Annotated in this window: 46 protein-coding genes (2 of these 46 only partly in view); 29 read left to right on the forward strand and 17 right to left on the reverse strand. The window is 55.1% G+C overall.

Features of this window, described 5'->3' with window-relative positions; all coding sequences use genetic code 11:
- The 8 genes from asd to ACH1XZ_RS19875 form a co-directional block, all read left to right on the forward strand.
- Positions 1–149 carry the final stretch of an aspartate-semialdehyde dehydrogenase gene (asd, locus tag ACH1XZ_RS19840; RefSeq protein ID WP_035892150.1) on the forward strand. The gene continues 958 nt to the left of window position 1, outside the view, so the window shows 149 of its 1,107 coding nt (coding positions 959–1,107); its start codon lies beyond the left edge, outside the window; it ends in the stop codon at positions 147–149.
- A gap of 253 nt (positions 150–402) precedes the next feature.
- On the forward strand, positions 403–2,589 hold the full coding sequence (gene glgB / locus ACH1XZ_RS19845) for a 1,4-alpha-glucan branching enzyme (protein ID WP_395596857.1): 2,187 nt from the start codon (positions 403–405) through the stop codon (positions 2,587–2,589).
- Positions 2,590–2,591: 2 nt separating this feature from the next.
- A complete protein-coding gene (gene glgX, locus ACH1XZ_RS19850) occupies positions 2,592–4,568 on the forward strand; it encodes a glycogen debranching protein GlgX (protein WP_395596858.1) in 1,977 nt (658 codons plus the stop codon).
- Positions 4,569–4,649: 81 nt separating this feature from the next.
- Positions 4,650–5,945 carry a glucose-1-phosphate adenylyltransferase gene (glgC, locus tag ACH1XZ_RS19855; protein ID WP_395596859.1) on the forward strand — a complete coding sequence of 432 codons (1,296 nt, stop codon included), beginning with the start codon at positions 4,650–4,652 and terminating at the stop codon, positions 5,943–5,945.
- Positions 5,945–7,378, forward strand: a complete 1,434-nt coding sequence (gene glgA / locus ACH1XZ_RS19860) for a glycogen synthase GlgA (protein ID WP_395596860.1) — start codon at positions 5,945–5,947, stop codon at positions 7,376–7,378. The genes glgC and glgA overlap by 1 nt, the downstream gene beginning before the upstream one ends.
- Before the next feature lie 17 nt (positions 7,379–7,395).
- Entirely contained in the window at positions 7,396–9,843 is a 2,448-nt protein-coding gene (glgP, locus tag ACH1XZ_RS19865; protein WP_395596861.1) for a glycogen phosphorylase, read from the forward strand.
- A 244-nt stretch (positions 9,844–10,087) separates the two neighbouring features.
- Complete coding sequence (locus tag ACH1XZ_RS19870; protein WP_395596862.1) at positions 10,088–10,939, forward strand: YPO3983 family protein; 852 nt, start codon at positions 10,088–10,090, stop codon at positions 10,937–10,939.
- Positions 10,939–11,400: a DUF943 family protein gene (locus tag ACH1XZ_RS19875; RefSeq protein ID WP_395596863.1), complete on the forward strand. Its 462-nt coding sequence runs from the start codon at positions 10,939–10,941 to the stop codon at positions 11,398–11,400. The genes ACH1XZ_RS19870 and ACH1XZ_RS19875 overlap by 1 nt, the downstream gene beginning before the upstream one ends.
- Before the next feature lie 275 nt (positions 11,401–11,675).
- Here the strand turns inward: ACH1XZ_RS19875 and glpD are convergent, their stop codons facing one another.
- Complete coding sequence (gene glpD, locus ACH1XZ_RS19880; protein ID WP_395596864.1) at positions 11,676–13,184, reverse strand: glycerol-3-phosphate dehydrogenase; 1,509 nt, start codon at positions 13,182–13,184, stop codon at positions 11,676–11,678.
- Positions 13,185–13,385: 201 nt separating this feature from the next.
- On the opposite strand from glpD, the gene glpE reads away from it, so the two are divergent.
- The 3 genes from glpE (at position 13,386) to ACH1XZ_RS19895 (ending at position 15,449) form a co-directional block, all read left to right on the forward strand.
- Complete coding sequence (gene glpE, locus ACH1XZ_RS19885; protein WP_395596865.1) at positions 13,386–13,715, forward strand: thiosulfate sulfurtransferase GlpE; 330 nt, start codon at positions 13,386–13,388, stop codon at positions 13,713–13,715.
- Between the two features lie 127 nt (positions 13,716–13,842).
- Positions 13,843–14,673 (forward strand): rhomboid family intramembrane serine protease GlpG, encoded by an 831-nt coding sequence (gene glpG, locus ACH1XZ_RS19890; protein WP_395596866.1) that lies wholly within the window; start codon positions 13,843–13,845, stop codon positions 14,671–14,673.
- A 17-nt stretch (positions 14,674–14,690) separates the two neighbouring features.
- Positions 14,691–15,449, forward strand: a complete 759-nt coding sequence (locus ACH1XZ_RS19895) for a DeoR/GlpR family transcriptional regulator (protein ID WP_035892137.1) — start codon at positions 14,691–14,693, stop codon at positions 15,447–15,449.
- Positions 15,450–15,497: 48 nt separating this feature from the next.
- Here the strand turns inward: ACH1XZ_RS19895 and ACH1XZ_RS19900 are convergent, their stop codons facing one another.
- Both ACH1XZ_RS19900 and malT read right to left on the reverse strand, forming a co-directional pair.
- Positions 15,498–16,865 (reverse strand): glycoside-pentoside-hexuronide (GPH):cation symporter, encoded by a 1,368-nt coding sequence (locus tag ACH1XZ_RS19900; RefSeq protein WP_395596867.1) that lies wholly within the window; start codon positions 16,863–16,865, stop codon positions 15,498–15,500.
- A gap of 220 nt (positions 16,866–17,085) precedes the next feature.
- Positions 17,086–19,791, reverse strand: a complete 2,706-nt coding sequence (gene malT / locus ACH1XZ_RS19905; RefSeq protein ID WP_395596868.1) for an HTH-type transcriptional regulator MalT — start codon at positions 19,789–19,791, stop codon at positions 17,086–17,088.
- A gap of 620 nt (positions 19,792–20,411) precedes the next feature.
- On the opposite strand from malT, the gene malP reads away from it, so the two are divergent.
- Positions 20,412–22,802: a maltodextrin phosphorylase gene (malP, locus tag ACH1XZ_RS19910; protein ID WP_395596869.1), complete on the forward strand. Its 2,391-nt coding sequence runs from the start codon at positions 20,412–20,414 to the stop codon at positions 22,800–22,802.
- Positions 22,803–22,811: 9 nt separating this feature from the next.
- Positions 22,812–24,896, forward strand: a complete 2,085-nt coding sequence (malQ, locus tag ACH1XZ_RS19915; protein ID WP_395596870.1) for a 4-alpha-glucanotransferase — start codon at positions 22,812–22,814, stop codon at positions 24,894–24,896.
- Positions 24,897–25,045: 149 nt separating this feature from the next.
- Here malQ and gntT read toward each other — a convergent pair whose 3' ends face one another.
- The 3 genes from gntT to gntX all read right to left on the reverse strand — a co-directional run bounded on the left by gntT (position 25,046) and on the right by gntX (position 28,092).
- The gene (gntT, locus tag ACH1XZ_RS19920; RefSeq protein WP_035892130.1) at positions 25,046–26,362 is read right to left on the reverse strand and encodes a gluconate transporter; all 1,317 of its coding nucleotides are present in this window, start codon (positions 26,360–26,362) and stop codon (positions 25,046–25,048) included.
- Positions 26,363–26,783: 421 nt separating this feature from the next.
- A complete protein-coding gene (gene nfuA, locus ACH1XZ_RS19925) occupies positions 26,784–27,359 on the reverse strand; it encodes a Fe-S biogenesis protein NfuA (RefSeq protein ID WP_035892128.1) in 576 nt (191 codons plus the stop codon).
- Positions 27,360–27,417: 58 nt separating this feature from the next.
- Positions 27,418–28,092, reverse strand: a complete 675-nt coding sequence (gene gntX, locus ACH1XZ_RS19930; RefSeq protein ID WP_395596871.1) for a DNA utilization protein GntX — start codon at positions 28,090–28,092, stop codon at positions 27,418–27,420.
- A gap of 38 nt (positions 28,093–28,130) precedes the next feature.
- Here gntX and bioH point away from each other — a divergent pair, with 38 nt between their 5' ends.
- The gene (gene bioH / locus ACH1XZ_RS19935) at positions 28,131–28,907 is read left to right on the forward strand and encodes a pimeloyl-ACP methyl ester esterase BioH (RefSeq protein ID WP_395596872.1); all 777 of its coding nucleotides are present in this window, start codon (positions 28,131–28,133) and stop codon (positions 28,905–28,907) included.
- Between the two features lie 113 nt (positions 28,908–29,020).
- Positions 29,021–29,290, forward strand: a complete 270-nt coding sequence (locus ACH1XZ_RS19940; protein ID WP_395596873.1) for a YdgH/BhsA/McbA-like domain containing protein — start codon at positions 29,021–29,023, stop codon at positions 29,288–29,290.
- A gap of 48 nt (positions 29,291–29,338) precedes the next feature.
- On the opposite strand, the gene feoC is transcribed toward ACH1XZ_RS19940, so the two are convergent.
- From feoC to greB, 5 genes are all read right to left on the reverse strand, one after another.
- Entirely contained in the window at positions 29,339–29,575 is a 237-nt protein-coding gene (gene feoC / locus ACH1XZ_RS19945) for a [Fe-S]-dependent transcriptional repressor FeoC (RefSeq protein ID WP_395596874.1), read from the reverse strand.
- Between the two features lie 8 nt (positions 29,576–29,583).
- Positions 29,584–31,902 carry a Fe(2+) transporter permease subunit FeoB gene (gene feoB, locus ACH1XZ_RS19950; RefSeq protein ID WP_395596875.1) on the reverse strand — a complete coding sequence of 773 codons (2,319 nt, stop codon included), beginning with the start codon at positions 31,900–31,902 and terminating at the stop codon, positions 29,584–29,586.
- Positions 31,903–31,930: 28 nt separating this feature from the next.
- Entirely contained in the window at positions 31,931–32,158 is a 228-nt protein-coding gene (gene feoA, locus ACH1XZ_RS19955) for a ferrous iron transporter A (protein ID WP_052282977.1), read from the reverse strand.
- 431 nt (positions 32,159–32,589) lie between these two features.
- Positions 32,590–34,923, reverse strand: a complete 2,334-nt coding sequence (locus ACH1XZ_RS19960) for a Tex family protein (RefSeq protein ID WP_395596876.1) — start codon at positions 34,921–34,923, stop codon at positions 32,590–32,592.
- A 99-nt stretch (positions 34,924–35,022) separates the two neighbouring features.
- Positions 35,023–35,496: a transcription elongation factor GreB gene (gene greB, locus ACH1XZ_RS19965; protein ID WP_035892118.1), complete on the reverse strand. Its 474-nt coding sequence runs from the start codon at positions 35,494–35,496 to the stop codon at positions 35,023–35,025.
- A gap of 229 nt (positions 35,497–35,725) precedes the next feature.
- Here greB and ompR point away from each other — a divergent pair, with 229 nt between their 5' ends.
- Together ompR and envZ are read left to right on the forward strand one after the other, a co-directional pair.
- Entirely contained in the window at positions 35,726–36,445 is a 720-nt protein-coding gene (ompR, locus tag ACH1XZ_RS19970; protein ID WP_001157751.1) for an osmolarity response regulator transcription factor OmpR, read from the forward strand.
- Entirely contained in the window at positions 36,442–37,794 is a 1,353-nt protein-coding gene (envZ, locus tag ACH1XZ_RS19975) for a two-component system sensor histidine kinase EnvZ (RefSeq protein WP_395596877.1), read from the forward strand. The genes ompR and envZ overlap by 4 nt, the downstream gene beginning before the upstream one ends.
- 206 nt (positions 37,795–38,000) lie before the next feature.
- Here envZ and pckA read toward each other — a convergent pair whose 3' ends face one another.
- The gene (gene pckA / locus ACH1XZ_RS19980; RefSeq protein ID WP_395596878.1) at positions 38,001–39,617 is read right to left on the reverse strand and encodes a phosphoenolpyruvate carboxykinase (ATP); all 1,617 of its coding nucleotides are present in this window, start codon (positions 39,615–39,617) and stop codon (positions 38,001–38,003) included.
- A 368-nt stretch (positions 39,618–39,985) separates the two neighbouring features.
- Here pckA and ACH1XZ_RS19985 point away from each other — a divergent pair, with 368 nt between their 5' ends.
- Positions 39,986–41,704: a DUF4153 domain-containing protein gene (locus ACH1XZ_RS19985; RefSeq protein ID WP_395596879.1), complete on the forward strand. Its 1,719-nt coding sequence runs from the start codon at positions 39,986–39,988 to the stop codon at positions 41,702–41,704.
- An 84-nt stretch (positions 41,705–41,788) separates the two neighbouring features.
- On the opposite strand, the gene hslO is transcribed toward ACH1XZ_RS19985, so the two are convergent.
- The 4 genes from hslO to ACH1XZ_RS20005 all read right to left on the reverse strand — a co-directional run bounded on the left by hslO (position 41,789) and on the right by ACH1XZ_RS20005 (position 45,986).
- Entirely contained in the window at positions 41,789–42,667 is an 879-nt protein-coding gene (gene hslO / locus ACH1XZ_RS19990; protein WP_035892111.1) for an Hsp33 family molecular chaperone HslO, read from the reverse strand.
- A gap of 23 nt (positions 42,668–42,690) precedes the next feature.
- Positions 42,691–43,092: a ribosome-associated heat shock protein Hsp15 gene (gene hslR / locus ACH1XZ_RS19995; RefSeq protein WP_395596880.1), complete on the reverse strand. Its 402-nt coding sequence runs from the start codon at positions 43,090–43,092 to the stop codon at positions 42,691–42,693.
- Between the two features lie 10 nt (positions 43,093–43,102).
- Positions 43,103–43,771: a GMP/IMP nucleotidase gene (gene yrfG, locus ACH1XZ_RS20000; RefSeq protein ID WP_395596881.1), complete on the reverse strand. Its 669-nt coding sequence runs from the start codon at positions 43,769–43,771 to the stop codon at positions 43,103–43,105.
- Between the two features lie 67 nt (positions 43,772–43,838).
- Complete coding sequence (locus ACH1XZ_RS20005; RefSeq protein ID WP_395596882.1) at positions 43,839–45,986, reverse strand: intracellular growth attenuator family protein; 2,148 nt, start codon at positions 45,984–45,986, stop codon at positions 43,839–43,841.
- A gap of 303 nt (positions 45,987–46,289) precedes the next feature.
- On the opposite strand from ACH1XZ_RS20005, the gene nudE reads away from it, so the two are divergent.
- On the forward strand, positions 46,290–46,853 hold the full coding sequence (gene nudE / locus ACH1XZ_RS20010; RefSeq protein WP_395596883.1) for an ADP compounds hydrolase NudE: 564 nt from the start codon (positions 46,290–46,292) through the stop codon (positions 46,851–46,853).
- A gap of 194 nt (positions 46,854–47,047) precedes the next feature.
- Here the strand turns inward: nudE and mrcA are convergent, their stop codons facing one another.
- The gene (mrcA, locus tag ACH1XZ_RS20015) at positions 47,048–49,600 is read right to left on the reverse strand and encodes a peptidoglycan glycosyltransferase/peptidoglycan DD-transpeptidase MrcA (protein WP_395596884.1); all 2,553 of its coding nucleotides are present in this window, start codon (positions 49,598–49,600) and stop codon (positions 47,048–47,050) included.
- Positions 49,601–49,719: 119 nt separating this feature from the next.
- Here mrcA and ACH1XZ_RS20020 point away from each other — a divergent pair, with 119 nt between their 5' ends.
- From ACH1XZ_RS20020 to rpe, 10 genes are all read left to right on the forward strand, one after another.
- Positions 49,720–50,499: a pilus assembly protein gene (locus ACH1XZ_RS20020; RefSeq protein WP_395596885.1), complete on the forward strand. Its 780-nt coding sequence runs from the start codon at positions 49,720–49,722 to the stop codon at positions 50,497–50,499.
- Positions 50,496–51,035, forward strand: coding sequence for a PilN domain-containing protein (locus ACH1XZ_RS20025; protein WP_395596886.1), 540 nt, complete (start codon positions 50,496–50,498; stop codon positions 51,033–51,035). Before ACH1XZ_RS20020 ends, ACH1XZ_RS20025 begins: the two co-directional genes overlap by 4 nt.
- Complete coding sequence (locus tag ACH1XZ_RS20030) at positions 51,022–51,489, forward strand: HofO family protein (RefSeq protein ID WP_395596887.1); 468 nt, start codon at positions 51,022–51,024, stop codon at positions 51,487–51,489. The genes ACH1XZ_RS20025 and ACH1XZ_RS20030 overlap by 14 nt, the downstream gene beginning before the upstream one ends.
- A 43-nt stretch (positions 51,490–51,532) precedes the next feature.
- The gene (locus ACH1XZ_RS20035) at positions 51,533–51,916 is read left to right on the forward strand and encodes a HofP DNA utilization family protein (RefSeq protein WP_395596914.1); all 384 of its coding nucleotides are present in this window, start codon (positions 51,533–51,535) and stop codon (positions 51,914–51,916) included.
- Positions 51,798–53,030, forward strand: coding sequence for a DNA uptake porin HofQ (gene hofQ / locus ACH1XZ_RS20040; protein WP_395596915.1), 1,233 nt, complete (start codon positions 51,798–51,800; stop codon positions 53,028–53,030). The genes ACH1XZ_RS20035 and hofQ overlap by 119 nt, the downstream gene beginning before the upstream one ends.
- Before the next feature lie 281 nt (positions 53,031–53,311).
- On the forward strand, positions 53,312–53,833 hold the full coding sequence (gene aroK / locus ACH1XZ_RS20045) for a shikimate kinase AroK (RefSeq protein ID WP_035892101.1): 522 nt from the start codon (positions 53,312–53,314) through the stop codon (positions 53,831–53,833).
- 56 nt (positions 53,834–53,889) lie between these two features.
- Complete coding sequence (gene aroB, locus ACH1XZ_RS20050; RefSeq protein ID WP_395596888.1) at positions 53,890–54,984, forward strand: 3-dehydroquinate synthase; 1,095 nt, start codon at positions 53,890–53,892, stop codon at positions 54,982–54,984.
- Positions 54,985–55,068: 84 nt separating this feature from the next.
- Entirely contained in the window at positions 55,069–56,358 is a 1,290-nt protein-coding gene (gene damX / locus ACH1XZ_RS20055; RefSeq protein ID WP_395596889.1) for a cell division protein DamX, read from the forward strand.
- A gap of 111 nt (positions 56,359–56,469) precedes the next feature.
- Positions 56,470–57,303: an adenine-specific DNA-methyltransferase gene (gene dam / locus ACH1XZ_RS20060; RefSeq protein WP_395596890.1), complete on the forward strand. Its 834-nt coding sequence runs from the start codon at positions 56,470–56,472 to the stop codon at positions 57,301–57,303.
- Positions 57,304–57,337: 34 nt separating this feature from the next.
- Positions 57,338–57,671 carry the 5' portion of a ribulose-phosphate 3-epimerase gene (rpe, locus tag ACH1XZ_RS20065; protein WP_185668978.1) on the forward strand. Its footprint extends 344 nt past the window's final position, so the window shows 334 of its 678 coding nt (coding positions 1–334); its start codon is at positions 57,338–57,340; its stop codon lies off the right edge, out of view.

Below are 57,671 nucleotides of genomic sequence, written 5' to 3' on the forward strand. Positions count from 1 at the left end.
CGGCGGTCACCGGTACGCTGACCACGCCTGTTGGACGTTTGCGCAAACTGAACATGGGGCCGGAGTATTTGTCAGCGTTTACCGTTGGCGACCAGCTTCTGTGGGGCGCAGCGGAGCCGCTGCGTCGTATGCTACGCCAATTGGCATAAAACATTTGTTAATTGATGAGGGGTGGCGAACCACCCCTTTTTTTTGCGTAATACAAGGAGTAAACGCAGTGATGTTAATTTTTCTCTCAGGAGTCAGGTAAAGCGTTGGCTATGCTTTAATCAAGGTCTATTACCTTGACTGAAGGTTGAACGGAGCCGAGAGAGCACACGACTTTGTGCTGCGCCGTTCAGGTCACAAAATGTCGCCATTTACAGTGGATTGAGGCGATACAAAAACTAAGGATGATGAAGCATGTCTGATCGTGTTGATAGAGACGTGATTAATGCGTTGATCGCAGGCCATTTTGCGGATCCCTTTTCCGTACTGGGTATGCACCAAACGGAAGCGGGACTGGAAGTCCGAGCATTGCTGCCCGACGCGACCGATGTTTGGGTGATTGAACCTAAAACCGGACGTAAAGTCGGTAAGCTTGATTGCGTGGACTCACGTGGTTTCTTTTGTGGCGTACTGCCGCGTCGTAAAAATTTCTTCCGTTACCAGTTGGCTGTCGTCTGGCATGGCCAACAGAACCTCATTGACGATCCTTACCGTTTTGGCCCACTGCTTCCAGAAATGGACGCATGGTTGCTGTCTGAGGGTACCCACTTACGCCCCTATGAAAAGCTGGGCGCGCATGCGGATACCGTGGACGGCGTTACCGGCACGCGCTTTGCTATTTGGGCACCTAACGCCCGCCGCGTGTCTGTAGTCGGTCAGTTCAACTACTGGGACGGCCGCCGTCACCCGATGCGCCTGCGTCAGGAGACGGGGATTTGGGAGCTGTTCATTCCGGGAGCGCACAACGGTCAGCTGTATAAATTCGAGATGATCGATGCCCGCGGCGCGCTGCGGATTAAAGCCGACCCCTATGCGTTCGAAGCCCAGATGCGTCCGGAAACGGCCTCGCTGATTTGTGGCTTACCGCCAAAGGTTGAACAGAGTGAAGCGCGCAAAAAGGCCAACCAGTTTGATGCCCCTATCTCTATCTATGAGGTGCATCTCGGTTCCTGGCGTCGTCATACCGACAACAACTACTGGCTGAGCTATCGCGAACTGGCAGAACAGTTAGTGCCGTACGCCAAATGGATGGGCTTCACTCACCTGGAGCTGCTGCCGGTCAACGAGCACCCGTTCGACGGTAGCTGGGGCTATCAGCCAACCGGGCTTTACGCGCCAACCCGCCGTTTCGGTACCCGCGAAGATTTCCGCTACTTTATCAATGCCGCACACGCTGCGGGCCTGAACGTGATCCTGGACTGGGTGCCTGGGCACTTCCCGTCGGATGATTTTGCGCTGGCCGAGTTTGACGGCACCAACCTGTATGAGCATAGCGACCCGCGCGAAGGCTACCATCAGGACTGGAATACCCTTATCTACAACTATGGCCGCCGTGAAGTCACCAACTTCCTGGTGGGCAATGCCCTGTACTGGGTGGAACGCTTCGGCATTGATGCGCTGCGCGTCGATGCGGTGGCGTCAATGATTTACCGCGACTACAGTCGTAAAGAGGGCGAATGGATCCCGAACGAATTCGGCGGCCGCGAAAACCTCGAAGCGATTGAGTTCCTGCGTCAGACCAACCGCGTGTTGGGTGAGCAGGTTCCCGGTGCGGTGAGCATGGCGGAAGAGTCGACCGACTTTGCGGGCGTATCTCGTCCGTCCGATATGGGCGGCCTCGGCTTCTGGTTTAAGTGGAACCTGGGCTGGATGCACGACACCCTGGACTACATGAAGCTCGACCCGGTTCACCGCCAGTACCATCACGACAAAATGACCTTCGGCATGCTCTACAACTACACGGAAAACTTCGTGTTGCCGTTGTCGCATGACGAAGTGGTTCACGGTAAGAAATCTATCCTGGACCGTATGCCGGGCGACGCGTGGCAGAAATTTGCCAACCTGCGCGCCTACTACGGCTGGATGTTCGCCTTCCCGGGCAAAAAGCTGCTGTTTATGGGCGACGAGTTTGCTCAGGGCCGCGAATGGAACTTTGACGGTAGCCTCGACTGGCATCTGCTGGAAGGCGAAGACAACTGGCATAACGGGGTACAGCGCCTGGTGCGCGACCTCAACCATACCTATCGTCACCACAAAGCGATGCACGAACTAGACTTTGACCCGTACGGCTTTGAGTGGCTGGTGGTCGATGACCATGCCCGCTCGGTGTTTGCTTTTGTCCGTCGTGACAAAGCGGGCAACGAAGTCATTGTGGTCAGCAACTTTACGCCGGTACCGCGTCATGATTATCGCTTCGGCATTAATCAGCCGGGCCGCTGGCGTGAAGTGCTCAACACCGACTCCGCCCACTACCACGGCAGCAACGCCGGGAACGGCGGGCTGGTGCAGAGCGATGCGATTGAAAGCCACGGCCGCCCGCAGTCGCTGAGTCTGACGCTACCGCCGTTGTCGACCATCTGGTTAGTTCGGGAAGGGGATTAAACATGAGCCAACTCGCAGCAGGGAAGCCCGCGCCGCTCGGCGCAAGCTATGACGGTGAAGGCGTAAACTTTACGCTCTTCTCGGCACATGCGGAGCGGGTAGAACTGTGCGTGTTTGACGCCCAGGGCACGGAGACACGCTATGACTTACCCGCGCGCAGCGGCGACGTCTGGCATGGCTACATGCCCCATGCGCGTCCTGGCTTACGTTACGGTTATCGGGTACATGGCCCGTGGAACCCGCAGCAGGGGCACCGGTTTAACCCGGCTAAACTGCTGCTGGACCCGTGCTGCTTCAGCGCCGAAGGTGAACCGGATGACGACCCGCATTTTCACGGCGGTTATGACGAGCCGGACGACCACGATACCGCGGCGATGGCACCGAAATCGGTTGTCGTCGACCTAACCTACGACTGGCAAGACGATACTGCCCCGCGCACCGCGTGGGGCAAAACGGTCATCTACGAAGCGCACGTCAAAGGGCTGACTTACCGTCACCCTGGACTGCCGGAATCGATTCGCGGCACCTATAAGGCGCTCGGTCACCCGGTGATGATTGCCTACCTCAAGCGCCTTGGCATCACCGCGCTGGAGCTGATGCCGGTGGCGCATTTTGGCAACGAGCAGCGGCTGCAACGCATGGGGCTGAGGAACTATTGGGGTTACAACCCACTGGCGATGTTTGCGCTGTCTCCGCGTTACGCCAGCGCGCCTGAGCATGCGTTGGATGAGTTTCGTGATGCGGTAAAAGCGCTGCACCAAGCCGGTATTGAAGTGATCCTTGATGTGGTGTTGAACCACAGCGCCGAGCTGGATCTGCATTGCCAGACCTTCTCGCTGCGGGGGATTGATAACCGTAGCTATTATTGGTTACGGGACGACGGCGATTATCACAACTGGACGGGCTGCGGTAACACCCTGAATCTCAGCCACCCTGGCGTCGTGGAATACGCGCGTCAGTGCCTGCGTTTCTGGGTCGACGTCTGTCACGTTGACGGTTTTCGTTTTGATTTAGCGTCGGTGATGGGTCGTACGCCGGGCTATCGACAGGATGCGCCGCTGTTCAACGCGCTTCATGACGACCCGGTGCTCTCTGCGGTGAAGCTGATTGCCGAACCGTGGGACATCGGTGAAGGTGGCTATCAGGTGGGGAATTTCCCGCCAGCCTTCAGCGAGTGGAACGACCATTTCCGGGATGCCATGCGTCGCTTCTGGCTTGAAGAGTCGCTGTCGCTGGGGGATTTCGCCCAGCGCTTCGCCGCTTCTAGCGACGTGTATGCGCATCAGGAGCGCCGCCCTCGCGCGACGATAAATCTGGTGACCGCCCACGACGGATTCACCCTGCGCGACTGTGTCAGCTTTAACGGCAAGCACAACCTCGCCAATGGTGAAGAGAATCGTGACGGCACGAGCAATAACCATAGCAATAATCATGGTATCGAAGGATTGGAAGCAAACCTGGAAGTAATGGCACGTCGGCAGAAAAGCGTTCAGGCGCTGCTGACAACGCTGCTGTTATCGCAGGGAACGCCAATGTTGCTGGCCGGTGATGAACACGGTCACAGCCAGCAAGGTAACAACAATGCCTACTGCCAGGACAATACGTTGACCTGGCTCGATTGGGAAAACGCAGATGACGCGCTGACGGACTTTACCGCCGCCCTGATTCACCTGCGCCAGCAGATCCCCGCGTTGACGGACGACCGCTGGTGGCAGGAAGGGGATGGCAACGTCCAGTGGCTCAATCAGGATGCGCAACCGCTGTCTGCCGAGGAATGGCAGCACGGTGCACGCCGGATGCAGATTCTGCTTTCCGATCGTTGGCTCATTACGCTCAATGCGACGCAAGACGCGACAAACTTGACGTTACCCGTGGGGGAATGGCGCGCCGTTCCTCCCTTTACCGACGCTGGCACGTCGGTCGTCGTGGCTGTCTGGCATGGGCCCGCGCACGGAGTGTGCGTATTTCAAAGGTCATAGTCTCTGAATTACCCGGAACCCCGCGTTATCGCGCGAGGACACCTCATAACCCGGAAGGACGAGCAACAAAAGGAGTTAATCATGGTTAGGCTAGAAAAAAACGATCCCTTAATGCTGGCTCGCCAGTTACCAATCAAATCCGTCGCCCTGATTCTGGCAGGCGGTCGCGGTACGCGACTCAAGGATCTGACCAACAAGCGGGCAAAACCCGCAGTACATTTTGGCGGTAAATTCCGCATTATCGACTTTGCTTTATCTAACTGCTTGAACTCCGGGATCCGCCGTATCGGCGTTATCACCCAATACCAGTCCCACACGCTGGTACAGCACATCCAGCGTGGATGGTCCTTCTTCAGTGAACAGATGAACGAATTTGTGGATCTGCTGCCCGCTCAGCAGCGGATGCACGGTGAAAACTGGTATCGCGGTACCGCCGATGCGGTGACCCAGAACCTCGACATTATTCGCCGCTATAAGGCGGAGTATGTGGTTATCCTGGCCGGTGATCACATCTACAAACAAGACTACTCGCGCATGCTTATCGACCACGTCGAAAAAGGCGCGCGCTGCACCGTAGCGTGCATTCCGGTGCCCATTGAAGAGGCAACGGCGTTCGGCGTGATGGCGGTTGACGAAAACGACAAGATTATCGATTTCGTGGAAAAACCGGCGAACCCACCGGCCATGCCAACCGACCCGACCAAGGCGCTGGCGAGCATGGGGATCTATGTCTTTGATGCTGATTACCTTTATGAGTTGCTGGAACGCGACGACGTAAACGAAAACTCCAGCCACGACTTTGGCAAAGATTTAATTCCGCTGATCACTAAAGCTGGCGCGGCTTATGCACATCCATTCCCACTGTCCTGCGTGCAGTCCGACCCGCAAGCGGAACCGTACTGGCGCGATGTGGGTACGCTCGAAGCCTACTGGAAAGCGAACCTTGACCTGGCATCGGTGACGCCTGAGCTGGATATGTATGACCAGAACTGGCCTATCCGCACGCACATGGAGTCTCTGCCTCCGGCGAAGTTCGTCCAGGACCGCTCTGGCAGTCACGGGATGACCCTGAACTCGCTGGTTTCCGGTGGCTGTATTATTTCCGGCTCTGTGGTGGTGCAGTCAGTGCTGTTCCCACGGGTGCGCGTAAATTCATTCTGTAACATTGATTCGGCAGTCTTACTGCCAGATGTCTGGGTTGGTCGTTCCTCACGCCTGCGTCGCTGCGTTATTGATAGGGCCTGTGTGATCCCAGAAGGGATGGTGATCGGTGAAGATGCGGAAGAGGATGCACGCCGCTTTTACCGCTCGGAAGAAGGGATCGTGCTGGTGACGCGCGAAATGCTGCGTCAGCTTGGGTACAAACAGGAGCGATAATGCAGGTTTTACATGTTTGTTCTGAGATGTTCCCGTTATTAAAAACGGGCGGTCTGGCGGATGTGATCGGCGCGCTGCCAGCAGCACAGATTGCGGAAGGAACGGATGCACGCGTGCTGCTACCAGCATTTCCGGATATCCGTCGCGGTATCCCGGATGCCAAAGTGGTCAGCCGTCGCGATACCTTTGCCGGTCGCATGACGTTGCTGTTCGGCCACTATAACGGTGTGGGCATCTACCTGATTGATGCGCCTCACCTTTACGACCGTCCGGGGAGCCCGTATCACGACACTAACCTGAACGCCTACGCGGATAACGTGAAGCGCTTTGCGCTGTTGGGCTGGGTCGGAAGTGAGATGGCCTGCGGGCTGGACCCGTTCTGGCGACCTGATGTGGTGCACGCCCACGACTGGCATGCGGGGCTGGCTCCTGCCTACCTGGCGGCGCGCGGGCGTCCGGCCAAGTCGGTGTTTACCGTACACAACCTGGCCTATCAGGGGCTGTTCTACGCTCACCACATGGCAGAGATTCAGCTGCCCGGTGAGTTCTTTAATATGCATGGTCTGGAGTTCCACGGGCAGATTTCGTTCCTGAAAGCGGGGCTTTACTACGCCGACCACATTACGGCGGTGAGCCCGACCTATGCGCGGGAAATTACCGAACCGCAGTTCGCCTACGGGATGGAAGGGCTGCTGCGTCAGCGCCATCAGGAAGGGCGTCTGTCGGGGATCCTCAACGGCGTTGATGACAACGTCTGGAGCCCGGAAAAAGACCTGCTGCTGCCGGCAAGCTACAGCCGCGACACGCTGGAGCGGAAGGCGGAAAACAAACGACAGCTCCAGACGGCGATGGGGCTGAAGGTGGATGACTCCGCGCCGCTGTTTGCGGTAGTGAGCCGACTGACCAGCCAGAAAGGGCTGGACCTGGTGCTCGAAGCGCTGCCGGGCCTGCTGGAGCAGGGTGGTCAGCTGGCGCTGCTGGGCGCGGGCGACCCGGTATTGCAGGAAGGTTTCCTCGCCGCCGCCGCGGAACATCCGGGGCAGGTGGGCGTACAGATTGGTTACCATGAAGCGTTCTCGCACCGCATTATCGGCGGCGCGGACGTGATTCTGGTGCCGAGCCGCTTTGAGCCGTGCGGCTTAACGCAGCTTTATGGGTTGAAGTACGGCACGTTGCCGCTGGTTCGCCGTACTGGCGGCCTGGCCGACACCGTTGCGGATAGTTCGCTCGAGAACCTTGCCGATGGCATCGCCAGCGGCTTTGTGTTCGAAGACAGCAACGCCTGGTCGCTGCTCCGCGCTATCCGCCGTGCTTTCGTATTATGGTCTCGTCCGTCTCTCTGGCGCTACGTGCAGCGTCAGGCGATGAACATGGATTTTAGCTGGCAGGTTGCTGCGCACGCCTATCGTGAGCTTTATCAACGCCTGATCTAACTACGGGGATCTTAGTTATGAATGCACCTTTTTCGTATGCATCACCGACACTCAGCGTTGAGGCACTGAAGCACTCTATTGCCTATAAGCTGATGTTTACCATCGGGAAAGATCCGGCTATCGCCAATAAACACGAATGGCTGAACGCCACGCTGTTTGCCGTGCGCGATCGCCTGGTTGAACGCTGGCTGCGCTCTAACCGCGCGCAGCTTTCCCAGGAAACTCGCCAGGTTTACTACCTGTCGATGGAGTTTTTGATAGGCCGCACGCTTTCCAATGCGCTGTTATCGTTAGGTCTGTATGACGACGTGAAAAACGCGCTGGAAGGAATGGGGTTAGATCTGGAAGAACTGATCGACGAAGAGAATGACCCAGGGCTTGGCAACGGCGGCTTAGGTCGTCTGGCAGCCTGCTTCCTCGACTCATTGGCAACCCTGGCGCTGCCGGGCCGCGGCTACGGCATTCGCTACGACTACGGCATGTTCAAGCAGAACATCGTCGACGGTCGTCAGAAAGAGTCGCCGGACTACTGGCTGGAATACGGTAACCCGTGGGAGTTCCCGCGCCACAACACGCGCTATAAGGTTCGCTTCGGCGGCCGCGTGCAGATGGAAGGCAAAACCAGCCACTGGCTGGAAACCGAAGAGATTCTGGCGGTAGCTTACGACCAGATAATTCCAGGCTACGATACTGACGCGACCAACACGCTGCGCTTGTGGAACGCCCAGGCCAGTAGCGAAATCAACCTCGGTAAGTTTAACCAGGGTGACTATTTCGCGGCGGTGGAAGATAAAAACCACTCCGAGAACGTATCCCGCGTGCTCTACCCGGATGACTCGACTTACTCTGGTCGCGAACTGCGTCTGCGTCAGGAGTACTTCCTGGTGTCGGCCACGGTGCAGGATATTTTAAGCCGCCACTACATGTTGCATAAAACCTATGACAACCTGGCGGATAAAATTGCTATTCACCTCAACGACACCCACCCGGTGCTGTCGATTCCTGAGCTGATGCGCCTGCTGATTGACGAGCATAAGTTTAGTTGGGATGAGGCGTTTACCGTCACCTGTCAGGTCTTCTCATACACCAACCACACGCTGATGAGCGAGGCGCTGGAAACCTGGCCGGTCGATATGCTCGGCAAGATTCTGCCGCGTCACCTGCAGATTATCTTCGAGATTAACGATTACTTCCTGAAAACGCTGCAGGAGCAGTACCCGAACGATACCGGGCTGCTGAGCCGCACGTCGATTATCGATGAGTCCAACGGTCGCCGCGTGCGTATGGCGTGGCTGGCGGTGGTGGTGAGCAAGAAGGTCAACGGCGTTTCCGAGCTGCACTCGAACCTGATGGTGCAGTCACTGTTCGCCGACTTCGCCGCCATCTTCCCGATGCGCTTTACCAACGTGACCAACGGCGTGACCCCGCGCCGCTGGCTGGCGCTGGCGAACCCGGCGCTCTCCGACGTGCTGGATGAAAATATCGGCCAGACCTGGCGTTCTGATCTGAGCCAGTTGAAAGAGTTAGAACAGCATATTGACTATCCGAAGGTGAATCAGGCGGTGCATCACGCCAAGCTTGAGAACAAAAAGCGACTTGCGGTCTTTATCGCCCAGAACCTGAACGTGGTGGTGAACCCGCACGCGCTGTTCGACGTGCAGATTAAGCGTATTCACGAGTACAAACGCCAGTTGATGAACGTGCTGCACGTGATCACCCGCTACAACCGCATCAAGGCCGACCCGGATGCGAAGTGGGTACCGCGTGTGAACATCTTCGCCGGGAAAGCGGCTTCCGCCTACTACATGGCGAAGCACATCATTCACTTGATCAACGATGTGGCGAATGTGATCAACAACGATCCGCAGATTGGCGACAAGCTGAAGGTGGTCTTTATCCCGAACTACAGCGTGAGCCTGGCGCAGATGATCATCCCAGCGGCGGATCTCTCCGAGCAGATCTCGCTAGCGGGCACCGAGGCATCCGGCACCAGTAACATGAAGTTCGCGCTCAACGGGGCGTTGACGATTGGTACGCTGGACGGGGCCAACGTTGAGATGCAGGAGCACGTCGGGGCAGATAACTTCTTTATCTTCGGTAACACCGCCGAAGAGGTGGAAGCGCTGCGTCGTAAGGGCTACAGCCCGCGCGACTACTACGAGCAGGATGAAGAGTTGCACCAGGTGCTGACGCAAATCGGCAGCGGCGTCTTCAGCCCGAGCGAACCGGGACGCTACCGTGACCTGGTGGATTCGCTGATTAACTTTGGCGACCACTACCAGGTGCTGGCGGATTTCCGCAGCTACGTAGACTGCCAGGATAAAGTTGATGACCTGTACCGTGAGCCGGAAGAGTGGACCAATAAAGCGATGCGCAACATCGCCAACATGGGCTACTTCTCATCTGACCGCACGATTCAGGAATATGCGGACAATATCTGGCACATTGAGCCGGTGAGGCTGTAGCACCACGCGTTCAGTAAATTGCACGGAGCCAGAAATGGCTCCGTTTTTTTATGATGAAATTCTTAAATTGCAGAGATGAACCAAAAAAGAAGTGCTGTTATTAACAGACAGGAGAAAATAGTGCGGTATTAAACGATTTTTTGACATATCGAGCATAATTGTCACTCAATGATAGATAGCATTATCTCGTAAATAGGGAATAGATATTGTTTATTAAATGTTTTTATTTATCAATGGAGTGAATATGAACCAGGAACAATTATTATTTATGAGACTGCCTTCTGTCGTTTTTCGAACTAAACATCCATTTAATGACAAAAATACAGATGACATGCATTATGGTGACATGGATAAGCAAGCATTAATTTCACTAGGTGTGATTGATATTTCTTCAAAAGTAGAACCTTATAATTTAATTAAGTTCAACAATAATTATTCATCCTTCCATCCCTCGTTTTCTCCGCTTAATTATTCTGATGCCTCAGGTGAAAGAATATCTAAACAAGAGTGTGTTGATATATTGTTCGAAGAAATGAAAGAACTTGCCAAACTATTTTATAATTATAAATATACTGAACTTGTTATGGAGCTTATTGACCATTTTAGATATGGTGATGGTCGTGATTTTACTAGTTCAACATTGGATAAGGCTTATTCTGAACGTATCTATGCTGATAGATATCAGAATCCTCTTGAGGGAATAAAAATCGCATTAAATAGAATGTTTGGGAAAACCTCTTCATTTAGTACTTATGACACTCTTTTTTCTAATATAGAAATAGAGATCAACAGAAGAAAGTTAACCATATTTGACAAAGGAGAAGATCGTACGAACGGTTTAGGTATTTCAGTTCATGATATTTATGCTCAGGAAATAAAAATTATTTCTTTTAGGAAAAATAGAACAGGCTGGGATGCTTCTATTTATTTCAAAGCTCAAGATCACTTTGGATTAGATAAAACTGATGTTTCTAATTCATTTTATAGAACGTTCAGATTTTTCCGTATATGGTTTTTTCTGCAACGACATAAGGATTATGGGTTTAAACCTTTTTTTACTAATTTTAGTTCGACTCAAGAATTAAAGGAACGTTAATGACTATTAAATGGAGTTTAAGAAATATCTTTTTATTCCTGGTGTTTATCGTTATGGTGGGATGGTTTTTATGGAGTCTGAGAATAGTGTCTATAGTTTATGTGGGTAAAAATAATTATGGCCATAACGATATTGTTGTAAACGGTTTTCCTGTAACAGATAAAGGTAGGATGAATTGGTTTGTTGATAACAAATATAATATTTTCAGGAAATATAACATTGACCCAATATTCTTAAGTAGTATTGATATTTGGGATTATGGTGACGGATTTTACGCCTCTTATGATATAACAACCGGTGATCCATACTGTTTCCGTGATATGCCGACCCCAAAAAACTGTATAGAGAAAAATATTCTGCTGCGAGTTAAATTTTCTCAAGGAAAGATTGATGGTTATGAAGTCGGTGTTGATGCGACAAAATATAAGGTAACTCAAGATGAGTCTATGCTGAAAAAATAAATCACTAATAGTAGTATGCTACGAAATTTATTTAATAAAATTTCGTAGCACACTAGTGGAAATAAGTGCATGAAGAGAATATTTGATTAAAAGTCAGCGTGCTACGCAAAAATCTGCGGGCGAGGGAAAATTTGATCATTTGTCTATTAAGGGACGCAGAGTATCGACGTGGTGTTACAAACGGGGAAAAATGCCTTCCCCGTTTGATGTTAACCTTGCAGTATCGCATGTATGTGGATTTATCGCCCCGGCTTGCACAATAAAATAAAACAAACTTACGACGCCAGCGACATCTCAGGCTTTCCCAGCGTTTTCACCAACCATTCGCTGATGCGCGACTGCTGCTCGGCGTTCAGCCACATCCCCTGTTTGGTCCGACGCCAGATAGCATCGTCGAGGCGACGCACCCACTCGTGTTCAACCAGGTAGCGCAGCTCAGCTTCGTAAAACTCATGGCCGAAATCTTCACCCAGTCCGGCAATATCCTTCGCTTCGCCAATAATCAGTTCACTGTTGCTGCCGTAGGTACGGGCAAAGTGGCGGGCCAGCGATTCGGTAATGAACGGATAGCGGCGGCGCAGCTTCGCCGCGTAGTCATCGCGGTCGTTGCCAATCTCACCGCCGGGCAGCACGGCACCTTTGGTCCACGCAGGGCCAATGCCGCTGTAGTACGGCGCCAGTTTCTCCAGCGCGTGTTCGGCGAGCTTACGATAGGTGGTGAGCTTACCGCCAAAGACAGACAACAGCGGGGCTTTACCGTGGTCATCGTGAATATCCAGCGTGTAATCGCGGGTGATGGCCTGCGGCGAATCGGACTCGTCATCGCACAGCGGGCGCACGCCGGAGTAGGTCCAGACGATATCTTCACGGGCGAGCTGCTTTTTGAAGTGGCCGTTGTAGACCTTCAGCAGATAGCTAATTTCGCTTTCGTCGATCTCAACGTTTTTCGGATCGCCCTGGTACTCCACGTCGGTGGTGCCGATTATCGAGAATTCATCCATCCACGGGATCACAAAGACGATACGCTTATCTTCGTTTTGCAGAATGTACGCTTGCTTCTGGGTGTGCACGCGCGGCACCACGATATGGCTGCCTTTAATCAGGCGGATACCGTACGGCGATGGCAGGTGCATCCCGTCGTCAAAGAACTGTTTCACCCATGGACCGGTAGCGTTCACCAGGCCACGAGCCTGCCAGCGGAATTTCTCTCCGCTGTCGATATCTTCCGCTTCGACGATCCACAGGCCGTTTTCACGTTTTGCCGAGATAGCGCGGGTGCGGGTACGGACTTCACCGCCTTTCTTGACCACCATCTGCGCGTTGGCGAGCACCAGGCGCGCATCGTCGACCCAGCAGTCGGAATATTCGAAACCGCGCACGATTTCCGGCTTCAGCACGGATTCTGCGCCAAAACGCAAACCGGTAGAGGCTGGTAGACTGGTCCGTTTGCCCAGATGATCGTACATAAACAGACCGGTACGGATCATCCATGCCGGGCGCAGATGCGGGCGGTGGGGCAGGCGGAAGCGCATCGGGATAGCGATATGCGGGGCCATTTTCAGCAGCACTTCACGCTCGGCCAGCGCTTCGCTCACCAGGCGAAATTCGTAGTGTTCAAGGTAGCGTAGACCGCCGTGGATCAGTTTTGAGCTCGCGCTGGAGGTGGCGCAAGCCAGGTCTCTGGCTTCCAGCATCAGTACGGATAACCCGCGTCCTGCTGCATCTGCCGCAATGCCTGCGCCGTTAATGCCGCCACCTATCACAATCAGATCTTTGGTTTCCATTATTGCTACCTCTGGGACTTTCGTTATAGCTCACTAATGTTCGTTATCGCTCATAATAGCAAGTAAACGCGCTTTTGGTAACATAGAAAAAACATTTTAGAGTGATGTGCATAACATATTGGCGTTTACGTACCGTGAAGACGTACACTTGGCGGTAAAATGTCGTCAGCAAGACACCTGCCATAACGATAAGAGAGCACCATGGATCAGTTTGAATGTATTAACGTAGAACAGGCGCACCAGAAGCTTCAGCAGAATAATGCGGTGCTGGTGGATATTCGCGACCCGCAGAGCTTTGCCATGGGTCACACTCCAGGCGCATTCCATCTGACCAACGACACGCTTGGCGCGTTTATGCGCGATAACGATTTTGAAACCCCGGTGATGGTGATGTGCTATCACGGCAACAGCAGTAAAGGTGCGGCGCAGTACCTGCTGCAACAGGGCTACGACCAGGTTTACAGCGTTGACGGTGGCTTTGATGCCTGGCATCGTCACTTCCCTGCTGAAGTGGTTCACGCCGGTTTCTAAGACGGCGCTCGTTTTTCCCTTCCAGATGCCGCCTTCCGTCGGGCGGCCTTTGCACGCCGCTGCAACGCATCCGTAAGGGTTTGGGTATATACTGTCCCCTTTTGTGTGGAATAGAAGCGACCTGCTGATGTTGATGATCACCTCTTTTACCAACCCTCGTGTTGCCCAGGCTTTTGTTGACTATATGGCAACGCAGGGCGTTATTCTGACTATCCAGCAGCATGCGCGAAGCGATGTCTGGCTTTCCGATGAATCGCAGGAAACGCGCGTGCGCGAAGAGTTGGAACGTTTTCTGGCGAATCCGGCTGACCCGCGCTACCTGGCGGCAAGCTGGCAATCCGGGCAGACCAACAGCGGTCTGCACTATCGTCGTTTCCCTTTCCTGGCCGCGCTAAAGGCGGGAGCGGGTCCGGTGACGATGACCATTATGGCCGCCTGTATTCTGGTGTTTATCCTGATGAGCGTGGTGGGCGATCAGCCGGTGATGCTCTGGCTCGCCTGGCCGTACGACGATTCGCTGAAATTTGAACTCTGGCGCTACTTTACCCACGCGTTAATGCATTTCTCATTCGTCCATATCCTCTTCAACCTGCTATGGTGGTGGTACCTCGGCGGCGCGGTTGAAAAGCGCATTGGCAGCGGCAAACTGGTGGTGATTACCGTGATCAGCGCCTTGCTGAGCGGCTTTATTCAGCACCAGTTCAGCGGCCCGTGGTTTGGTGGCCTCTCCGGCGTAGTGTATGCCTTAATGGGCTATGCCTGGCTGCGCGGCGAGCGCGACCCGCAGAGCGGTATTTTCCTGCCGCGCGGGCTGATTATGTTTTCACTCATCTGGCTGGTGGCTGGATGGTTTAACGTTTTTGGGATGTCTATTGCGAACGGCGCGCACGTCACCGGGCTGGTGATTGGCCTGGCTATGGCCTTCGTCGATACGATTAATGTGCGCAAGCGAGCATAATTTTCCAGGGATTCATCATGAAACAAACACAACGTCATGACGCGATAATCGAGCTGGTAAAACTTCAGGGATATGTGAGTACCGAAGAGCTGGTGGAGCATTTTTCCGTCAGCCCCCAGACTATTCGTCGTGATTTGAATGACCTTGCGGATCAGAAAAAAATCCTGCGTCACCACGGTGGCGCGGCGCTGCCGTCCAGCTCGGTGAACGCCTCCTGGCATGACCGTAAGGCGACCCTGGCGTTAGAAAAAGAGCGCATTGCCCAGAAGGTGGCAAGCCAGATCCCGAACGGCTCCGCGCTGTTTATCGATATTGGCACCACGCCGGAAGCGGTGGCTCACGCGCTGCTCAATCACAGCGATCTGCGCATTGTGACCAACAACCTGAACGTGGCTAACACGCTGATGGTGAAAGAAGATTTCCGCATTATCCTGGCCGGCGGTGAACTGCGCAGCCGGGACGGTGGGATTATCGGGGAAGCGACGCTCGACTTTATCTCCCAGTTCCGTCTGGATTTCGGCATTCTGGGGATTAGCGGCATCGACAGCGATGGTTCGCTGCTGGAGTTTGACTACCACGAGGTGCGCACCAAGCGTGCGATTATCGACAACTCCCGCCATGTGATTCTGGTCGTCGACCATTCAAAATTTGGTCGTAATGCGATGGTGAACATGGGCAGCATCAGCCTGGTGGATGCGGTCTTTACCGACGTTCTGCCGCCGCCGGGCGTGATGCAGGTGATTGCGGAAAATGATGTGCAGCTTGAGCTGTGCTGAATTATATGGCCCGGAGTCGGCGCTGTGCGCCTCGTCCGGGCTACGGGTTTAAGACATCTGCTGCTGGAATTTACCTTCGCTGAGATCGGTGACGATATGGTTCATGCGATCTTCCGTCAGGCGATAATAGCGGATGGAAATGGCGGTAATCAGGTAGAAGATGGCCGGCAGTACCGTAAACAGGATTAATACCCCGCGGATAGCTTCCGCTGATTGCTGCTCAACTCCCGCCTGATAGCCATAGAACGCCAGGCCCCAGCCGGTCAGCGCACCGCCGATGGCGACGCCCAGTTTGATAATAAAGATATTGGCTGCCACATTCATACCGGTAATACGGCGCTGGGTTTTCCATTCGCCATAGTTATTTGCATCGGTAATCATGGACCACTGCAACGGAGCGTTAATACCCTGAAGGATATTAAGGACAACGTGAACGATAAACGCTGGCATCCAATATTCGGTAGGCAGAACCAGGAATAGTAAGCCGAATAAAGCGCTGAGCACGTTTATCCACACCGAAGCGCGAATTTTACACATCCACGAGCCAATATATTTTGCCATCAGGCTACCAATGACGGCGGCAATGGTTGTCGCCAGCATAAAGATGGAAATAACGCTGCTGCCCTGATGCAGAATATATTGTACGAAATAAACCAGCAGCCCACCGCGCACCACCACGCCGCAGAGCATCGCCAGATTATATACCGACAGAACACACCACTGATCGTTTTTCATTAGAATGCGTACATCGCGCAGAATGTTCAGGTTCTCTTCTTTTACTGGCGTAATACGCTCGCGGGTGGTCATAAAGCAGATCAGGAACATGATGCAGCCGATAACGCCGAAAATCCCCATCGCCCATTGCATGCCGCTGGCTCTGTCGCCGGGAGCAATCAGGTCTGCCAGCGGCAGGATCAGCGCGGTACCCATTGCGCCGCCAATTGGCGCAACGGCAAAGCGCCAGGATTGCAGGGAGAGGTTTTCTCGTGGGTCTGCGGTAATAGCCGCGCCCAGCGAGCAGTAAGGGATATTGATTGCCGTATACATCAGCGTCATAAATATATAGGCGACGACGGCGTAGACTATTTTCCCGGTTTGTTCGAAGTTTGGTGTGGAATATACCAGCACGCAGCTCACGGCAAACGGAACGCAAATAATCAGCAACCAAGGGCGGAAACGGCCCCAGCGACTTTTGGTTTGGTCAGCAATTGCGCCCATAATCGGGTCGGTAATGGCGTCCAATACCCTGACAACTAAAAATAACGTCCCCATTACCGCCGGGGGTAATCCATAGATGTTCGTATAGAAATAAGCAAGAATAGCAACAGAAGAGTCGAATACGATATGGCTAGCAGCATCGCCCAGGCCAAATCCAAACTTCTCTTTATTGCTGACTTTTTCGGTTAATGCCGACATAGGGTCACCTTTTTATTATTACGTGCCAACATACGACACTATTTATAAAAGGTGACTCTCAGCCTGAGTATTCTAATTTTTCACTTTGGGCTTATGTTAATTCTCTAATGTGACGCAGCTATCTCTTTGCTATTTGATGCGTGCCACGCCGGATGGCGGCTACGCCTTATTCGGCCTACAACGTATGTAGGCCTGATGGCGTAGCGCCATCAGGCACAAATTACACGCCGTAGCCCATCATCTTCAGCAGGTTCTGCGCGTGCAGTACCGCGTCCTGACGGTGCGCCACGCCGAGCTTCTGATAGAGGTTACGGATATGCGTTTTGATGGTGGTTGCTGCGACGTCCAGTTCGCCGGCAATCTGCTCGTTGCTGTAGCCCGAGTAGATAAGCCCCAGAACCTGCCACTCACGCTGGGTGAGCGGGCTGGTGCGGATAAGCTCCGGCACTTCCGGGTGATTCAACAGGCGCTCGACGAAGCTTTCATCGAAGTGGGCAAACTTGTGGCGGTGGTGCTGGTTAATCTCACGCAGAATGCGCTGAGCGCGGTGCTGGTCGAGCTCCGGCAGCGTATTGAGCTGAATTAACTGACGCAGCTGCTGCGCCATCGCTTCACCTTCAATAACGAAGTGACTGATAAACCCGGTGCGGTTAGCAAGCTGCAACGCTTCCAGCAGTACGCGCTGGGCTTCATTCTTGTTACCCGCCTGCCAGTGCAGTTGGTTGAGCAGCAGCAGGTTACGGTTGAGATCGCTCATTAAGCGCAGCGCGCGTGCGTTTTCGTTTAACTCCTCCAGCACCATCTCGGCGGAGTCGAACTCGCCAAGCAGGATCTGCGCACGGGCGATGTTACGCCACTGGCCTTGCAGGAAGTGGTTATTGGCAAACTCCGGCTTTGGCGTATGGCGCAGCCAGTTGGCCGCCGCTTTTTTGTCGCCAACCATCTGCCAGTAAATGACCCGCACTTTATCGGCGTTGGAGACCCAATCGCTGTGGTACGCGCCGTTACCGAGCAGGTTTTCAAGGCGGTTCAGGCGGTTGCGGGCGTTATCCAGATCGCCGCGCGCCAGCGAGCACTGTACCTGTAGCGTCAGGCACTGGAGCTGCTGCTGCGGCTGGAAGCCGCTCAATACTTCAATACCGGTGCGTGCGGCGGTTTCGGCTTCATCAAGACGCGCCCAAGCCCACAGCAGCTGCGCGCGGATGCGCAGCAGGAATTCGTGCATCGGTAGCTGTTCAAGATGCTGCTCGTGGATCAGTTGGAAGCCTTTTTCCTGGCACTCCCAGGCGGCCTGCAGGAAGCCCTGAGCAAACAGGATTTCGCTTTGCTGGATAAGACTCCACAGCGCGTAATGCCAGATATCATGGCGGCGCGCCATCTGTTCGGTTTGCTGCATCACGGCAATAGACTGGCTCAGCAGCCCTTTGCAGTGCAGTACCTCACCGTGTACCGAGGTGGCAACGATGCGGCTATAGAAGTTCGCCAGCGGCAGCTCCTCGAGCGCGACCGTAGACAGGCGTTCCGCTTCGTCCTGGTCACCGTCGTTAATCGCCACCTGGGCGCGCAGGGCGTTGAAATCGCCGTGCAAAGAGGTGTCCATTTCGAAGGTCATCTCCTGCTCGGCGCGCGCCAGCAGGGTGTTCACTTCGCTGTAGCGGTGTTGGCTCTGCATCAGCCAGGCTTGCAGCAGCACCAGGCGCGGGTTCTCCAGCAGGCTTTCCCACGGCAGGGCCGAGAGTGACTCTTCCAGCAGGGCCAGTTCGCTATGGTGGAACAGACCCCAGGCGTGGTTGAGCAAAATATCGCGCAGCATGGTTGGGTCGCCCGCTGCCAGTGCGTGATGAATGGCCTCGCTTGGGAAGCCTTGCGCCATCCAGCTTTCCGCCGCTGCGCGATGAATATCCGGCAGCTCGGTGGCCAGTTCCCACTGGCAGCGTTGGCGCAGGAAGCTACAAAACAGCGGGTGGTAGCTGAACCACTCGCCGGAATTATCCATGCGCTGCACAAACAGCCCCTGACGCTCAATTTCTTCCAGACGCATTTGACCATTCTCTTCACCGGTTACCCGGGCGATCAGCGCGTCGTTCATTGAACGTAGCAGCGAGCTTTTCAGCAGGAAGTTGCGGGTCTCAGGGTCAACGTTATCCAGCACTTCATCCACCAGATAATCGGACAGGTGGCTGGCGTTAATGCCCGCCAGACGACGCGCGGAGTGCTGTGTGGCGTTGTTGCGCTGACGTGCGGAGAGCGCAATCAGTTGAAGCGCGGTGGCCCAACCGGCAACGTCATCGCACAGACGGCTGCTTTCTGCGGCCTCAATCGGCGCGGCTAAGCGGCAGTCGAAGAACTGTTTGGTTTCTGCATGGGTAAACGACAGCTGTTGGCTGCCAATCTCCAGCAGTTGGTCACGCACGCGCAGGTTGGCGATACCCAACTGCGGCAGGTTACGCGACAGCACCACCAGTGTCAGATTTTCTGGCTGATGGCGCAGGAAAAAGCGCATTGCGTCGTGGATGACAGGGTTCGTTATCAGGTGGTAGTCATCAATGACCAGGTATAGCGGGCGCTGCCATTCGCTTAATTCAATGAATAGCTGAGAGAATAGGGAGCTCAGGCTAGCGTACTGGCGCTTTTGCACCATATTTTCGCTGGCCTCGCAGTGTCCTCCGGTTGCCTGCTGGATAGCGGCAATGAGGTAACTGGCAAAACGTTCCTGCTGGTTATCGCCTTCATCGAGGGAGTACCAGCCCAGGTCGCTCATCCCTGCAGCCCATTGTGAAATAAGCGTTGTCTTTCCATAGCCAGCCGGACTGGTAATCAGCGCCAGACGATAATTGTTCGCGCCGGAAAGTTTCGCCAACAGCCTGTCGCGAACCACGGTGTGATCGAGACGGACGGGTCGACTGAGTTTTGACGGAATCAACATAGCTAATCACTTCACTGTGAGGATTGGAAAACGAGATTTTTTTTGCGCTTCGTAATTAATCCATACAAAGGTCGGTCAAATGACTATGTATTGCAAGTTATGTCCTGATTTGATGTCTTCTAATTTGCTATATGTCACAATTTTTTCTATTTAATGCCATCCTCGTAGAATGCCGCTCAGGGTGCGTAAACCTTGGGTTACATAACTCGTTGTAGTTACGGATGAAATAATGTTTGAGCAAGATCTTAAATAAATAGCGTTAAAAAAGTTTCACTTCACGTAAATTTCCGTAGAAATAATACGTATTAATTTGTTGCTTATTTAGTGATGAAATCATTTCCTTATTTACATATTTATCGCAAAACGCCATTTCATTTTATGACTCGGCCCGAAGATATCTTCGACGCGATCCGCGACACTGACCTTCTGAACAAGGATGCTCCTTGCTGTATGAAAGTTGAGCGAGATTACCGTTAACGGCTAACGTTATAGTGGCGGCGATCACACTTTTCGCTCATCCCTGCGACTCCTCCCTGTCTAATCCTGGACGGGAGGAGGAAGTCCCTCATTCAGCCAGGCACACTAACGCCAATGTCTATGTAAAAGGATTCGAATTCGCTATGTCACAGCCTACTTTCAATCACGATTCATTCCAGGCTGCCCTGACGCGTCAGTGGCAGCGATTTGGCTTACAGGCCGCCACCGAAATGACATCCCACCAGTGGTGGCAGGCTGTGAGCGGCGCGCTGGCAGAACAGCTCTCTGCGCAGCCGGTAGCGGAACCGGCAAAAGATCAGCGCCACGTGAACTACATCTCAATGGAGTTCCTGATTGGCCGCCTGACCGGCAACAACCTGCTTAACCTCGGCTGGTACGAAGGGGTTTGCGAGGCGCTGAAAGCCTACAACATCAACCTGACTGACCTGCTGGAAGAAGAGACTGACCCGGCGCTGGGTAACGGTGGTCTGGGCCGTCTGGCAGCCTGCTTCCTTGACTCGATGGCGACCGTTGGCCAGTCGGCGACCGGCTATGGTCTGAATTATCAGTACGGTCTGTTCCGCCAGTCCTTCGACGATGGTCATCAGATGGAAGCACCGGACGACTGGCAGCGCGGCAGCTACCCGTGGTTCCGTCACAATGCGGCGCTGGATGTACAGGTGGGCATTGGCGGTAAAGTTGTCAAAGGGGAATGGCAGCCGGCGTTCACCATCACCGGTGAAGCCTGGGATCTGCCGGTGCTGGGCTACCGTAACGGCGTAGCACAACCGCTGCGTCTGTGGCAGGCCAAGCACGCGCATCCGTTTAACCTGACCAAATTCAACGACGGTGATTTCCTGCGCGCAGAGCAGCAGGGCATCGACGCCGAAAAGCTGACCAAAGTGCTCTACCCGAACGACAACCACACTGCGGGTAAAAAGCTGCGCCTGATGCAGCAGTACTTCCAGTGCGCCTGCTCCGTGGCTGACATTCTGCGTCGTCACCATCTGGCGGGCCGTAAGCTGCATGAGCTGGCTGACTTTGAAGTTATCCAGCTTAACGATACGCACCCAACCATCGCCATTCCTGAGCTGCTGCGCGTGCTGATTGATGAGCACCAGATGAGCTGGGACGATGCCTGGGCCATTACCAGCAAAACCTTCGCCTACACCAACCACACCCTGATGCCAGAAGCGCTGGAGTGCTGGGATGAGAAGCTGGTGAAAGCGCTGCTGCCGCGTCATATGCAGATTATCAAAACGATTAACGACCGCTTTAAGAAGCGGGTTGATGCAACCTGGCCGGGCGATGAAGCCGTCTGGGCGAAACTTGCCGTGGTGCACAACAAGCAGGTTCGCATGGCGAACATGTGCGTGGTAAGCGGCTTTGCGGTTAACGGCGTTGCGGCGCTGCACTCTGACCTGGTGGTGAAAGACCTGTTCCCGGAATATCACCAGCTGTGGCCGACCCGTTTCCATAACGTGACTAACGGCATCACGCCGCGTCGCTGGATCAAACAGTGCAACCCGGCCCTTGCCGCACTGCTGGATAAATCGCTGAAAAAAGAGTGGGCGAACGACCTCGATCAACTGATCAATCTGGAAAAATACGCGGACGATGCGAAGTTCCGTAAGCAGTACCGCGACATTAAGCTGGCGAACAAAGAGCGTCTGGTGAAGTTTGTCAAAGCGCGCACCGGCATTGAGATCTTCAGCAACGCCATTTTTGATATCCAAATCAAACGTCTGCACGAGTACAAACGTCAGCACCTGAACCTGCTGCACATTCTAGCGCTGTACAAAGAAATTCGCGAAAACCCAGAGGCTGACCGCGTACCGCGCGTGTTCCTGTTCGGGGCGAAGGCGGCACCGGGTTACTATCTGGCGAAGAATATTATCTTTGCTATCAACAAGGTGGCTGAAGCGGTCAACAACGACCCGAAAGTGGGTGATAAGCTGAAAGTGGTCTTCCTGCCGGATTACTGTGTATCCGCGGCGGAGATGCTGATCCCGGCTGCGGATGTCTCTGAACAGATTTCTACGGCGGGTAAAGAAGCCTCCGGTACCGGCAACATGAAGCTGGCGCTCAACGGCGCGCTGACCGTGGGGACGCTGGACGGTGCGAACGTGGAGATCGCTGAGCAGGTGGGCTCTGAGAACATCTTCATCTTCGGCCATACCGTCGAGCAGGTGAAAGCACTCAAAGCCAAAGGCTACGATCCGCTGAAATGGCGTAAAGCCGACAAGCTGCTGGACGCGGTGCTCAAAGAGCTGGAAAGCGGCAAATACAGCGACGGCGACAAGCACGCTTTCGACCAGATGCTGCACAGCATCGGTAAGCAGGGCGGTGACCCGTACCTGGTGATGGCAGACTTTGCGGCTTATGTTGAAGCGCAGAAACAGGTGGATGTGCTCTACCGCGACCAGGAAGCGTGGACCCGTGCGGCAATCCTGAACACCGCTCGCTGCGGCATGTTCAGCTCTGACCGTTCTATCCGCGATTATCAGAAACGTATCTGGCAGGCAAAACGCTAAGGACAGGCCATGGAGAGCAAACGCCTCGATAATGCCGCGCTAGCGGCGGGTATTAGCCCAAATTACATCAATGCCCACGGCAAGCCGCAGTCTATTGGTGCCGACACCAAACGGCGTTTGCTTGACGCAATGCATCATATCGCCGCCGCGGATGTGGCGGCCACGCCGATACCCAACGTGATGGTCTGGACGTATGGTAAGAAGATGACGCTGGCGGTGGAGGGGAAGGGCGAGTTTAGCTGGATCCTCACCACCGAAGAAGGCAAGCAGTATCACGGCCAGGCGACGGGCGGTAAAACGCTCAGCCTGCCAACCCGGCTACCGGAAGGGTATCACTCGTTAACCTTGACCCAGGGCGATCAGCGCTGGCACTGCCGGACGATTATTGCTCCTGAGCGCTGCTACGAACCGCAGCCGCTGAAAGAGGCGAAAAAGCTGTGGGGTGCCTGCGTGCAGCTCTATACCCTGCGTTCGGAGAAGAACTGGGGTATCGGCGACTTCGGCGACCTGAAGGCGATGCTGCCAGAAGTGGCGAAGCGCGGCGGGTCGTTTATCGGCCTCAACCCGATTCATGCGCTCTATCCGGCCAACCCGGAAAGCGCCAGCCCGTACAGCCCGTCTTCACGCCGCTGGATGAACGTTATCTATATCGACGTGAACGCCGTGGAAGACTTCGCGCTGAGCGAAGAGGCGCAGGCGTGGTGGACGCTGCCGGCAACCCAGAAAAAGCTGCAAGCGGCACGCGACGTGGAGCAGGTGGACTACACCGCGGTGACCGAGCTGAAAATGACGGCGCTGCGTATGGCGTGGAAACGCTTTGCCAAACGTCACGATGAGCAGATGGCGACCTTCCGCTACTTTGTCGATAAAGAAGGGGAGAGCCTCTACTGGCAGGCGGCGTATGACGCGCTGCACGCCCATCAGGTGAAAGAAGATAAACTCCGCTGGGGCTGGCCGGCCTGGCCGAAGGCGTATCAGACGATTGAAAGCCCGGAAGTGCAGGCGTTCTGCAAAAAGCACGCCGACGACGTGGATTTCTACCTGTGGCTACAGTGGCTAGCCTATACCCAGTTTGCCGACTGCTGGGAGACCAGCCAGCGCGGTGCCATGCCGATTGGCCTCTACCGCGACCTGGCGGTGGGTGTGGCTGAAGGTGGCGCGGAAACCTGGTGCGACCGCGAGCTGTATTGCCTTAAAGCCTCCGTAGGCGCGCCGCCGGATATCCTCGGCCCGCTGGGACAGAACTGGGGCCTGCCGCCGATGGATCCGCATATCATCGCCGCACGCGCCTATGAGCCGTTTATTGAACTGCTGCGCGCTAACATGAAGAACTGCGGCGCGCTGCGTATCGACCACGTGATGTCGGTGCTGCGTTTGTGGTGGATCCCGTACGGTGAAACCGCCGATCACGGCGCTTACGTGCAGTATCCGGTCGATGCATTGCTGTCGATTCTGGCGCTGGAGAGTAAACGTCATCGTTGTATGGTGATTGGTGAAGACCTCGGCACCGTGCCGGTGGAGATTGTGGGTAAACTGCGTAAGAGCGGGGTTTACTCGTACAAGGTGCTCTATTTCGAAAACGACAGCGAGAAGAATTTCCGCGCACCAAAAGCCTATCCGGAGCAGTCGATGGCCGTGGCAACCACCCACGACCTGCCAACGCTGCGGGGTTATTGGGAAAGCGGCGACCTGACGCTCGGCAATCAGCTTGGGCTTTACCCTGACGCTGACGTACTGCGCGGGCTGTACCAGGATCGTGAACTGGCGAAGCAGGGGCTGCTGGACGCATTGCACAAGTACGGCACGCTGCCGAAACGTGCGGGGCATAAGGCGTCACTGATGGCGATGACGGCAACGCTGAGTCGCGGGATGCAGCGCTATATTGCGGACAGCAACAGCGCGCTGCTGGGGCTTCAGCCGGAAGACTGGCTGCAGATGTCCAGCCCGGTCAACATCCCCGGTACCAGCTCCGAATACCCGAACTGGCGGCGCAAGCTCACCACGTCGCTGGAAGCGATGTTTGCCGATGATGGGGTGAACAAGCTGATTAAAGATTTGGACAAGCGCCGGAAGGCGGCGAGTAAGAAGAAGTAACCCGGCCGAGCAATGAGTTGTAGGCCGGATAAGGCAACGCCGCCATCCGGCGGTGTGCGCCGTCATTGCCTGATGGCGCTACGCTTTTCAGGCCTACCAATAAAAATGCCGGGGCAAGCCCGGCATTTTTGTATCGAGAGTTCGTGGTGTTACACCACCATCCCCAGCAGCAAACAACCCACCAGACCGCAAACCGAGATAATGGTTTCCAGCATCGACCAGGACTTGATGGTCTCGCCGATAGTCAGGTTGAAGTACTCTTTGAACAGCCAGAAACCTGGATCGTTCACGTGAGAGAAGATAACGGAGCCAGAACCGACGGCGATAACCATCAGCTCAGGGCTAACCCCGGTGGTGGCAATCAGTGGCGCGGCGATACCGCCAGCGGTGATGGCTGCAACGGTGGCTGAACCCAGCGCAATACGCAGTACGGCGGCAATAGACCAGGCCATAAACAGCGGAGAAACGTTGGACTCGTGCATGATAGACGCGATGTACTTATCAACGCCGGAGTCGACCAGTACCTGCTTAAAGGCACCGCCACCGCCGATGATCAGCAGCATCATGGCGATAATTTTAATGGAGGAGATCAGCGTGTCATTGATGTCATCCATTGAACGGCCACGGTTCAGGCCGAAGGTGAAGATAGCAATCAGCACCGCAATCAGGGTCGCCATTACCGGGTCGCCGAAGAATTCAGCGGCAGGCAGCAGGGCGTGGCCTTTTGGCAGCACCATCTCAGCGATAGCGCGCAGCGCCATCAGGATGACCGGCACCAAAGAGGTCCAGACGCTCACGCCGAAGGATGGCATCTCTGCATCGGTGAAGGTTTTCGGGTTGTGCAGACCTTCCGGGATGGGTTTGTCGATGCTTTTCAGGCAGCGCGCGTAGACCGGGCCCGCCAGGATAACGGTCGGGATAGCCAGCAGCGTACCGTACAGCAGGGTTTTACCCATATCCGCGTGGAAGATGGTGGCGATAGCAGTTGGGCCCGGGTGCGGCGGCAGGAAGCCGTGGGTTACGGAGAGCGCAGCGGCCATTGGCACACCCACGTACAGCAGCGGAATACGCGCGTTTGCGGCGATGGTGAACACCAGCGGCAGCAGCAGCACGAAGCCCACTTCATAGAACAGCGCGAAGCCGACGGTGAAGCCAGTCAGTACGACGGCCCACTGAATGTGCTTACGACCAAATTTGTCGATAAGGGTAGTGGCGATACGCTGCGCGCCGCCGCAGTCTGCCAGCATCTTACCGAGCATGGCGCCGAAGCCCATAATCAGCGCCAGGCTGCCGAGGGTGCCGCCGACGCCGTTTTTGATGGAGACGATAACTTTGTCCAGGGGCATACCCTGCATTAATCCGACGGCCAGAGCCACCAGAACCAGAGCGATAAACCCGTTCATTTTGAAACGGATCATCAGCAGTAATAAGAGGATAACCCCGATAGCTACGATGATTAATGGCATAATTTATCCAGCCTTTAATTTGTTATGGGTAACGTCACTGGTGTTGCGACAATGTCCAATTGCCCCTACAGAGGGAATAGGTACTGACTTCTCCACGCCACCTTGATGTTGTATGACTCAGCAAAGAATAGCTGGCTATTTATTTAACGCGGTGGTGTGTGTTGCGATGATACGGGTAACATGTAGAGGTTGAGAATAACCCCATGCATGGAAATGTGAAATCTGCGACGGTAGTCAAATTATTGGTAGGGTTATTGCACTGCTTCGAGCGGAAATTTGCGAGGAATGTTGCACGGTAACATGGGTAGAACGGAGATTTCCCCGGGGTCGACGTAAACGCCTCGCCCGGGCTGCCAGTGAGAATCGCGCTCGTTTGTAGCCCGGCCAAGCGAAGCGCCGCCGGGACGAGCACAAAGCTAACTTAGTAGTAAGAGTGCTCGCCGCGCTGGTGCTCGGTCAGATCGCGCACGCCTTTCAGTTCCGGGAATTCGGCCAGCAGCTGCTTTTCGATACCGTCTTTCAGGGTGACATCAATCATTGAACAACCGTTACAGCCGCCGCCGAATTGCAGAATGGCGTAGCCGTCGTCGGTGATTTCCATCAGCGACACGCGGCCACCGTGGCCAGCCAACTGAGGGTTAACCTGCGACTGCAGCATGTATTCAACGCGCTCCATCAGCGGGGCGTCGTCGGACACTTTACGCATTTTCGCGTTTGGCGCTTTCAGGGTCAGCTGAGAACCCAACTGATCGGTGACGAAATCAATTTCCGCATCTTCCAGATACGGAGCGCTCAGCTCGTCGACATAGGCGGTGAGCTGTTCAAATTTCAGGGCAGTATCACTTGCTTCCACCGCATCCGGCGGGCAATAAGAAACGCCGCATTCTGCGTTAGGCGTACCAGGGTTAATCACAAATACACGGATTTGTGTCCCTTCTTCCTGATTTTGCAGAAGTTTGGCAAAGTGCGCTTGCGCAGTATCGGAAATACGGATCATAGCTTTGACCTAATAGTTGACTACTTTAGTTGGTTATAATACGCCCATCGATGGGGGTCTACAAGGTGCGACACAGACACCATACCTGAACGCTCGCCGCGCCATTTCGCAAAAGAAGCCGGGAAATCTCGGCAACGGTGCTGCCCGTAGTGACCACATCATCCACAACAACCATATGGCGACCTTGAACCGGTAATTCAAGCTGGAACGCATTTTTCAGGTTCTGCTTGCGCAGCCGTGCGTTGAGCTGATGCTGCGTGGCTGTCGGGCGGGTACGGGTGAGCGCTCGCGAGTTGAATTCACAAGGCAGCCATTTTGCCAGCGCCTGGCAGAGTAGCTCGCTCTGGTTATACCCCCGCCGCCAGTGACGGCGCTGCCACAGCGGCACGCTGATAAGCTGTTGCGGCATAGGCCGCGTGGCGTTTTGCCGCACAGCCAGCAGCAGCAGGCGCGCCAGTACAGGAGCCAGCTCTGGTTGGCCGCTAAATTTGAAGTGATGAATCAACGTGCTGAGCGGAGGTTGATAGTCGTTAATCGCGATCAGGCGTTGCCAGGGCGGTGGTTTTTGCAGGCAGCGCCCGCAGGGGACGTTGCTGTCAGCCGAAGGTAAACCGCACTGTGGGCAGAGACAAATGTGGAGCGTGACCGCGCGGGTGCAGCGGGAGCAGATACCCCACGCTGGTAGCGCCAGCGGCATTTTGCATAGCCAGCACGAGCCGTGGACTGTTAGCATAATCGCCTCCTGAACTGATAAAACGAGAACGATAGCTGATGAACGACATCTGGTGGCAAACCACGGGCGAAGGAAATTGTCATCTTGTGCTGCTGCACGGATGGGGGCTGAATGCCCAGGTCTGGGATTGCATCACGGCGGAATTAGGCGCGCATTTTACGCTGCATCTGGTCGACCTACCGGGCTACGGTCGCAGCGAAGGTTTTGGGGCGTTATCGCTTGCCGAAATGGCCGCGCATGTGCTGGAAAAAGCCCCTGAACAGGCTATCTGGCTTGGCTGGAGTCTGGGCGGGCTGGTGGCAAGCCAGGTGGCATTGCAGCATCCTGAACGGGTCTCCGCGCTGGTCACCGTGGCTTCATCGCCCTGCTTTAGTGCGCATGAGGATTGGCCCGGCATTAAACCCGAGGTACTAAGTGGATTCCAGCAGCAGCTTAGCGAGGATTTCCAACGTACCGTTGAGCGTTTCCTGGCGTTGCAAACGATGGGAACCGAAAGCGCGCGTCAGGATGCTCGTGCGCTGAAGCAGGCGGTGCTGTCGTTGCCTATGCCGTCGCCAGAGGTCCTGAACGGCGGGCTGGAGATCCTGAAAACGGCAGACCTACGCCAGCCGTTAGCCGGGCTGACGATGCCGTTCCTGCGTCTTTACGGCAGGCTCGATGGCTTGGTGCCGCGCAAAATTGTGCCCATACTGGATACCCTGTGGCCGCAGAGTGAATCGCTTATTTTTGATAAAGCGGCTCATGCACCGTTTATCTCGCATCCGCAGGCGTTTTGCGAACCGCTGGTGGCATTGAAAGCGCGGATTAAGAATTAATTCTGCTCTGAGATGGTAAAAGTGGAATTCATAGCAATACTTAAGCTGTTGCCGTAGGTGATTATCCTGCTCACCGCGCAGCGCAAATAACAACCTTAAGGAGAGTAGAGGCTATGAAATTTGTTACAGGTATTGTTGCATCTCTGGTGATTGGCTCCCTGTCGTTTGGTGCGTTTGCTGCTAAGGAGATTCAGAAAGATGACGTGGCTAAGATGAACCTGACGAAAATCGGCAACATCACCACCTCGCGTACGACGTCGCCAATGGATGCCAAGCAGGATCTGTCGAAAAAAGCCGATGAAATGGGCGGGAAGTACTACGTTATCATCGCCGGTGAGAAAAACGAGAAAACCGTTCACGGTAACGCGGACGTCTACAAATAATCTTTCGTGTTGATCCCCGACGCTGGTTGCAGCGTCGGGGGGACCGTCTTAACGCAGCGCCCACCACTGACGTAGGCAGGCTTTTCCTTCCGGGCAGCTTTTACAACTGCCGGTCAGACATCCATCAGGTTCTTCGTCAATTTTCATGACTTTCCCCATGGCTTCCAGGCGGTTCAGCATGGCATCGATCAGCGCCTGCGGCGTATGCAGTTGGGCGCTGAGCTGTGAGGCTTCCATGCGTCCCTGCAATGCCAGCATATCGCGTACTTCAATCAATGATGCCATGTTGACTCCTAGTGACAATCGCCTGCTGGGCTAGAGCAGCAGGATGTCGGGGTTTTACGCGTGGCCAGCAGGGAGACATCCACCCGGCTACGGGCACGGCGCAGCAGACCAATCACCACGACGTTGAACAGAATCACTGCCAGGATGCATACCAGGCTGTAGCGTGGGTGCTGGCTGAAGCTTACCGTCTGGTAGTACAACGTAGAAAGCGAGTAGGCGATATTCAGGCCCCACAGAATGGAGAAGGACATCCAGCCACGGCTCGACTCACGGGCAATGGCTCCCATTACCGAGATGCACGGAATATAGAGCAGAACGAAAATCAGGTAGCTGTAGGCGGCCGCCGCGCTGCCGAATTTACTGCTCATCACGCCCATCGCCCCGGTTTCCATCTCACCGTCGCCCTTGCTGGCTTCGATTGGGTTGGCCAGTACGCTCAGGCTGAAGGTGTCTTTCAGGCCCTGCCAGGTTTCATCAGCCGCAGCCAGCAGCTCTTCACCGAGGCTAAATTCCTGCGGATTAAACTCTTCGTTCTGGATGTTTTCGGCGGTGTAGAGGGTGTTCAGCGTACCGACCACCACTTCTTTCGCCATCGCCCCGGTAAACAGACCCACGGTGGCCTGCCAGTTATCGTCATGCACGCCAATCGGTTTAAACACCGGGGTGATCGCCCGGCTGACGGAGGCCAGCGCGGAGTCATTGATGTTGTCGACGATTTTGCCGCTGAAGGAGAAACTGTTCAGCGCGCTCAGGAAGATACTGACGATAACGATAACTTTACCGGCACGAAGTACGAAGCCTTTAAGGCGCTGCCAGGTCTGGATAATCAGGCTCTTAATATGCGGTACGTGGTACACCGGCAGCTCCATCACAAACGGTGACGCTTCACCGCGCATAATGGTGTATTTGAGCATCAGGCCGGTCAGGATAGCGATAACGATCCCCAGCACGTACAGGGAGAAGACCACCAGCGCGCCGCCCTGGCCGAAGAAGGCGGCGGCGAAGACGGCGAAGATAGCCAGACGCGCGCCGCAGGACATAAACGGCGCCATCATGATGGTCATCAGACGCTCACGCGGGGCGTCCAGTGTACGTGCGCCCATCACCGACGGTACGTTACAGCCGAAGCCGACGATCAGCGGCACAAAGGATTTACCCGGCAGACCCAGAGACTGCATCAGGCGGTCCATGACGAACGCGGCGCGCGCCATGTATCCGGAGTCTTCAAGGAAGGAGAGGAACAGGTACATCATGCCGATTTGCGGCACGAGCGGCAGCACGGTGTTGATACCGCCACCGATACCCTGCGCCAGGAAAACGGTCAGCCAGTCCGGGAAGTGAAGCTGGTAGCCAATCCACTGAATGCCGTGAATAAAGATAGCGACGGAACCGCCGTCAAAGATCGGCTGCAGCGCGCCACCGATGTTGATAGCGAGTAAGAACATCAGGTACATGACGAACAGGAAAATCGGCAGACCCAACACGCGGTTGAGGACGATTTTGTCCAGCGCGGCGGTGAAGCGGCTTGGCTCAGCGGTCAGGGTATTGCTGACGGCGTCGCAAATCGCGGCGATGCTTTGGTAGCGAGCGTCGGCGATATGCAGCGCCGGGTCGTCCATCTCTTCTCTCAGATGCGCCAGGGAGACGTCCAGCTTGTGCGCAGCATCGCCAGCGTAGGCACTGCTATAGATATCGCCTTCGAGCATCTGCATGCCCAGCCAGTGGCGCTGGCGTTCAGGGATCTCCTGCGCCATCTCTTTCGCCAGTTTATCGGCTTCGCGTAGCAGCGGCTGCGGGTAGTGCACCAGCTCAATCGGTTGGTTGCCCTGATGGCGGTCAATGGCCATTTTCAGTGCTTCGATTCCGCGGGCGCGGGTAGAGACCAGCGGCACAACCGGACAGCCGAGGCGCGCCGAGAGCGCATCTACGTCGATACGGATTTGCTGTTTCTCGGCAATGTCGAGCATGTTCAACGCGACCACGCACGGAATGCCCAGTTCAAGCAGCTGTAGCGTCAGGTAGAGGTTACGTTCCAGGTTGGAGGCATCGACCACGTTAATCAGCAGGTCGGCGTCGCCACTCAGAATATAGTGGCAGGCGATCTGCTCATCCAGCGAGGTTTGCGATGAAATGGTGGTCAGCGAGTAGGTGCCAGGCAGGTCGACGAGGGTGACCTGGTGATCGGTGGTGGCGAACGCGCCTTCTTTACGCTCAACCGTAACCCCGGCCCAGTTGCCCACGCGCTGGCGCGCGCCGGTAAGCTGGTTAAATAAGGTTGTCTTGCCGGAATTAGGATTACCAATTAAACCAATGGTTAATTTTTTCATATTTCAGACTCTTAGTACCGGGCTGGGGTTATTGCGCGACGGCTTCTAATTCAATAAGCGCGAGATCTTTTTTACGCAATACCAGGCTAACGCGACGGGTTTCAATATGAATAGGGTCGCCGAGTGGCGCAACGCGAACCACATTAAATGACGATCCCGGCAGCATACCCAGTGACAGCAGTTTCTGACGATAGGCTGGGCTAATTTCGCGGGAGAAACCGACAATCTTCCACGCAGTATCAGGTGTAAATTGCATAGAACCTACTTATATATCGCTAGCTGAACGAGAGGGAACCCGCGCGCTGCCTGGCGGCAACTGGGGCATCGTCACAGAATAAAGGAATAAAGCTTACTGAATATGATGATAATGAGAATGGTTTTTATCATCAATACATATTATGCGATCGGCGAGAAATTCGAGCGGAATTTGCACTTTTTTTGATATGACGCAAGCAACGTATTGTAGCTATGAATGAATTAAATATTACTTTCTTCGCTTAATGTTTAATTAAAGTTTCATTGGTTAATAAAATAAAACATGATGAGGCTTATTATTAAAAGCCTATAAAGAACGAACGATAGGGTGAGATATATTGCGGTAGCCCGGGCGAGGCGTTTTAACGCCGACCCGGGAGCTCTGGAGCCTTTCCCGGCGTCGCTATGCTCGGCCGGGCTACCTGTTACTATTTAGCGTTTTTTGCCCATGGCGGCTGCCAGCGCGTCCATCATGGCGCTGTTGCCTGCCGGTTGCGCTTCGCGACCGCGCGGTTTTGCCGCTTTCGCGGCCGGGCGGTTGTTGCCCTGGCTGCGATCGTTGCCGCCGCCGCGACGGGCGTTGGTTTCGCCCGGTTGTTCGTCAAGACGCATGGTCAGCGCAATACGCTTACGCTGCAAATCAACTTCCAGCACCTTCACTTTGACGATATCGCCCGCTTTCACCACGGTGTGTGGGTCTTCGACGAATTTATCCGCCAGCGAAGAGATATGCACCAGACCATCCTGATGCACGCCAATATCCACGAACGCGCCAAAGTTGGTGACGTTGGTGACGGCGCCTTCGAGGATCATCCCCGGCAGCAGGTCGTTCATGGTTTCCACACCGTCGGCGAACTTCGCGGTTTTGAACTCAGGACGTGGATCGCGGCCCGGTTTCTCCAGCTCTTTGATGATGTCGGTAACGGTTGGCACACCGAAACGCTCGTCGGTGAACTCGGAGGCTTTCAGACTTTTGAGCTCGTTGCTATTGCCCATTAAATCCTTCAGCGCCTGCTGCGTGGCGGCCAGAATTCGCTCGACCACTGGATAGGCTTCCGGGTGAACGGTTGAGGCATCCAGCGGGTTGTCGCCGTGGTTAATACGGAGGAAGCCCGCGCACTGCTCAAACGCTTTTGGCCCCAGACGGCTCACCTTCAGCAGCTGCTGGCGGTTCTGGAACTGACCGTTCTCATCACGCCAGGCGACGATGTTCTGTGCCATCATGCGCGTCAGGCCCGCCACGCGGGTCAGCAGCGGCACGGAGGCGGTGTTCAGGTCTACGCCGACGGCGTTTACGCAGTCTTCCACCACCGCATCGAGCTTACGCGCCAGCTGGGTCTGGCTCACGTCGTGCTGATACTGACCGACCCCGATGGATTTCGGGTCGATTTTCACCAGCTCTGCCAGCGGATCTTGTAAACGACGGGCGATAGATACCGCGCCGCGCAGGGAAACGTCGAGGTCCGGGAACTCCAGCGCCGCCAGTTCGGAGGCCGAGTAGACGGATGCGCCCGCTTCGCTGACGATCACCTTCTGGGCGGTGACTTTCGGGAACTGCTGCTGTACGTCGAGGAAGAAGCGCTCGGTTTCGCGAGACGCCGTTCCGTTACCGATAGCCACCAGCTCGACGTTGTGTTTTTCGCACAGCGCGGCGACGACAACCGCTGCTTTTGCGGCCTGACCGGTATGCGGATAGATGGTGTCGGTAGCGACCAGTTTACCGGTACCGTCGACCACCGCGACTTTAACGCCGGTACGCAGGCCGGGATCGAGGCCCATAGTCGCACGCAGGCCAGCCGGTGCGGCCATCAGCAGGTCGTGCAGGTTGCGGGCGAAGACCTTAATGGCTTCATCTTCCGCACGTTCGCGCACGGTGCCCATCAGTTCGGTTTCGAGGTGCATCAGCACCTTGATACGCCAGGTCCAGCTCACCACGCCTTTACGCCAGCTGTCCGCCGGGGCGTTGTTCAGGCGCAGGCCGAGGTGGTCGATAATAATTTGTTCGCAGTAGCTCTCTTTCGGCGGCTCGTCGAACTGCGGGTCGGCGTTGAGAGAGAGTTGCAGCACGCCTTCGTTACGCCCGCGGAACATCGCCAGCGCGCGGTGGGAAGGGGTGGTTGAAATCGGTTCGTGGTGGTCGAAGTAGTCGCGGAACTTGGCGCCTTCCTCTTCTTTGCCGCTGACCACTTTGGCGACCAGGTGGGCGTTCTTCCACAGATAGTCACGCACTTTTGCCAGCAGGCCCGCGTCTTCCGCGAAGCGCTCCATCAGGATATAGCGCGCGCCGTCGAGGGCGGCTTTGGTGTCCGCAATGCCCTTATCGGCATCGACAAATTTGGCGGCTTCGGTTTCCGGGTCGTGGGACGGCTCGCTCCACAGCAGGTCGGCCAGCGGCTCAAGGCCCGCTTCAATGGCAATCTGCCCGCGGGTGCGGCGCTTCTGTTTATACGGTAAGTAAAGGTCTTCGAGCTCGGTTTTGTTGAGCGTGCCGTTGATGGCTTTTTCCAGCGCCTCGGTCAGCTTACCTTGCTCACCGATGGATTTCAGAATGACCTGACGGCGGTCTTCCAGCTCACGCAGATACCCGAGGCGGGTTTCCAGATTACGCAGCTGCGTATCATCCAGTCCGCCGGTGATTTCCTTACGATAACGTGCAATAAACGGCACGGTGTTCCCTTCATCAAGCAGGCGAACGGCGGCTTCCACCTGTTCGGCTCTGGCCTGAAGTTCACCCGCAATAATGCGGCAGAGCGAATCATTCATCATGGCTTGGTTTCACTGTTAGGTCATAAAATCAAGGGACAGTTATACGGATTGACTGGCAAAAATGCCAGTCATCAACAGGGGCTTCGGATTGTTCCGGACTTATTTTACGTATTCGATCTCATTCACATACCAGCTCGCTTCGCCAGCCGGGGTGTTGACCACCGCCAGATCGCCGACCTCTTTTTTCAGCAGCGCGCGGGCCATTGGCGAATCGATGGAGATATAGTCCTTACGACCAAAAATCTCATCGTAGCCGACGATGCGAAAACGCTTGGTGTCGCCGTCGTCGTTTTCTATCTCAACCCAGGCGCCGAAAAAGACTTTGCCTTCCTGCTGCGGTGAATAATCGACAATGCGCAGATTCTCCAGGCATTTGGTCAAATAACGAACGCGCCGGTCAATCTCTCTTAAGCGTTTCTTATTATACTGGTAGTCAGCATTCTCACTGCGATCGCCAAGGCTTGCGGCCCAGGTCACCTTCTTTGTGACCTCCGGGCGCTCTTCGCGCCAGAGATAATCCATCTCTTTTTTGAGCTTTTCGTACCCTTCACGGGTGATCAACTGTGTTTTCATGTTCCGTGCTTACCTGCTGCCGAGGAAAGAATACGCACAATACGTATTACGCGAGTATGCCGACAGAATAAATAATGTGTATTAAGATTCATTGTATACTTAACTCGCTGTTAAATATGCTTTGTAACAATTTAGCCTGGAATTTATACCAGATTTAGCTGGTCGGAAGCGCAGGCTTTTTTGAGAATACATGCTGAATAATTGTTGCGAACCTTTGGGAGTAAAAACAATGCAAGAGAATTATAAGATTCTTGTTGTGGATGACGATATGCGCCTGCGTGCGCTGCTGGAACGTTATCTGACCGAGCAGGGTTTCCAGGTTCGAAGCGTAGCTAACGCCGAACAGATGGACCGATTACTGACTCGTGAATCATTCCATCTGATGGTTCTGGATTTAATGCTGCCTGGCGAAGATGGCCTGTCTATCTGCCGTCGTCTGCGTAGCCAGAGCAACCCGATGCCGATCATCATGGTGACGGCGAAAGGGGAAGAAGTTGACCGTATCGTGGGCCTGGAAATCGGCGCCGACGATTACATTCCGAAACCGTTCAACCCGCGTGAACTGCTGGCCCGTATTCGTGCGGTGCTGCGTCGTCAGGCGAATGAACTGCCGGGCGCGCCTTCTCAGGAAGAAGCGGTTATCGCCTTCGGTAAGTTTAAGCTGAACCTCGGTACTCGCGAAATGTTCCGCGAAGATGAGCCTATGCCACTCACCAGCGGTGAGTTCGCGGTACTGAAAGCGCTGGTCAGCCACCCGCGTGAGCCGCTGTCTCGTGATAAGCTGATGAACCTGGCCCGTGGTCGCGAATACTCGGCAATGGAACGTTCCATCGACGTGCAGATTTCTCGCCTGCGCCGCATGGTGGAAGAAGATCCGGCTCACCCTCGCTACATTCAGACCGTTTGGGGTCTGGGCTACGTGTTCGTCCCGGACGGTTCTAAAGCATGAGGCGACTTCGCTTCTCGCCTCGAAGTTCGTTTGCCCGCACGTTACTGTTGATTGTCACCCTGCTGTTCGTCAGCCTGGTGACAACCTATCTTGTGGTGCTGAACTTCGCGATTTTGCCAAGCCTGCAGCAGTTTAATAAAGTCTTAGCCTACGAAGTGCGTATGCTGATGACCGATAAACTGCAGCTGGAAGACGGCACGCAGCTTGTCGTGCCGCCGGCATTTCGCCGCGAGATCTATCGTGAACTGGGTATCTCACTCTATTCCGATGAAGCCGCTGAAGAGGCCGGTTTACGCTGGGCTCAACACTACGAGTTCTTAAGTCAGCAGATGGCCCAGCAGCTGGGCGGGCCGACTGAAGTTCGGGTTGAAGTTAATAAAAGCTCCCCGGTGGTCTGGTTGAAGACCTGGCTGTCGCCCAATATCTGGGTGCGCGTGCCGTTAACTGAAATCCATCAGGGAGACTTCTCTCCGCTCTTCCGCTATACCCTGGCGATTATGCTGTTGGCGATAGGCGGCGCATGGCTGTTTATCCGCATCCAGAACCGACCCCTGGTCGACCTGGAGCACGCCGCGCTTCAGGTCGGGAAAGGCATTATTCCTCCGCCGCTGCGTGAATACGGCGCGTCTGAGGTACGTTCGGTCACCCGAGCCTTTAACCATATGGCCGCGGGCGTGAAGCAGCTTTCTGACGACCGTACGTTGCTGATGGCCGGTGTTAGCCACGACCTTCGCACGCCGCTAACGCGTATTCGTCTGGCGACGGAGATGATGGGCGAAGAAGATGGTTATCTTGCCGAATCTATCAATAAAGATATTGAAGAGTGCAACGCCATCATCGAGCAGTTTATTGACTATCTGCGTACCGGTCAGGAGATGCCGCTGGAGTCTATCGACCTCAACACGGTGCTGGGTGAAGTGATCGCCGCGGAAAGCGGCTACGAGCGCGAAATTGATACTGCATTGTTCGACGATGAGATCCCGGTTAGGGTGCATCCGCTGTCTATCAAGCGTGCGCTGGCCAATATGGTGGTGAACGCCGCGCGTTACGGCAACGGCTGGATTAAAGTCAGCAGCGGTCGTGAAGCGCATCGCGCCTGGTTCCAGGTGGAAGACGATGGCCCAGGGATTAAACCCGAGCAGCGTAAGCACCTGTTCCAGCCGTTTGTCCGTGGCGATAGCGCCCGTACCATCAGCGGAACGGGTCTGGGGCTGGCCATCGTGCAGCGTATTATCGATAACCACAACGGGATACTGGAGCTTGATACCAGCGAACGCGGCGGGTTGCTGATACGCGCCTGGCTGCCGGTGCCGGGAAGTCGTCCGCAAACGCCGACGAAAGAGAGCTAAAAAAAACCGCTGGGGGAGACCCCGGCGGTTTTTGTTTGTATGGTGCGGCGTGCTGTCCCGGCGGCGCTTCGCTTGGCCGGGCTACGATGCGGGTCTTGTAGGCCTGATAAGCGTAGCGCCATCAGGCGATTCGATGCCGATTGCCGGATGGCGGCGTAAACGCCTTATCCGGCCTACAAACGCCAGGTAGGTCAATTCAGCGTTAATTACAGCTTCGGCCCTGCGCTCACCAGCGCGGCGCCTGCCGGGGTATCGGTGTACTTCTCGAAGTTCTCAATAAACAGCTTCGCCAGCGCCTGGGCTTTTTCCTGCCACTGCTCCGGCGAACCGTAGGTGCTGCGCGGGTCGAGGATGTGGGTGTCTACGCCCGGCAGTGCCGTTGGGATCTGCAGGTCGAACATTGGCAGGGTGAAGGTTTCTGCGTTGTCCAGAGAGCCGTCGAGGATGGCATCGATAATCGCGCGCGTATTCTGGATAGAGATACGTTTGCCAGTGCCGTTCCAGCCGGTATTCACCAGGTAAGCCTGTGCGCCTGCAGCCTGCATGCGTTTTACCAGCACTTCTGCGTACTGCGTCGGGTGCAGCGACAGGAAGGCTGCGCCGAAGCAGGCGGAGAAGGTTGGGGTCGGCTCAGTGACGCCGCGCTCGGTACCCGCCAGCTTCGCGGTGAAGCCAGACAGGAAATGGTACTGCGTCTGATCGGCGGTGAGGCGCGATACCGGCGGCAGAACCCCGAATGCATCGGCGGTCAGGAAGATAACCTTGGTGGCATGGCCCGCTTTCGACACCGGCTTCACGATATTGTCGATGTGGTAAATCGGGTAAGAGACGCGGGTGTTTTCCGTTTTGGAACCGTCGTTAAAGTCGATAGTACCATCGGCCAGCACCACCACGTTTTCTAGCAGCGCATCGCGGCGGATCGCGTGATAGATATCGGGCTCAGCGGCTTCGGAGAGTTTGATGGTCTTCGCGTAGCAGCCGCCTTCAAAGTTAAACACGCCGTCGTCGTCCCAGCCGTGTTCGTCATCGCCAATCAGACGACGTTTCGGATCGGTGGAGAGGGTGGTTTTACCGGTACCGGACAGGCCAAAGAAGACCGCCACGTCGCCTTTCTCGCCGACGTTCGCCGAGCAGTGCATGGAAGCGATACCCTGCAGCGGCAGCAGGTAGTTCATGATAGAGAACATCCCTTTTTTCATTTCGCCGCCGTACCAGGTCCCGCCAATCAGCTGGATGCGCTCTGTCAGGTTAAACGCGACAAAGTTTTCCGAGTTGAGACCCTGCTCTTTCCACTGTGGGTTAGTGCATTTTGCGCCGTTCATCACGATGAAGTCTGGTTTGAACGTCTTCAGTTCTTCATCGGTTGGGCGGATAAACATGTTCTTCACGAAGTGCGCCTGCCAGGCGACTTCGGTAATAAAGCGGACGGACAGGCGGGTGTCTTCGTTCGCGCCGCAGTAGGCGTCGACGATAAACAGGCGCTTGCCGGAAAGCTGCTGGGAGACCAGGCCTTTAAGATGTTGCCAGATTTCAGGTGACAGAGGCTTGTTGTCATTTTTTCCGTTACCCTTATCAGACCACCATACCGTGTCGCGCGTGGTGTCGTCGCGAACGATATATTTGTCCTTCGGAGAACGGCCGGTAAAGATACCGGTGTCGACAGAAATTGCGCCCAGATTCGTTAAGACACCGCGCTCATAACCTTCCAGGTTAGGATCGAGTTCTTCTTGATACAATGTATCGTAATCGGGGTTGTAGACGATATCCTGTGCGTCGTTAATACCATAAGCCTTGAGGTCCTGCGGGGTTATACCGTTGCGCATTTCACTGCTCCTTAGCCAATATGTACTGCTATAAATTCTATGGGTATTTTAGGGGTGTTGACCGCGACCAGGCTCATAGATTTACGTATCCCGACAAACGTCTTACTTACGAAAACATTGTGACTCCTGTCACGAAGCGCCTCGGATTATGACAGGAAAAGCCATAAAATTGGCACGAATGTTCTTAAATGGTTACAAAATGGTTTAATGGACAGCATAAATGTGAAATTAATCGCATTTATGAAAGAAAATTACGTAATGCTTTCAGATAAAAAATCGATTCACCACGCTGAGCAAAATCTACATTTAACGTTCTAATCGGTGCGCAAAACGCGTTTTTTCTTCACTTCTGGGATGGGAATATCGAAATGGATGCTGCGACTCCTCTTTCACCGACAACGCGCTGGGGTATGGCGCTAACCGGCATAGTACAAGGGCTGGTGTGCTATTTGCTGACCCTTTATCTGATCCCGAAAGACAGCGGCTGGATGTTTTACGCTTTGCCGGGAAGCCTGGCATTTTCCTCTGTGCTGCTTTTCACCGTAGTCTCTTTTAAACAGCGTGCACTGTGGTGCTGGTTGGCGGTGGTACTGGTTGTCGTACTGGGAATGGGGGGCTGGCTAAAATTCAACCTTAATGAGGAAGACCATTGGCGGCAGTATGACGCGCTATGGACCTACGGCTGGTGCCTGCTGCTGATGGCATTGCTGGCGTTACCGTGGCTGCAATACCGTATTCAGTCCGCGACGGGTCTCTCGAGATATGCGCACTTTTATGCCCAGCAGTGGCAAAACGTACTGACGTTGCTGCTGATTGGCGTTGCCAACGGCCTGGTCTGGCTGGTTCTGCTGCTCTGGAGCGGACTGTTTGAGCTGGCTAATATCACCTTCTTCTCGCGGTTGTTCTTCGATACGCAGTGGTTTGTCTTTGTTTGCATCGGCTTGGTGACGGCACTGACGGTGATCCTGGCACGCCAGAACGAACGGCTGATTACCGCTATCCACAAGCTGCTGGCGCTGATTGCCATCGGCTTGCTGCCGTTGGTCTCGCTGCTGGCGCTGCTGTTCCTGGTGACGCTGCCGTTTGCAGGCGTGACGGCCATCTCCCAGCGCTTCTCTGCGGCGGCATTGCTCTCGGCGCTGGCGTTTGTGCAGTTGCTGCTTACCGCAATGGTCTGGGAACCTACTGCCACGCGTCTCGGGTACCCGCGTCCGCTGCGGCTGTTGATTCAGGCGGCAGTGATGCTGACGCCGGTCTACGTGCTGATTGCCGGCTGGGCGCTATGGGTTCGTATTGGGCAGTATGGCTGGACGCCGGATCGCCTGCACGGCGTGCTGGTGGTGGTCGTGCTGTTGGTCTGGTCGGTTGGCTATCTGATTGGCCTGCTACGCCACCGTGATGATCCCTCACCTCATTTAGGGCAGGTCAATCTGGCGGTCTCGTTACTGGGTATCGTGCTGCTTTTCCTGCTTTATACCCCGGTGCTGGATAGCTGGCGTATCAGCGTGAACAGCCATATGAGTCGTTACCATAGTGGTAAAATCACTGCCGACCAGGTGAGTCTGTATATGTTGTCGCACAGCGGCAAGCCCGGTCGCGCGGCGCTACTTGAGCTACAGCAAGATAAAGCGTTCACCCAGGATGCGAAGCGTCAGCAGCAGCTTAAGCGGTTGCTGAGTGGCGATCTCAGTCCGACGGTAAAATTGACCGCCGAGATACTGGCAAAAAACGTGACGATCCTTGTGGGCAGCACGCCGCCTGATAATGCGCTCTGGGCGGCGGTGAGTGAGCAACGCTATCGGGTAGAGTCGTGCAGCGAAGCCGATAGCTGCGTGCTGGTAAGTCAGGATCTGAACGGTGATGGCAAAGTAGAGCAGGTGCTGTATGCCTTTGGCGATCGTACCGTGCTGGTCTTTGCTCAGGGCGAAAAGGGCTGGGAATATAAGGCAAGTGCGCCACTGCCGCGCGGCGTGAGCAAGACGAAGCTGCTTCAGGCGGCGAAGGATGGGACGTTAGGTTCGAAACCGAAGGCGTGGCAGGATATTACGCTGGGGGACGAGACGGTGGTGCTGGAGTATCGGCGCTGATTTTCCCCGGCGGCGCTGCGCTTAGCCGGGCTACGATCGTTTGTAGCCCGGCCAAACAAAGTGACGCCGGGAAAGGCTCAGAACTTAGTGAACCTGCGGGTCAGACGGTGCCGCGTTATTGCGAATCTCTGCAATATCCATGGCATTGAACACATAGTGACTACCGCAGTAATCACAATGCATATCAATTTCGCCTTCTTCTTCGAGGATGCTGTTAATTTCTTCGTCCGGCAGGGTTTTCAGCGCGCCAGCGCAGCGTTCGCGTGAGCAGGTGCACTTGAACTCTACGTCCTGAGGATCGTACAGGGTGACTTCCTCTTCGTGATACAGACGCCACAGCACATCGTTGGCCGGCAGCGTGAACAGCTCTTCGGCTTTGATGGTGTCGGTCAGCGCCGCCAGGTGCTCAAAATCTTCCGGCTGCGCGTTCTGCGCTGGCATCACCTGCAGCAACATGCCGCCTGCCGCTGGCTTGCCGTCGGATTCGCCGGTACGGATAATCAGACGGGTTGGCAGCTGTTCGGAACGCTGGAAGTAATCTTCCAGGCAGGCCGCCAGCGTATCGCCTTCCAGACCGACGACACCCTGATAGCGCTCGCCTTCGGCCGGGCTGATGGTAATCACCAGATAACCGTTACCGATAAGCGTCTTCAGGTCAGCGTCGGCCGGAATATCACCCTGCACGCGAGCGACGCCGCGCAGTTGCTGGTGGTTGTTGCCGTTGATTACCGCCAGTGTCATCGGGCCATCACCCTGTAGCTGAACGGTGATATCGCCTTCAAACTTCAGCGTTGCGGTCAGCAGGCTGGTGGCGACCAGCAGTTCGGACAGCACGTTTTTTACCGGCTGCGGATAGTTATGGCCTGCCAGGATCTGTTCGAGCGTTTCGGATACGGTGACCAGTTCGCCACGCACGGCGTAGTTTTCAAACAAATAGCGATGTAATTGATCGTGTTGAGTCATAATTTTCTCTCTTGGGGTGGCAGTTATTCACTGTCGCCGTATTTAAATCTCATCAGGTCGCGCCGCTCTTTTTTATCCGGACGTCTGTCCGGGTGCGGCATGGTCAGCGCATTCAGTTTGCGCGCCAGGGCGACTTTTTCGCGCTTCTCGATGCTTTCCTTCGTCTCTTCATAGAGCGTAACGGCCTCCGTGGCCGGACGTCGCTGCTCCGTGATGCCTTTCACCACCACGGTGCGCTCGTCGTTTCCCTGGCGAAGCGTCAGCAGGGCGTTCAGTTCAACCACTTTACTGGGCTTACTGCGCTGCCCGTTATAGTGAACTTTGCCGCCTTCAATCATCTCTCGGGCGACGGCACGCGTTTTATAAAAACGCGCCGCCCAGAGCCATTTATCCAGCCTGACGCCTTCGGTAGGCTTCTCTTTCATGGTCGCTCCTTCACTGAAGTGAGGGGATCAGACGACGGTAATCGTTAAGCGCGGGATGACGCAGGTACTGCTTTTCCGCAAGGCCGGAGTCGGGGTTGGTCACACCGAGGCAATAGCGGATCCCAAAGTGGGCGGCGGCATCCAGAATGGGCTCGCTATCGTCGATAAATAACGTGCGCTCGGCATCCAGACCCGTATGTTTCTCAACTGCCCGCCATAACCGCTGATCCTCTTTCGGATAACCAAATGTATGGGTGGAAAGTAATAAATCAAGGTGCTCGCCAAGACCGGTGTGTTCCAGCTTCACCGCCAGGTTATGCGGATGCGCGTTGGTCAGCAGAATACGTCGCTTCCCACTCGCTTTAAGCGCGTTGAGAAAAGGGATGGTGTCATCACGCAGCACGGCGCGCGGGCCCTGCTCGCTGGTCATCGAACGGATATCCAGACTCAAACGTTCGCTCCAGTAATCCAGACAGTACCAGTTTAGCGTATGTTGTACCGCATGGTACTCCTGACGAATGGCTTCCTGCGCCGCCTGAGGTGTGATACCCAGCTTTGCGCCATAGGTTTCTGGCACCAGTTTTTGCCAGAAGTAGTTATCAAAAGCGAGGTCGAGCAGCGTGCCATCCATGTCCAGAAGAACGGTATCTACCTCGCGCCAGGCGATATCAAAATGCATGGTGAGTCTCCAGACGGAAGAAATGCGCGACAGATTAACATAACCTGTCGCGAACTACGCAGTGGGCTTATTTTGTCGGGAAGTCAGACTTGAACTCTTCCGGGGCGGAAAGCAGCACCGGGTTAATGCAGCTCTCATAGTATTTCTGAATCTCGACCAGTCGTTCACGATGGCGATGATAGCGACGCAGCGCCTGCACGCCGTTGTAAACCGCACAGACGAGCATGGCCAGCATCAGCAGCGTGGTTGCCAGATAGTGCCACAGCCCGCTGCTGTCCGGCATACGGTGCAGGTTGATATGCTGTGTCCCGTTGGCGTCGGTATAGAGATTGGTCACGATGCCTTCCGCGTGGAACGGCGTGTGCATCAACATGTCAGCCAGCCGCTGGAACTCATTCCACTGCTCGCTGGCAGGGTAGTCATACAGCGTCGTGCTTGGGTAAGGCTGGCTGACAAAATCGCTGCCTTCATCGCTGGTTATCAGGAAACCACCCGGCGCTGGGCTGTTGAGCGCCTGTGCCGCGCGCGCGGTTTCACGCAGGATAAACGGCGCGGTAGAGGTATCGACAAGGTTATCCAGTGACTCGGCGCTGACCGGCCGGAGCAGAACGTTTACGCCGTCCAGCTTACCGGAGTTCGCGCGCTTAACCAGCGCATCCCAGTCACGGGTATTGCCAAGGTTCACCAACGCATTTTTCAGGCGTACGCAGTCATCGGCCGCGGAGCAAAGATCTTTCGTTTTCAGCACGATATCGGCAAAGTCATCCAGCAGCACCATGCCCGATTTCTGAATCGCCGAGCGCAGGGCCGGGCTGACGCGGGAATCATCGTCCGCCGTTGGATGCAGCTGGCGGTTTACGGCCTGAACCAGCGCGGTCGCCTTATTGACGGTTTCTGATTCCGGCAGCGGCAGGCGAGGGGCATCGTTCCAGAGGATTTGCGAGCAGTCGAATGGCAGGAATGGCGAGCTTTCCTGCGCAGTCCAGGTGCCAGGTGAGTGGATATTACACATCCCGGTTCCGCTGATGTGGAGGGTATCACCCACGCGAACGCCTGCCTGCTCTAGCTGGCGAACGTCTTTGGCCTCAATGGTTTGCGCCCCCTTGAGCCAGGAGAGTGTAAATTTGAATGGCATATTCAGCGGTACGCTGACCCACATCATGATAGCGATCAGCAGCGCGCCGCCGCCGATGACAGCGCTGCGTAACCAGTGCTGAAGCGGGAAGTTTTTCACTTCATCATGCAGTGAGAGGAAACGCCCCTGGCGCACGACGTGCCTATCAAGGTAGATATCGATATCTGTTTTTTGTCCCAGGTCCTGGGCGACAAACGGTTGCCAGTGGGGAGGGTAGATTAAATCGATGATCCCAAGAGAGATGTTGTTGACCTGCTCCTGATCGTTTTCACCGAACAACCCCCAGCGTTTTGGCGTGCCGCGCAGACAGTGGATCTCTCGTAGAGACGACTTCGTTGGTGGTGCAAATATCCCCCACAGCCCGCCGCACAGCAACAGGAATGCGCTGGCGAAAATCCAAGGCGTAAAGACTGCGGGTGCGATAAGCCCGCAGTAAAACAGCACAAAGGCGGCGACGATCAGCAGCGCTTCACGCAGGCCATCGGGGCGGCTAAGTGCGTGTTCCTCATGGGTTTCCTGGCGGATGTTGAGCAGCTCGATTTGCTCGCTCTCCTCACCACGGATAGAAGCCTGCGTCGACGACGTAGACTCCAGCGCAAAGCTTTTATTTTCAGGTGAATAGGTCTTCAGCGAATGGCCGTTGAGACCAATAACCAGCGGCACATCATCAGTTTCGATAAGCTCAATACTGTTCTCATCGGTAATATGCTGTTCCCAGAACGGGGGGAGATGCACTTCCACGGAGTCGAGGAAGTAACGCCACTTGTTGGGTTCATCTGTGGTGATGCCGTAGCGGGTAATCGCGCGCGTCAGCGTAAAAACGGTGTTGCTCTGTGGCGTGAGCGTCAGCACCGCAGGGGCAATGGTCGCGCCGGACGCCGGCACGCGCTGATCCTGATTAAGATAATCGAGGTAGTTTTCAATGCCCTGACGCTCTTCATTGGTCAGTTTTCGGGTGGTTGCTCCCGAAAACTGATGGAGCCACGGCAGGTGAAGACGTTTTGTCCGTTTACGCAAAAGCCAACCGGCCAGCACGGCGCAGATCAGTATCGCTACGGTAAAGATCATCAGTGTGCCCATGCTTTTCCCATCATACTTATCTTAGAGGTCTCTTCGTTGCCTGCTTTTCGTATAAACCATTGGCACGTATTACGCATTCATAAAAAGAGTCTATAGACTCTCGCAAAACGTAAGCATAACAAACCCATCGGCTCGCGAGTATCAGTAAATTCCCAATTGTAATTCAACCTCTTGACATTTATCCATAAATGAGAGATGAAAGGCTAAAAGTTGCAACAATGTAAATAAAGCGCTTTATGCATTGCTGGAACCTCATCGCTATCGCACAATAATAAAAGTCATTACAGCAAAGACCCCAGCCCAATGAGCAAATCATTACAGAAACCTACTATTCTCCATGTTGAAACCGTCGCGCAATCACGCCTTTTTAACGTGGAAAGCGTTGATTTAGAGTTCAGCAATGGCGTTCGTCGCGTTTATGAACGTATGAAACCGTCCTCGCGCGAAGCGGTGATGATTGTGGCTATTGTTGATGACCACCTGATTTTAATCCGCGAATATGCAGTGGGGACCGAGTCCTATGAACTCGGTTTCTCAAAAGGGCTTATTGATCCGGGTGAAACGGTGATGGAAGCGGCGAATCGCGAGCTGAAAGAAGAGGTCGGCTTTGGCGCTCGTCAACTGACGTTCCTGAAAAAGCTGGGTATGGCGCCGTCCTATTTTTCCAGCAAAATGAATATCGTCGTGGCAGAAGACCTCTATCCGGAATCGCTGCCAGGAGATGAACCAGAGCCGTTGCCTCAGGTCCGCTGGCCGCTGGCAAACCTGATGGCGTTGTTGGATGAACCTGACTTCAATGAAGCCCGCAACGTAAGTGCGCTGTTCCTGTTGCGCGAGTGGCTAAAAGAGCAGGGCAGATTGCCATAGAAAAAGGCGCCATCGGCGCCTTTTTACTTTTCGAGCATATCCCCGGAGTCGGTGCTGCGCACCTCGTCCGGGCTACGAGTGATAGGTAAAATGTTGTGCGTTTTTTGTAGCCCGGCCAAGCGAAGCGCCGCCGGGAGGGCTCCGGAGCCGGAGCTAAAGTCAGCAATAAAAAAGGCGCCGATGGCGCCTTTTTCTTAGAACAACTCGTGGGTTTCCCCGTTATCAATTATCTCAGTCCCCACCTCGTGAACCGCCTGCTGCGTAGGCTGTGTCCCGTCGATGAAGTACTCCTCACGGCTGCTGCCACCGTTGGCTAACTGCCCGGTGCTGCGGTCGATATTGACCGTCACCACGCCCGGCGGCGGCGTCAGCGGTTGCTCCGGAACCCCGGCCAGAACCTGTTTCATGAAGGCATCCCACGCCGGTTGCGCGCTCTTCGCGCCGCCTTCGTAGCCGGAGATTTGATCCTTAATGGCGCCAGACGCCGTCGTACGTCCCAGATCGCGACGGTGATCGTCAAAGCCAATCCACACAGAGGTCACTACGCCTGGGCCGTAGCCGGAGAACCAGGCATCTTTCGAACTGTTGGTGGTCCCGGTTTTTCCGCCAATATCACGGCGACCCAGATCGCGCCCAGCGCGCCAGCCGGTACCCTGCCAGCCCGGTTCGCCAAAGATGTTGGTGTTCAGCGCGCTTTTAATCAGGAACGACAGCGGAGTGTTAATCACATGTGGTGCGTACTCCTGGGCACCGGTCTGAGCGACCAACTGCTGGTTAGCCTGTTCAAGCGCTGGCATCGGTACAGTAGCGTTCTGCGGCATCTGAGAAACGGCAACGTCTTCCACGTCGTTGTTTTCCAGCACGTTAGACTTCTGCGTATCGCCATAGATAACCGGGATATTGCAATCAGGACAGGCGATTTTCGGCTTCGCTTCAAACAGCACGCCGCCCTGATCGTTTTCAATCTTGCTGATGTAGTACGGGTCGACCAGGAAGCCGCCGTTGGCCATCACCGCATAGCCGCGAGCGACCTGCAGCGGGGTAAACGAGGCTGAACCCAGCGCCAGCGATTCGGTATGCACGATGTTTTCCGCCGGGAAGCCGAAGCGTTGCAGATATTCCGCGGCGTAATCAACGCCCATCGCACGCATCGCGCGCACCATCACCACGTTCTTCGACTGTCCAAGACCCTGACGCAGGCGGATTGGGCCGGCATACTGCGCTGGGGAGTTCTTCGGCTGCCAGTCAGAACCCGCGCCGGCATCCCAGCGGGAGATAGGCACGTCGTTGAGCATACTGGCGAGCGTTAAGCCCTTATCCATTGCAGCGGTGTACAGGAATGGTTTGATGTTAGAACCCACCTGGCGCAGCGCCTGGGTCGCACGGTTAAACTTGCTCTGGTTGAAATCAAACCCGCCTACCAGCGCAATAATGGCGCCGTTTTGTGGGTTGATGGAAACCAGCGCGGAGTTAACGTCCGGCACCTGAGCCAGCCACCAGCTATCGCCGTTCTGACGCACCCAGATCTGCTGCCCCGCGGCGACGACATCGGTCACCTTACGCGGCGTTGGGCCTTGTGCCGTGTCCGAACGGTATGGTCGCGCCCAGCGCATGCCTTCCATGCCTAATGACACTGAAGTGCCATCGGCCAGTTCGACGGTCGCTTCCTGCGGGTTCGCCGCGGTGACGACAGCCGGTACTAACGGGCCATAGGATGGCAGCGGGCGTAACGAAGCGCGAATCTTCTTGCTATCCCACGCGGCTTCACCGGCTTTCCACAGTACGTTGGACGGGCCACGGTAGCCGTGGCGCATGTCGTAGTCCATCACGTTATTGCGCAGCGCCTGTTGAGCCGCCTGCTGATTTTTGCGGGTAATGGTGGTGTACACGCGATAGCCGTCTTCATAGGCCTGTTCGCCGTACTGCTTGACCATATCCTGACGTACCATTTCCGTTAAGTACGGTGCAGAGAAGGCAATCTCTGGGGCATGGTAGTTGGCATCAATCGCTTCGTTACGCGCCTGATCGTACTGCGCCTGGGTGATATAGCCTTCGCTCAGCATACGCGACAGCACCACGTTGCGACGGGCGGTGGCGCGATCTAACGAGTAGAGCGGATTGAAGGTCGACGGGGCTTTCGGCAGACCGGCAATCACCGCCATTTCGCTTAAGCTGAGCTGGTCGACGGGTTTACCGAAATAGACCTGCGCGGCTGCGCCGACGCCATAGGCGCGGTAGCCGAGGTAAATCTTGTTCAGATACAGCTCAAGGATCTCGTCCTTACTCAGCAGTTGCTCAATGCGAATGGCAAGGAACGCTTCCTTTACTTTACGCATCAGCGTTTTTTCAGGGCTGAGGAAGAAGTTACGCGCAAGCTGTTGGGTAATGGTACTTGCCCCCTGCGAGGCGTGGCCAGAGAACATCGCCACGCTTGCCGCACGGAAAATACCAATCGGGTCAATCCCGTGGTGCTCGTAGAAACGGCTGTCCTCGGTCGCAATAAACGCTTTCACCATTTCTGGTGGGATCTGGTTGAGGGTCATTGGAATACGGCGTTTTTCACCATACTGCGCAATAAGCTCGCCGTCCGCGCTATAAACCTGCATTGGCACCTGCAGGCGCACGTCTTTGAGCGTCGCCACGTCGGGCAACTGGGGCTCAATATATTTGTAGAGGCCGTAGATCGAGCCTGCTCCCAGCAGAATGCAACAGACTGCAAGGATGAATAAATACTTTACGAACTTCACCGGAGATTTCCCATTAAGTGTCATTTGGGCAGTTTATAAACAAACGCGCGGTAGTATAAAGGCAAGCCTGATGCATTGATATAGCCGTCACTGTGAGGTGACGTAAGGATAATCGTGAAATGGCTTTCAGATGCTGGCAAATGGGTCTTCATATTCAGGAGGATAACGTCTTTATCGTCGCCCTTCAGCGAACGCGCAGCGGCTGGGGGCTACGCCGCTGGTGGCAATTACCGCTACCGCCGTCAGCGCAACAGGATGATGCGGCGCTGCTGGAGTTGCTCAAACCGTGGCGGCGTGAGTTACCCTGGCAGCATGCGGTCCGCGTTGCCTTTCCCGCCAATAGAACGTTACAAAAAAACCTCCCTCTGGCGTCAATGACGCTGCGTGACGCCGAGCAAATGCAGTGGATTGCTAGCGCGATGTCACAGCAGCTTGAAATGAACGCCGACGCGCTCTGCTTTGACTATCATCTGGCGGAATCCGCAGTGTGCTGGAATGTGACTGCCGCGCAGCAAGGTGATGTCGCTCGCTTGCAGCACCTGGCAAAGACGTTACGTCTACAGGTGACAAGCATTACACCGGATGCCTGCGCGTTACAGGCGTTGGTCACACAGTCAGAGGTACAGGATGCGGTTTTGGTTTGGCCTGACCACCAACAGTGGCTCTGGGCGAGCCGGGAAGGCTGGGGGCACTGTCTATTTCAAGACGCCCGGTCGCTGACGCAACTGGCTGATTGGCTGAGTATCAACCCGCAGCGCCTGGTGCGTTGCTCAGCACTCGCCGCTGGAGAACGATGCTTCGACCCCTGGAGCGCGGTCGTGCAGAAACATCCCCCACTTCCTGTTAATGGCGATGATTTTGCCGTGGCGCTTGCGCTGGCAATGGGGGTCCCGGCATGAAGGCGTCTCTGGTGAACTTCCTTCCCTGGCGGCAGATGCACTTTCAGAAGCAGCTACGCGGCTGGAGCCTGATGGTAGGCGGGCTCTGGCTGGTATCCTTTGCGCTAACGCTAATCATGCGCGAGGGCTGGTCTTCTGCTGGGGCGATAAGCGACCTACATACGTCTGTTGAGCAGCAGGTAGCCCAGCAACTGGCGCGAAAAGAGCAGTCTTTGGAGATGGAAATGCAACGGCAGTCTGTTCTCAGGAAGCGTCAGCGTTCCCGGCGAGCGACGGAGGCCTGGGCATTGCGGTTGCAGGCGCTGGCAGAACATCTCCCTGCTTCGGCCTGGCTGAGAGAGCTCAGCTATCGTGACGGTACGCTGTCGCTCTCGGGCGTTTTAACGCAGTTTTCTGCGCTGGGTGAGGTGGAAAAGACGCTTCGCGCCATTCCCGGATTCCACCTTAAGCCAATAGAAAAAATCGAGCGGGAGAACACTGGACGCTGGTTATTCCAGTATTCCTTGCGTGAGGAGGCTGACTATGTCCTCCCTTGAGTGCATCAAACGGTTATCCCCGGTAATTAAAGTGAGGATGGGGGCTTTTCTGGCTATTCTGCTCGCCGCATATGGGGGATACCTGGCGGGGCATCAGGCTTATCGTGATGCTGAGCAACGTCGTAGCGCGCAGTTGGCTCAGCACCAAAAATATCTAGCTATTTTACAGCGTGTTATGCGTACCAGAGCGGAGATGTTGTCAACGCCAGTGCTGGGTGAGAAAAACACGTTACCGTTCACCCCGGCTGATTTTCAGCGTGCGGGAGCCCATCTCACGGGGTGGCAACCTACAGATGCAGGCGGTGAAATGTCGCTGGAAACCCCCTGGCAATCTGTTCCCTCAACCTTTCCTCTGCTCACCGAACGCGGTATGCAGGTCACGGCCTTCGTGCTAATGGCGCATAACGATGCGCTGCGTTTTACGTTACAGCTGGTGCGTAGCGATGAATCCTGAACGCGCGCTTCTTTTATTACTTATCGTCCCGCTGCTTTGCGGCATGCGGGATCCATTTGCCCCTGCAATAGACACCTGCCAGACCGCGCAGCTTGCCAACTGGCACTATCGGGGCGGAACGCAATCCGCGCGGCGTTTGATAGGCTTGATGCAGGATAGCGACGGTCGCTGGCAGCGAGTTGAAGCAGGGCAGACGCTCAGCGCGGGCTGGCGAATTAAAGCACTAACATTAGATAGCCTGACCGTGGAGACGGGAGCGGGGTGTGAGCCCCAGCGTTGGCAATGGAAAAGAGAAGGAACGACGAATGATAAAAAGGATAAGCCTGTTCGTACTGACGCTGCTGCTGCCAGCGTTGAGCCCAGCGAAAAACATCACGCTGGTAGTGGACGACGTACCAGTCGTACAGCTGCTTCAGAGTCTCGCTGACCTGGAGCAGAAAAATATGGTGATTTCCCCCGACGTACAGGGAACGCTCTCTCTCCAGCTACGTAACCTGCCGTGGCAGCAGGCGCTACAAACGGTCATCAATAGTATGGCGCTGGCGCTAAGCCAGGAGAATGGCGTCTATTACGTCCACTCACAGCGCTGGCGTGAAGAAAAGCAGGCGCAGGTGCAGCAGGAAAAAGAGAAACGCCAGTTGGCGCTGCCGCTGATGAATCGCAGCCTGGTACTGCGCTATGCTGATGCCAGTGAGCTGGCGAAAGCGGGCGATAAATTGCTGAGCTCGCGCGGCGCGATCACCGTTGATAAGCGTACTAACCGCTTGATTGTCCGCGATGACCGAGAGCATCTTCCGGTATTGGAAGCGTGGGTGAAGGAGATGGACATCCCTGTGGGGCAGGTCGAACTGGCGGCGCATATTGTGACCATCAACGAAACCAGCCTACGAGAATTAGGGGTGAAGTGGAATCTTGCTGATGCTGCGGGTTCTTCTGGTTCCGGACAAATCACGACCTTAAGCAGCGCGCTCTCCGTCCCCGATGCGACGGCGCGTACCGGTTTCAATATCGGAAAAATCAATGGACGCCTGCTTGAGCTTGAACTCTCGGCGCTGGAGCAAAAACAGAAGGTGGATATTATCGCGAGCCCGAGATTGCTGGCCTCGCACCTGCAACCTGCCAGTATCAAACAAGGTAGCGAGATCCCCTACCAGGTCTCCAGCGGTGAAAGCGGGGCGACTTCGGTGGAGTTTAAAGAGGCCGTGCTTGGCATGGAAGTTACCCCCACTGTGCTGCAAAATAATCGCGTTCGCCTGAAGCTGCGCATCAGTGAAAACATGCCCGGCCAGGTGTTACAGCAGGCGGACGGCGAAGTGCTGGCGATTGACAAGCAGGAGATTGAAACCCAGGTTGAGGTCAAAAGCGGTGACACGCTGGCGCTGGGCGGTATTTTTTCGCAGAAGAATAAGAACGCCAGCGATAGCGTCCCGTTGCTGGGTGATATCCCCTTGTTGGGCCATCTTTTTCGTCATGATGGGAAGGACAATGAGCGCCGCGAGCTGGTGGTGTTTATCACCCCGCGTATTATTTCTGTGCAGTAGCGACGGGTAAACGTGCTGATTTGGTGAATAAGGTGTTTCCCAAGTTTGACGTGGGGCCGGATTTAGCATACAAGGAGTACCGATTTGAGCGTCAGTGAATAACATTCCTTCCTCCTGAAGTCTGCTGATTTAATCTGTTGCCAAACCAGCCGGAGTATTGAGATAATTTTCAGTCTGACTCTCGCTCTATTGCATAAGAGGTTTCAGTTCATGTCCAGCGACGCGCGAACGACTGCGGCGCGGATTTATCATTAACGAATAGTCTTAGTAGTACCAAAAAAATGGCAGAGAAACGCAATATCTTTCTGGTTGGGCCTATGGGTGCCGGCAAAAGCACCATTGGGCGCCAGCTGGCTCAACAGCTCAATATGGAATTTTACGATTCTGATCAAGAGATTGAGAAACGAACAGGCGCTGACGTGGGCTGGGTCTTTGATGTCGAAGGCGAAGAAGGTTTCCGTGACCGCGAAGAAAAAATCATCAATGAGTTAACGGAAAAGCAGGGTATTGTTCTGGCAACAGGCGGTGGCTCTGTAAAATCACGTGAAACGCGCAATCGTCTCTCCGCTCGTGGCGTCGTCGTCTATCTGGAAACGACCATTGAAAAGCAGCTAGCACGTACTCAGCGTGATAAAAAGCGCCCGCTGCTGCAGGTCGAAACGCCTCCGCGTGAAGTGCTTGAAGCGCTGGCTGACGAACGTAACCCGCTGTACGAAGAGATTGCGGATGTCACTATCCGTACTGACGATCAGAGCGCAAAAGTTGTCGCTAACCAGATTATCCATATGCTGGAAAGCAACTAATACTGGCCCAGAATAGAACGCCAGCGAATAAAAGTAACTAAGGTGGACGTCGCGTTATGGAGAGGCTTACTGTAACTCTCGGGGAACGTAGTTACCCGATAACCATCGCGGCTGGTTTGTTTAACGATCCAGCTTCCTTCTTACCGCTCAAGTCTGGCGATCAGGTTATGCTGGTCACCAACGAAACGCTGGCACCGCTCTATCTGGACCAGGTCCGGTCTGTGCTTGAACAGGCGGGCGTGAAGGTTGATAGCGTCATTCTGCCAGACGGCGAACAGTATAAAAGCCTGGCCGTCATGGACACCGTCTTTACTGCGCTTTTGCAAAAACCGCACGGTCGCGATACGACTCTCGTTGCTTTAGGCGGCGGCGTTATTGGCGACTTGACCGGTTTTGCTGCGGCTAGCTATCAGCGTGGCGTGCGTTTTATTCAGGTTCCTACCACCTTGCTGTCTCAGGTGGATTCTTCGGTTGGCGGCAAAACCGCGGTCAACCACCCTCTCGGCAAAAACATGATCGGCGCATTCTGGCAGCCAGCCTCCGTGGTGGTTGACCTGAATTGCCTGAAAACGTTGCCGAAACGCGAACTCTCCTCCGGTCTTGCTGAAGTGATCAAATACGGCATCATTCTTGATGCGCCGTTCTTTGACTGGCTGGAAGAAAACATCGATACGCTGATGGCGCTGGATGAAAAAGCGATGGCGTACTGTATTCGTCGTTGTTGTGAGCTGAAAGCGGATGTTGTGGCAGCCGACGAGCGCGAAACCGGGTTACGTGCTTTACTCAATCTTGGGCATACGTTCGGTCATGCGATCGAAGCCGAGATGGGTTACGGCAACTGGCTGCACGGTGAAGCCGTTGCGGCAGGTATGGTGATGGCTGCGCATGCATCAGAACGTCTGGGGCAGTTTGCTGCCGAAGACACGCAGCGTATTATTACGTTGCTCAAGCGTGCAGGCCTGCCGGTTACCGGTCCGCAGGAAATGTCGGCAGAGGCATATCTGCCGCACATGATGCGAGATAAAAAGGTTCTCGCTGGTGAAATGCGGTTAGTGCTGCCGCTGGCCATCGGGAAGAGTGAAGTACGCGGTGGCGTATCTCACGATGTGGTTCTTGGCGCTATTGCTGATACTCAGCAAGCGCAACTATAAGAAAGGTCAAGCCGCGTTCGCGCGGTGTTTTAACTTCAGGTGATATGCAATTGTCGTGGCATAAGCCTTTTAGTGGGGTGTTAAATGGATGAATTTAAACCAGAAGACGAGCTGAAACCCGATCCCAGCGATCGTCGTACTGGTCGCTCTCGTCAGTCTTCCGATCGTGACAGCGAGCCACAGATCAATTTTGATGATGTGGATCTCGATGCTGATGAGCGTCGTCCGTCCCGTAGTCGCAAAGCGCGTGAAGAAGCTGAGCCGGAAGACGAATACTATGAATCTGATGAAGCCGATGAAGGCGATGCAGAGGAAGTGGTAGAGCGCCGCCCGCGTAAACGTAAAGCCGCTGCACCGCGCAAACCTGCTTCCCGTCAGTACATCATGATGGGTCTGGGGGTTGTGGTATTACTGGTGCTGATTGTGGGTATCGGTTCGGCACTGAAAGCGCCGTCTCCTGCTGACCAGAGCGCCTCTTCTGAGAAGAGCATTTCGCTTTCTGGTGATACCAATACCGATCAGGCCAACACGACTCAGCCTGCGCAGGAAAACAACCCGCAGCAGCAACAGGATGTCTCTCTGCCGCCGATTTCCTCTACCCCAACTCAGGGCCAGGAAACGACTGCACCGGACGGACAGCAGCGCGTTGAAGTTCAGGGCGACTTGAATAATGCGCTGACACAGCAGCAGGGCCAGATTGACAACGCCGTTGTTAACTCCACGCTGCCAACTGAACCGGCAACCGTCGCGCCAATCCGCAATGGTTCTCGCCCGGCCGTCACCGCACCGGAAGCGCCTCGTCAGACGGCGACCACACCGCGTCCGGAACGTAAACATGCGGTTATCGAAGCGAAGCCACAGCCAGTGGCAACGGCGAAAACGACCGCGTCGGCGACGCAAACCAAACCTGCTACTGAAGCGAAGCCTGTCGTTACCACGCCGAAGCACACTGAAACTGCAGCGACTGCAGCACCGGTGAAAGCGCCTGTAGCAGCTACCGAAACCGCGAAACCGGCAGCGACCACGACTGTGCCAGCGGCTACGGCTGCCACGGCAGCACCTGCGGCGTCAGCTACGGGCAAATCTGCGGGTGACGTAAACTCGCTGAAAACGGCTTCAGGCTCACATTACACGCTGCAGCTCAGCTCTTCATCTAACTACAACAACCTGAACGGTTGGGCGAAGAAAGAGAATCTGAAAAACTACGTGGTGTATGAAACCTCACGCAACGGTCAGCCGTGGTACGTGCTGGTTAGCGGCATCTACGCATCAAAAGATGATGCGAAGCGTGCTGTCACCTCGCTGCCAGCTGACGTCCAGGCGAAAAACCCATGGGCGAAACCGCTGCATCAGGTACAGACTGACCTGAAATAATCGTTATCAAGATAACCCGAGCCGTACCGTCGTGTGCGGTTCGGGGATAGAAGCGCAGGATGCTGTCGGAGCTTTCTCCACAGCCGGAGAAAGTGTAATTAGTCAGGCCGCATGAAAAAAAATCGCGCTTTTCTGAAATGGGCGGGAGGCAAGTATCCTCTGCTCGACGATATTCGAGATCATCTGCCTGCTGGCGATTGTCTGGTTGAACCCTTTGTTGGTGCTGGATCGGTATTCCTGAATACCGATTTTTCGCGTTATATTCTTGCTGACATTAACAGCGACCTCATCGAACTCTACAAAATAGTCAAAACCCGTTCCGATGAGTACATCGACCGGGCGCGCGCTATGTTTGTGCCTGAGAACAATGACGCTGACCGCTATTACCAACTGCGTGAAGAGTTCAACCGCAGTACCGATCTGTTCCAGCGCGCAGTGCTGTTTTTATATCTCAACCGCCACGGTTATAACGGCCTGTGCCGCTACAATTTGCGCGGCGAGTTTAACGTCCCGTTTGGTCGTTATAAGAAACCTTATTTTCCGGAAGCGGAACTGCGTCACTTCGCCGAGAAGGCGCAGAATGCCGAGTTCTACTGCGAGTCGTATGAAACCTGCATGACGCGTGCGGATGCACGCTCTGTTGTGTATTGCGACCCGCCGTATGCACCGCTCTCGGCGACGGCGAACTTCACGGCGTATCACACCAACAGCTTTAGCCTCGAACAACAGGCGTTTCTGGCGAACAAAGCCGAAGAGCTGGTGGCGAAGCGAATTCCCGTGCTGATTTCAAATCACCGTACGCCGCTGACGCTGGAGTGGTACAAAAATGCGGCGGAAACGTATACCGTAAAGGTTCGACGCAGCATTAGCCGCAACGGCGGCACACGTAAAAAGGTGGACGAACTGCTGGCCCTATACCGCCCGCCTGGAAAAAAACAACGTTAAAAGACCCTAATGGATAGGCTCTGAGGAGATGCGGATGAAACAGTACCTGATTGCCCCTTCAATTTTGTCGGCCGATTTTGCCCGTTTAGGCGAAGATACTGCCCGCGCACTGGCTGCCGGGGCGGATGTGGTTCATTTCGATGTTATGGATAACCATTACGTACCGAACCTGACCATCGGCCCGATGGTGCTGAAAGCGCTACGTAATTACGGTATCACCGCACCCATCGATGTTCACCTGATGGTGAAACCGGTCGACCGTCTGGTGCCTGATTTTGCCGCTGCAGGTGCCAGCATTATCACTTTCCACCCTGAAGCTTCTGAACACGTAGACCGCACGCTGCAGCTGATTAAAGAACACGGCTGTA

This window comes from Kluyvera chengduensis, assembly GCF_044197065.1.
Taxonomy (GTDB): domain Bacteria; phylum Pseudomonadota; class Gammaproteobacteria; order Enterobacterales; family Enterobacteriaceae; genus Kluyvera; species Kluyvera ascorbata_C.

Coding starts and splice junctions, on each gene's coding strand:
- ompR (WP_001157751.1), top strand. CDS start 35,726: ATGCAAGAGAATTATAAGATTCTTGTTGTGGATGACGATATGCGCCTG.
- damX (WP_395596889.1), top strand. CDS start 55,069: ATGGATGAATTTAAACCAGAAGACGAGCTGAAACCCGATCCCAGCGAT.
- aroK (WP_035892101.1), top strand. CDS start 53,312: ATGGCAGAGAAACGCAATATCTTTCTGGTTGGGCCTATGGGTGCCGGC.
- pckA (WP_395596878.1), bottom strand. CDS start 39,617: ATGCGCAACGGTATAACCCCGCAGGACCTCAAGGCTTATGGTATTAAC.
- malQ (WP_395596870.1), top strand. CDS start 22,812: ATGGAGAGCAAACGCCTCGATAATGCCGCGCTAGCGGCGGGTATTAGC.
- ACH1XZ_RS20020 (WP_395596885.1), top strand. CDS start 49,720: ATGGCTTTCAGATGCTGGCAAATGGGTCTTCATATTCAGGAGGATAAC.
- feoC (WP_395596874.1), bottom strand. CDS start 29,575: ATGGCATCATTGATTGAAGTACGCGATATGCTGGCATTGCAGGGACGC.
- hslO (WP_035892111.1), bottom strand. CDS start 42,667: ATGACTCAACACGATCAATTACATCGCTATTTGTTTGAAAACTACGCC.
- glpD (WP_395596864.1), bottom strand. CDS start 13,184: ATGGAAACCAAAGATCTGATTGTGATAGGTGGCGGCATTAACGGCGCA.
- gntT (WP_035892130.1), bottom strand. CDS start 26,362: ATGCCATTAATCATCGTAGCTATCGGGGTTATCCTCTTATTACTGCTG.
- ACH1XZ_RS19870 (WP_395596862.1), top strand. CDS start 10,088: ATGAACCAGGAACAATTATTATTTATGAGACTGCCTTCTGTCGTTTTT.
- glpG (WP_395596866.1), top strand. CDS start 13,843: ATGTTGATGATCACCTCTTTTACCAACCCTCGTGTTGCCCAGGCTTTT.
- ACH1XZ_RS20030 (WP_395596887.1), top strand. CDS start 51,022: ATGTCCTCCCTTGAGTGCATCAAACGGTTATCCCCGGTAATTAAAGTG.
- glgP (WP_395596861.1), top strand. CDS start 7,396: ATGAATGCACCTTTTTCGTATGCATCACCGACACTCAGCGTTGAGGCA.
- yrfG (WP_395596881.1), bottom strand. CDS start 43,771: ATGCATTTTGATATCGCCTGGCGCGAGGTAGATACCGTTCTTCTGGAC.
- malT (WP_395596868.1), bottom strand. CDS start 19,791: ATGTTGATTCCGTCAAAACTCAGTCGACCCGTCCGTCTCGATCACACC.
- nfuA (WP_035892128.1), bottom strand. CDS start 27,359: ATGATCCGTATTTCCGATACTGCGCAAGCGCACTTTGCCAAACTTCTG.
- glgC (WP_395596859.1), top strand. CDS start 4,650: ATGGTTAGGCTAGAAAAAAACGATCCCTTAATGCTGGCTCGCCAGTTA.
- ACH1XZ_RS19940 (WP_395596873.1), top strand. CDS start 29,021: ATGAAATTTGTTACAGGTATTGTTGCATCTCTGGTGATTGGCTCCCTG.
- ACH1XZ_RS19960 (WP_395596876.1), bottom strand. CDS start 34,923: ATGATGAATGATTCGCTCTGCCGCATTATTGCGGGTGAACTTCAGGCC.
- ACH1XZ_RS20035 (WP_395596914.1), top strand. CDS start 51,533: ATGCGGGATCCATTTGCCCCTGCAATAGACACCTGCCAGACCGCGCAG.
- ACH1XZ_RS19900 (WP_395596867.1), bottom strand. CDS start 16,865: ATGTCGGCATTAACCGAAAAAGTCAGCAATAAAGAGAAGTTTGGATTT.
- glgX (WP_395596858.1), top strand. CDS start 2,592: ATGAGCCAACTCGCAGCAGGGAAGCCCGCGCCGCTCGGCGCAAGCTAT.
- ACH1XZ_RS19875 (WP_395596863.1), top strand. CDS start 10,939: ATGACTATTAAATGGAGTTTAAGAAATATCTTTTTATTCCTGGTGTTT.
- aroB (WP_395596888.1), top strand. CDS start 53,890: ATGGAGAGGCTTACTGTAACTCTCGGGGAACGTAGTTACCCGATAACC.
- ACH1XZ_RS19985 (WP_395596879.1), top strand. CDS start 39,986: ATGGATGCTGCGACTCCTCTTTCACCGACAACGCGCTGGGGTATGGCG.
- ACH1XZ_RS19895 (WP_035892137.1), top strand. CDS start 14,691: ATGAAACAAACACAACGTCATGACGCGATAATCGAGCTGGTAAAACTT.
- bioH (WP_395596872.1), top strand. CDS start 28,131: ATGAACGACATCTGGTGGCAAACCACGGGCGAAGGAAATTGTCATCTT.
- malP (WP_395596869.1), top strand. CDS start 20,412: ATGTCACAGCCTACTTTCAATCACGATTCATTCCAGGCTGCCCTGACG.
- glgB (WP_395596857.1), top strand. CDS start 403: ATGTCTGATCGTGTTGATAGAGACGTGATTAATGCGTTGATCGCAGGC.
- glpE (WP_395596865.1), top strand. CDS start 13,386: ATGGATCAGTTTGAATGTATTAACGTAGAACAGGCGCACCAGAAGCTT.
- ACH1XZ_RS20025 (WP_395596886.1), top strand. CDS start 50,496: ATGAAGGCGTCTCTGGTGAACTTCCTTCCCTGGCGGCAGATGCACTTT.
- nudE (WP_395596883.1), top strand. CDS start 46,290: ATGAGCAAATCATTACAGAAACCTACTATTCTCCATGTTGAAACCGTC.
- hslR (WP_395596880.1), bottom strand. CDS start 43,092: ATGAAAGAGAAGCCTACCGAAGGCGTCAGGCTGGATAAATGGCTCTGG.
- feoA (WP_052282977.1), bottom strand. CDS start 32,158: ATGCAATTTACACCTGATACTGCGTGGAAGATTGTCGGTTTCTCCCGC.
- feoB (WP_395596875.1), bottom strand. CDS start 31,902: ATGAAAAAATTAACCATTGGTTTAATTGGTAATCCTAATTCCGGCAAG.
- dam (WP_395596890.1), top strand. CDS start 56,470: ATGAAAAAAAATCGCGCTTTTCTGAAATGGGCGGGAGGCAAGTATCCT.
- gntX (WP_395596871.1), bottom strand. CDS start 28,092: ATGCTAACAGTCCACGGCTCGTGCTGGCTATGCAAAATGCCGCTGGCG.
- glgA (WP_395596860.1), top strand. CDS start 5,945: ATGCAGGTTTTACATGTTTGTTCTGAGATGTTCCCGTTATTAAAAACG.
- ACH1XZ_RS20005 (WP_395596882.1), bottom strand. CDS start 45,986: ATGGGCACACTGATGATCTTTACCGTAGCGATACTGATCTGCGCCGTG.
- envZ (WP_395596877.1), top strand. CDS start 36,442: ATGAGGCGACTTCGCTTCTCGCCTCGAAGTTCGTTTGCCCGCACGTTA.
- greB (WP_035892118.1), bottom strand. CDS start 35,496: ATGAAAACACAGTTGATCACCCGTGAAGGGTACGAAAAGCTCAAAAAA.